Origin of the sequence: Nocardia albiluteola, assembly GCF_018860155.1 — a bacterium.
Lineage (GTDB): Bacteria > Actinomycetota > Actinomycetes > Mycobacteriales > Mycobacteriaceae > Nocardia > Nocardia albiluteola.
The window spans coordinates 57,672-114,468 of the sequence record NZ_JAHKNI010000004.1 but is presented as its reverse complement, the minus strand read 5'-3'; the positions used below and the strand labels follow the sequence as shown (position 1 = coordinate 114,468).

57 protein-coding genes, 1 tRNA gene and 2 pseudogenes (1 of these 60 running past the window's edge) are annotated in these 56,797 nt (G+C 66.8%); 38 read left to right on the top strand and 22 right to left on the bottom strand.

The features are described 5' to 3' along the window. The 11 genes in view from KO481_RS13665 to KO481_RS13620 are tightly spaced (at most 34 nt apart) and all read left to right on the top strand, a layout consistent with a single transcriptional unit that may run on beyond the window. On the top strand, positions 1-546 hold the 3' portion of the coding sequence (locus KO481_RS13665; protein ID WP_215917488.1) for a DUF5947 family protein. 93 nt of this gene lie to the left of the window's left edge; 546 of the gene's 639 nt are visible here — the last part of the coding sequence; its start codon lies off the left edge, out of view; it ends in the stop codon at positions 544-546. Further along, positions 539-1,183 (top strand): DUF6084 family protein, encoded by a 645-nt coding sequence (locus KO481_RS13660; RefSeq protein ID WP_215917487.1) that lies wholly within the window; start codon positions 539-541, stop codon positions 1,181-1,183. Before KO481_RS13665 ends, KO481_RS13660 begins: the two co-directional genes overlap by 8 nt. After that, positions 1,180-2,520 (top strand): hypothetical protein, encoded by a 1,341-nt coding sequence (locus KO481_RS13655; protein ID WP_215917486.1) that lies wholly within the window; start codon positions 1,180-1,182, stop codon positions 2,518-2,520. Before KO481_RS13660 ends, KO481_RS13655 begins: the two co-directional genes overlap by 4 nt. Positions 2,521-2,545: 25 nt before the next feature. After that, the gene (locus KO481_RS44735; RefSeq protein WP_372452014.1) at positions 2,546-2,665 is read left to right on the top strand and encodes a DUF6893 family small protein; all 120 of its coding nucleotides are present in this window, start codon (positions 2,546-2,548) and stop codon (positions 2,663-2,665) included. A 5-nt stretch (positions 2,666-2,670) separates the two neighbouring features. After that, a complete protein-coding gene (locus KO481_RS13650) occupies positions 2,671-3,180 on the top strand; it encodes a hydrogenase maturation protease (protein WP_215917485.1) in 510 nt (169 codons plus the stop codon). A gap of 3 nt (positions 3,181-3,183) precedes the next feature. Next, positions 3,184-3,426 (top strand): HypC/HybG/HupF family hydrogenase formation chaperone, encoded by a 243-nt coding sequence (locus KO481_RS13645; protein ID WP_215917484.1) that lies wholly within the window; start codon positions 3,184-3,186, stop codon positions 3,424-3,426. Then, entirely contained in the window at positions 3,423-5,804 is a 2,382-nt protein-coding gene (hypF, locus tag KO481_RS13640; RefSeq protein ID WP_308166589.1) for a carbamoyltransferase HypF, read from the top strand. Before KO481_RS13645 ends, hypF begins: the two co-directional genes overlap by 4 nt. Before the next feature lie 16 nt (positions 5,805-5,820). Further along, on the top strand, positions 5,821-6,147 hold the full coding sequence (locus KO481_RS13635; RefSeq protein WP_215917483.1) for a HypC/HybG/HupF family hydrogenase formation chaperone: 327 nt from the start codon (positions 5,821-5,823) through the stop codon (positions 6,145-6,147). Continuing rightward, entirely contained in the window at positions 6,144-7,256 is a 1,113-nt protein-coding gene (gene hypD, locus KO481_RS13630) for a hydrogenase formation protein HypD (protein ID WP_215917482.1), read from the top strand. Before KO481_RS13635 ends, hypD begins: the two co-directional genes overlap by 4 nt. Beyond that, positions 7,249-8,319, top strand: coding sequence for a hydrogenase expression/formation protein HypE (gene hypE, locus KO481_RS13625; RefSeq protein WP_215917481.1), 1,071 nt, complete (start codon positions 7,249-7,251; stop codon positions 8,317-8,319). Before hypD ends, hypE begins: the two co-directional genes overlap by 8 nt. Positions 8,320-8,353: 34 nt before the next feature. After that, positions 8,354-9,136 carry a DUF6390 family protein gene (locus KO481_RS13620; RefSeq protein WP_308166630.1) on the top strand — a complete coding sequence of 261 codons (783 nt, stop codon included), beginning with the start codon at positions 8,354-8,356 and terminating at the stop codon, positions 9,134-9,136. A 28-nt stretch (positions 9,137-9,164) separates the two neighbouring features. Here KO481_RS13620 and KO481_RS13615 read toward each other — a convergent pair whose 3' ends face one another. From KO481_RS13615 to KO481_RS13600, 4 genes are all read right to left on the bottom strand, one after another. Beyond that, positions 9,165-9,782, bottom strand: a complete 618-nt coding sequence (locus tag KO481_RS13615; RefSeq protein WP_215917479.1) for a carboxymuconolactone decarboxylase family protein — start codon at positions 9,780-9,782, stop codon at positions 9,165-9,167. Continuing rightward, on the bottom strand, positions 9,779-10,093 hold the full coding sequence (locus KO481_RS13610) for a hypothetical protein (protein ID WP_215917478.1): 315 nt from the start codon (positions 10,091-10,093) through the stop codon (positions 9,779-9,781). The genes KO481_RS13615 and KO481_RS13610 overlap by 4 nt, the downstream gene beginning before the upstream one ends. A gap of 124 nt (positions 10,094-10,217) precedes the next feature. After that, positions 10,218-11,405: a L,D-transpeptidase gene (locus KO481_RS13605; protein ID WP_215917477.1), complete on the bottom strand. Its 1,188-nt coding sequence runs from the start codon at positions 11,403-11,405 to the stop codon at positions 10,218-10,220. A 162-nt stretch (positions 11,406-11,567) separates the two neighbouring features. Further along, on the bottom strand, positions 11,568-12,644 hold the full coding sequence (locus KO481_RS13600) for a YeiH family protein (protein WP_215917476.1): 1,077 nt from the start codon (positions 12,642-12,644) through the stop codon (positions 11,568-11,570). Positions 12,645-12,745: 101 nt separating this feature from the next. Here KO481_RS13600 and KO481_RS13595 point away from each other — a divergent pair, with 101 nt between their 5' ends. Continuing rightward, the gene (locus KO481_RS13595; RefSeq protein ID WP_215917475.1) at positions 12,746-13,678 is read left to right on the top strand and encodes a LysR substrate-binding domain-containing protein; all 933 of its coding nucleotides are present in this window, start codon (positions 12,746-12,748) and stop codon (positions 13,676-13,678) included. Positions 13,679-13,769: 91 nt separating this feature from the next. After that, positions 13,770-13,842: transfer RNA gene (locus KO481_RS13590), tRNA-Lys, on the top strand. A gap of 557 nt (positions 13,843-14,399) precedes the next feature. Here KO481_RS13590 and KO481_RS43925 read toward each other — a convergent pair. The 3 genes from KO481_RS43925 to KO481_RS13580 form a co-directional block, all read right to left on the bottom strand. Further along, complete coding sequence (locus KO481_RS43925; RefSeq protein ID WP_281066085.1) at positions 14,400-14,531, bottom strand: hypothetical protein; 132 nt, start codon at positions 14,529-14,531, stop codon at positions 14,400-14,402. A gap of 191 nt (positions 14,532-14,722) precedes the next feature. Continuing rightward, complete coding sequence (locus tag KO481_RS13585; RefSeq protein ID WP_215917474.1) at positions 14,723-15,061, bottom strand: hypothetical protein; 339 nt, start codon at positions 15,059-15,061, stop codon at positions 14,723-14,725. Positions 15,062-15,365: 304 nt separating this feature from the next. Further along, complete coding sequence (locus KO481_RS13580; protein WP_215917473.1) at positions 15,366-15,971, bottom strand: helix-turn-helix domain-containing protein; 606 nt, start codon at positions 15,969-15,971, stop codon at positions 15,366-15,368. 72 nt (positions 15,972-16,043) lie between these two features. On the opposite strand from KO481_RS13580, the gene KO481_RS13575 reads away from it, so the two are divergent. Both KO481_RS13575 and KO481_RS13570 read left to right on the top strand, forming a co-directional pair. Then, positions 16,044-16,292: a hypothetical protein gene (locus KO481_RS13575; RefSeq protein ID WP_215917472.1), complete on the top strand. Its 249-nt coding sequence runs from the start codon at positions 16,044-16,046 to the stop codon at positions 16,290-16,292. Positions 16,293-16,306: 14 nt separating this feature from the next. Then, a complete protein-coding gene (locus KO481_RS13570) occupies positions 16,307-17,083 on the top strand; it encodes an alpha/beta fold hydrolase (RefSeq protein WP_215917471.1) in 777 nt (258 codons plus the stop codon). 188 nt (positions 17,084-17,271) lie between these two features. Here KO481_RS13570 and KO481_RS13565 read toward each other — a convergent pair whose 3' ends face one another. From KO481_RS13565 to KO481_RS13545, 5 genes and pseudogenes are all read right to left on the bottom strand, one after another. Next, complete coding sequence (locus KO481_RS13565) at positions 17,272-17,442, bottom strand: hypothetical protein (protein ID WP_215917470.1); 171 nt, start codon at positions 17,440-17,442, stop codon at positions 17,272-17,274. A 398-nt stretch (positions 17,443-17,840) separates the two neighbouring features. Then, positions 17,841-18,080, bottom strand: a pseudogene (locus KO481_RS13560) (IS982 family transposase); the annotation flags it as partial. Between the two features lie 96 nt (positions 18,081-18,176). Continuing rightward, a complete protein-coding gene (locus tag KO481_RS13555) occupies positions 18,177-18,578 on the bottom strand; it encodes a hypothetical protein (protein ID WP_215917468.1) in 402 nt (133 codons plus the stop codon). 610 nt (positions 18,579-19,188) lie between these two features. After that, positions 19,189-19,683 carry a hypothetical protein gene (locus tag KO481_RS13550; protein WP_245400887.1) on the bottom strand — a complete coding sequence of 165 codons (495 nt, stop codon included), beginning with the start codon at positions 19,681-19,683 and terminating at the stop codon, positions 19,189-19,191. Between the two features lie 1,081 nt (positions 19,684-20,764). Further along, positions 20,765-21,323, bottom strand: a pseudogene (locus tag KO481_RS13545) (IS5 family transposase); the annotation flags it as partial. A gap of 317 nt (positions 21,324-21,640) precedes the next feature. Here KO481_RS13545 and KO481_RS13540 point away from each other — a divergent pair. From KO481_RS13540 to KO481_RS13530, 3 genes are read left to right on the top strand one after another with little or no spacing between them, the layout of a single operon-like run. Next, positions 21,641-22,042 carry a hypothetical protein gene (locus KO481_RS13540; RefSeq protein WP_215917466.1) on the top strand — a complete coding sequence of 134 codons (402 nt, stop codon included), beginning with the start codon at positions 21,641-21,643 and terminating at the stop codon, positions 22,040-22,042. Between the two features lie 14 nt (positions 22,043-22,056). Continuing rightward, entirely contained in the window at positions 22,057-22,971 is a 915-nt protein-coding gene (locus tag KO481_RS13535) for a hypothetical protein (protein WP_215917465.1), read from the top strand. A 13-nt stretch (positions 22,972-22,984) separates the two neighbouring features. Next, on the top strand, positions 22,985-23,470 hold the full coding sequence (locus KO481_RS13530; protein WP_308166588.1) for a hypothetical protein: 486 nt from the start codon (positions 22,985-22,987) through the stop codon (positions 23,468-23,470). A 55-nt stretch (positions 23,471-23,525) separates the two neighbouring features. Here the strand turns inward: KO481_RS13530 and KO481_RS42985 are convergent, their stop codons facing one another. Further along, positions 23,526-23,606 carry a hypothetical protein gene (locus KO481_RS42985; RefSeq protein WP_308166629.1) on the bottom strand — a complete coding sequence of 27 codons (81 nt, stop codon included), beginning with the start codon at positions 23,604-23,606 and terminating at the stop codon, positions 23,526-23,528. On the opposite strand from KO481_RS42985, the gene KO481_RS13520 reads away from it, so the two are divergent. Further along, positions 23,597-23,845 carry an SDR family oxidoreductase gene (locus KO481_RS13520; RefSeq protein ID WP_372452039.1) on the top strand — a complete coding sequence of 83 codons (249 nt, stop codon included), beginning with the start codon at positions 23,597-23,599 and terminating at the stop codon, positions 23,843-23,845. The genes KO481_RS42985 and KO481_RS13520 overlap by 10 nt on opposite strands. A gap of 13 nt (positions 23,846-23,858) precedes the next feature. On the opposite strand, the gene KO481_RS13515 is transcribed toward KO481_RS13520, so the two are convergent. Then, positions 23,859-25,283 carry a cellulase family glycosylhydrolase gene (locus tag KO481_RS13515; protein WP_215917463.1) on the bottom strand — a complete coding sequence of 475 codons (1,425 nt, stop codon included), beginning with the start codon at positions 25,281-25,283 and terminating at the stop codon, positions 23,859-23,861. Between the two features lie 410 nt (positions 25,284-25,693). Between KO481_RS13515 and KO481_RS13510 the strand changes: the two genes are divergently transcribed. The 12 genes from KO481_RS13510 (at position 25,694) to KO481_RS13455 (ending at position 40,631) form a co-directional block, all read left to right on the top strand. Then, positions 25,694-25,903: a hypothetical protein gene (locus tag KO481_RS13510; RefSeq protein WP_215917462.1), complete on the top strand. Its 210-nt coding sequence runs from the start codon at positions 25,694-25,696 to the stop codon at positions 25,901-25,903. Positions 25,904-25,949: 46 nt separating this feature from the next. Further along, a complete protein-coding gene (locus KO481_RS13505) occupies positions 25,950-26,969 on the top strand; it encodes an ArsR/SmtB family transcription factor (RefSeq protein ID WP_215917461.1) in 1,020 nt (339 codons plus the stop codon). A gap of 998 nt (positions 26,970-27,967) precedes the next feature. Then, positions 27,968-29,602: a sulfatase family protein gene (locus KO481_RS13500; RefSeq protein ID WP_215917460.1), complete on the top strand. Its 1,635-nt coding sequence runs from the start codon at positions 27,968-27,970 to the stop codon at positions 29,600-29,602. Positions 29,603-29,659: 57 nt separating this feature from the next. Further along, positions 29,660-30,049 (top strand): hypothetical protein, encoded by a 390-nt coding sequence (locus tag KO481_RS44330; protein ID WP_215917459.1) that lies wholly within the window; start codon positions 29,660-29,662, stop codon positions 30,047-30,049. Next, a complete protein-coding gene (locus tag KO481_RS44325; RefSeq protein ID WP_308166628.1) occupies positions 30,025-30,531 on the top strand; it encodes a family 20 glycosylhydrolase in 507 nt (168 codons plus the stop codon). Before KO481_RS44330 ends, KO481_RS44325 begins: the two co-directional genes overlap by 25 nt. Before the next feature lie 88 nt (positions 30,532-30,619). Beyond that, positions 30,620-30,799: a hypothetical protein gene (locus tag KO481_RS13485; protein WP_215917457.1), complete on the top strand. Its 180-nt coding sequence runs from the start codon at positions 30,620-30,622 to the stop codon at positions 30,797-30,799. Positions 30,800-30,995: 196 nt separating this feature from the next. Then, on the top strand, positions 30,996-31,691 hold the full coding sequence (locus tag KO481_RS13480; RefSeq protein WP_215917456.1) for a DUF8020 domain-containing protein: 696 nt from the start codon (positions 30,996-30,998) through the stop codon (positions 31,689-31,691). A gap of 143 nt (positions 31,692-31,834) precedes the next feature. Further along, positions 31,835-32,476, top strand: a complete 642-nt coding sequence (locus KO481_RS13475; RefSeq protein ID WP_215917455.1) for a TetR/AcrR family transcriptional regulator — start codon at positions 31,835-31,837, stop codon at positions 32,474-32,476. Between the two features lie 126 nt (positions 32,477-32,602). Beyond that, a complete protein-coding gene (locus tag KO481_RS13470) occupies positions 32,603-35,605 on the top strand; it encodes a glycoside hydrolase family 2 TIM barrel-domain containing protein (protein WP_215917454.1) in 3,003 nt (1,000 codons plus the stop codon). Then, positions 35,602-36,825 (top strand): MFS transporter, encoded by a 1,224-nt coding sequence (locus tag KO481_RS13465; RefSeq protein ID WP_215917453.1) that lies wholly within the window; start codon positions 35,602-35,604, stop codon positions 36,823-36,825. Before KO481_RS13470 ends, KO481_RS13465 begins: the two co-directional genes overlap by 4 nt. 30 nt (positions 36,826-36,855) lie before the next feature. After that, the gene (locus tag KO481_RS13460) at positions 36,856-39,072 is read left to right on the top strand and encodes a glycoside hydrolase family 3 N-terminal domain-containing protein (protein ID WP_308166587.1); all 2,217 of its coding nucleotides are present in this window, start codon (positions 36,856-36,858) and stop codon (positions 39,070-39,072) included. After that, entirely contained in the window at positions 39,069-40,631 is a 1,563-nt protein-coding gene (locus KO481_RS13455; protein ID WP_215917451.1) for a sulfatase family protein, read from the top strand. Before KO481_RS13460 ends, KO481_RS13455 begins: the two co-directional genes overlap by 4 nt. 42 nt (positions 40,632-40,673) lie before the next feature. Here the strand turns inward: KO481_RS13455 and KO481_RS13450 are convergent, their stop codons facing one another. Next, complete coding sequence (locus KO481_RS13450; protein WP_215917450.1) at positions 40,674-41,030, bottom strand: hypothetical protein; 357 nt, start codon at positions 41,028-41,030, stop codon at positions 40,674-40,676. Between the two features lie 327 nt (positions 41,031-41,357). Here KO481_RS13450 and KO481_RS13445 point away from each other — a divergent pair, with 327 nt between their 5' ends. Further along, on the top strand, positions 41,358-41,618 hold the full coding sequence (locus KO481_RS13445) for a transglycosylase family protein (protein ID WP_215917873.1): 261 nt from the start codon (positions 41,358-41,360) through the stop codon (positions 41,616-41,618). 152 nt (positions 41,619-41,770) lie between these two features. Here KO481_RS13445 and KO481_RS13440 read toward each other — a convergent pair whose 3' ends face one another. Continuing rightward, positions 41,771-42,322 carry a PadR family transcriptional regulator gene (locus KO481_RS13440; protein ID WP_215917449.1) on the bottom strand — a complete coding sequence of 184 codons (552 nt, stop codon included), beginning with the start codon at positions 42,320-42,322 and terminating at the stop codon, positions 41,771-41,773. 284 nt (positions 42,323-42,606) lie between these two features. On the opposite strand from KO481_RS13440, the gene KO481_RS13435 reads away from it, so the two are divergent. Both KO481_RS13435 and KO481_RS13430 read left to right on the top strand, forming a co-directional pair. After that, positions 42,607-43,164, top strand: a complete 558-nt coding sequence (locus KO481_RS13435; protein ID WP_215917448.1) for a hypothetical protein — start codon at positions 42,607-42,609, stop codon at positions 43,162-43,164. A 91-nt stretch (positions 43,165-43,255) separates the two neighbouring features. Beyond that, positions 43,256-44,620 carry a carotenoid oxygenase family protein gene (locus KO481_RS13430; protein ID WP_215917447.1) on the top strand — a complete coding sequence of 455 codons (1,365 nt, stop codon included), beginning with the start codon at positions 43,256-43,258 and terminating at the stop codon, positions 44,618-44,620. 194 nt (positions 44,621-44,814) lie between these two features. Here KO481_RS13430 and KO481_RS13425 read toward each other — a convergent pair whose 3' ends face one another. Then, positions 44,815-45,690, bottom strand: coding sequence for an NAD-dependent epimerase/dehydratase family protein (locus tag KO481_RS13425; protein ID WP_215917446.1), 876 nt, complete (start codon positions 45,688-45,690; stop codon positions 44,815-44,817). A 115-nt stretch (positions 45,691-45,805) separates the two neighbouring features. On the opposite strand from KO481_RS13425, the gene KO481_RS43915 reads away from it, so the two are divergent. After that, positions 45,806-45,940, top strand: a complete 135-nt coding sequence (locus KO481_RS43915) for a hypothetical protein (RefSeq protein WP_281066083.1) — start codon at positions 45,806-45,808, stop codon at positions 45,938-45,940. A 1,179-nt stretch (positions 45,941-47,119) separates the two neighbouring features. Here KO481_RS43915 and KO481_RS13420 read toward each other — a convergent pair. Next, entirely contained in the window at positions 47,120-48,538 is a 1,419-nt protein-coding gene (locus KO481_RS13420) for a serine/threonine-protein kinase (RefSeq protein ID WP_215917445.1), read from the bottom strand. Between the two features lie 246 nt (positions 48,539-48,784). Between KO481_RS13420 and KO481_RS13415 the strand changes: the two genes are divergently transcribed. The 3 genes from KO481_RS13415 to KO481_RS13405 all read left to right on the top strand — a co-directional run bounded on the left by KO481_RS13415 (position 48,785) and on the right by KO481_RS13405 (position 51,583). Continuing rightward, on the top strand, positions 48,785-49,861 hold the full coding sequence (locus KO481_RS13415) for an alpha/beta hydrolase (protein WP_215917444.1): 1,077 nt from the start codon (positions 48,785-48,787) through the stop codon (positions 49,859-49,861). 139 nt (positions 49,862-50,000) lie between these two features. Further along, a complete protein-coding gene (locus KO481_RS13410) occupies positions 50,001-50,867 on the top strand; it encodes an alpha/beta fold hydrolase (protein ID WP_215917443.1) in 867 nt (288 codons plus the stop codon). Beyond that, positions 50,864-51,583: a dienelactone hydrolase family protein gene (locus KO481_RS13405; RefSeq protein WP_215917442.1), complete on the top strand. Its 720-nt coding sequence runs from the start codon at positions 50,864-50,866 to the stop codon at positions 51,581-51,583. The genes KO481_RS13410 and KO481_RS13405 overlap by 4 nt, the downstream gene beginning before the upstream one ends. 6 nt (positions 51,584-51,589) lie before the next feature. Here the strand turns inward: KO481_RS13405 and KO481_RS13400 are convergent, their stop codons facing one another. The 4 genes from KO481_RS13400 to KO481_RS13385 are packed head-to-tail and all read right to left on the bottom strand — an operon-like array spanning position 51,590 to position 56,427. Next, entirely contained in the window at positions 51,590-53,014 is a 1,425-nt protein-coding gene (locus tag KO481_RS13400) for an MATE family efflux transporter (protein ID WP_215917441.1), read from the bottom strand. Continuing rightward, a complete protein-coding gene (locus tag KO481_RS13395) occupies positions 53,011-54,081 on the bottom strand; it encodes a PLP-dependent cysteine synthase family protein (protein ID WP_215917440.1) in 1,071 nt (356 codons plus the stop codon). The genes KO481_RS13400 and KO481_RS13395 overlap by 4 nt, the downstream gene beginning before the upstream one ends. A gap of 34 nt (positions 54,082-54,115) precedes the next feature. After that, positions 54,116-55,465: a type III PLP-dependent enzyme domain-containing protein gene (locus KO481_RS13390; RefSeq protein ID WP_308166586.1), complete on the bottom strand. Its 1,350-nt coding sequence runs from the start codon at positions 55,463-55,465 to the stop codon at positions 54,116-54,118. Next, positions 55,462-56,427 carry an ornithine cyclodeaminase gene (locus tag KO481_RS13385; protein WP_215917439.1) on the bottom strand — a complete coding sequence of 322 codons (966 nt, stop codon included), beginning with the start codon at positions 56,425-56,427 and terminating at the stop codon, positions 55,462-55,464. Before KO481_RS13385 ends, KO481_RS13390 begins: the two co-directional genes overlap by 4 nt. Between the last annotated feature and the right edge of the window lie 370 nt (positions 56,428-56,797).

Below are 56,797 nucleotides of genomic sequence, written 5' to 3'. Positions count from 1 at the left end.
ATTCCCGGAGAGCACCAGCACGTGGTGAATACCGAAGGCAGGCAGCTGCTCTGCGTGTGCCGGGCCTGCTATCTACTGTTCACCGATCAGGCCGCGGCGCTGCGCTATCGCGCGGTGCCCGACCGGTATCTCGCCTTTCCCGGCGTCGTGATCGACGCGTCCGAATGGGACGAGCTGGAAATCCCGGTGGGCCTGGCCTTCTTCTTCCGCAATTCCACGCTCGATCGCACCGTCGCGTTCTATCCCGGGCCCGCCGGAGCCACCGAATCCGAACTGCCGATGGAGCGTTGGCGCGCGATCGTGGACCGGCATCCCGAGCTCGGCACGCTCGCCCCCGATGTGGAGGCGCTGCTGATCCGCCGCCCCGACCGCGACACGGCGGGGGCCTGCCTGCTGCTGCCCATTGATGCCTGCTACGAGTTCGTCGGGCGAATGCGGCTGCTGTGGCGCGGATTCGACGGCGGCCAGGACGCCCGGCGTTACCTCGACGAGTTCTTCGCGGCCACCGCGGCCCGTGCCCGGCCGGGCAGGGGCGACTATGAGTGACGCGGTCACCTTCGCGGTGCTGGAGATCCGGCCCGAGCCTTACGCGGTGACGCCGATGCTCTCCGCGCGAGTGGGCATCGCCGCGGTCACCGACGAGCCGGTGCACGCCATCGCATTACGTGCCCAGGTCCGGATCGAACCGCGCCGCAGGGCCTATTCCGACGAGGAGGGCGCGGGCCTGCTGGACCTGTTCGGCCCGCGCGAGCGCTGGCACGATACCCAGCGCACGTTCCTTTGGATGCACTGCGCCACCATGGTTCCCGGCTTCGACGGCGGCGCCGAGATCGACCTGCCGATGCCGTGCACCTACGACCTCGAGGTGGCCGGTTCCAAGTACATGCATGCGCTGCGGACCGGCACCGCGCCGCTCGTATTCCTGTTCAGCGGGACGGTATTCAGCAGGGGCGCCGGCGGATTCACCGTCCAGCAGGTGCCCTGGGATCGCAACGACCCGTTCGACATGCCCGTCGCGGTGTGGCAGGACCTGATGGCCGCGCACTTCCCGAATACCGGATGGCTGCGGCTCTCGCGCGAAACGCTCGAGCAGCTCACCGCCTTCAAGGCCCAGCACGGCCTGCTCGGCTACGACGAGACCGTGGCCGCATTGCTGGCCGCTCACCAGGAGGAACGACCGTGAGCGCGGCCGGATACGGGCAGGGCGCGTGGGCCGGGGCTCGCGCGGTGGCCGATGCCGTCCTGTACGAGGGATATCTGCTCTACCCGTATCGGGCGAGCGCGCGAAAGAATCAGTCCCGCTGGCAGTTCGGGGTGCTCGGCCCGCCCGGGGCCGAGGAGGCGGGCCTGGGCGAGGGTTCCGGGCTCTCGGCACAGTTCCTCGTCGAGGCGGAGCCCGCGGCCACTCTCACACTGGCCGTGCGATTCCTGCAGCTGCAGCGGCGCACGATCATCGACCCGGCCGGGCAGGCCGTCACCGAGATGTCGGTGGGCGGGCAATCGTGGCTCAGCTGGGACGAGGCGATCGAGCAGGAGATCGTCCTCGGTCCGATCGCAGTGTGCAACAACGCCTTCGACTTGCAAGTCGACGGCGGCCGCGAGACCGAGGAGATCCCGGCAGGCGACCCCGTCGGCCGAATAGTGCGGGAGCGGAGGTCACTTGCAGGGCGGCTCGAGCTCACCGTCGACGATGTGGACGGCATGCGGCGTTGCACCGTCGTCGCCCGGAACACCGGGCCGGCCGCCGCGGACCGGGACGATGCCATCGCGCACTCCTTCATCGGTGCGCACCTGATCGCCGAGATCACCGACGGCGCTTTCGTATCCCTGCTGGACCCCCCACCTGCCGCCGCCGCGGCAGCGGCGGCCTGCGCGCAGCATCGGTGCTTCCCGGTGCTCGCGGGCCCGGCTGGATCCCATGCGCTGCTGCTGATTTCGCCGATCATTCTCTACGACCACCCGGAGATCGCCGAGCAGAGCGAGATTCCCCTGTTCGACTCGACCGAGATCGACGAGATCCTCACCCTGCGCGTGATGACGCTGACTGACGAGGAGAAGCGTCAGGCCCGGGCGACCGACCCGCGTGCGGCGCAGATCATCGACCGTTGCGAGGCCATGACTGCTGAGCAGATGCGGCAGCTGCATGGCGTGCTGCGCGATCCCGCCGCGGGTGGTCCCCGGGTGCTGCCCTCCGTCCCCGACGGCATCGATTGGTGGGATCCGCTCGCCGACAACGCCGTTGCACCCGACTCCGATGCCGTGCCGATCGCCGGTGTGCTGGTGCACAAGGACAGCCGGGTACGCCTGCACCCGGCCCGGCGCGCCGACGCGCACGACCTGTTCTACGCCGGACGGACCGCGCGGGTGGTCACCGTGCACGAGGACGTCGACGGAGAGGTGCACATCGGCGTGGTCGTCGAGGACGATCCCGCCGCGGATCTGCACGAATGGTACGGCCGCTACCTGTATTTCGCCCCCGACGAGATCGAGCCGCTGGACGCCCCGCACCCGCAGTACTGAGAACCCACGAAAGGAACACTCCGCCATGGAAACCGTAGGAATTATCGCGACCGTCGTCGTCGCAGTGATCGTGCTGACGGTGGCAGCCGCCGGCATCCGCTCGATCCCGGATCTCCGGCGCTACCTGAAGATTCGGCACATGTGACGCGGATGAGCGGCCGCGTGCTGGTCGCCGGGATCGGCAACATCTTTCTCGGCGACGACGGATTCGGATCCGAGGTGGTCCGGCGGTTGCGCGCGGACCCCGGACCGGATGTGTGCGTGCGCGACTACGGGATCCGCGGCATGCACCTGGCCTACGACCTGCTCGACGGCTGGGATGCGCTGGTACTGGTGGACGCGCTGCCCCGCCGGGGCACGCCGGGAACCATCGAGATCCTGCGCGCCGAACCCGGGGCGAGCCGCACGGACAGCGGTTCGAACTCCGACAGCGGCGGCCGCGCAGGCGGTCTCGACGCGCACGCGATGGATCCCGAGGCCGTCTTCGCCGCCGTGCGCACGCTGGGCGGGGTCGTCCCGCCGACCGTGATCGTGGGCTGCCAGGTCGAAACGGTGGCCGAGGGCATCGGGCTCAGCGGCCCCGTCGCGGCGGCGGTCGCGCCCGCCGTGGCCGCGATCGAAACGGTGCTGGCCGATCTGCTGGATCGACAGGAGGTGTGAGCGATGTGCCTCGGAATTCCGGGCCGGGTCGTGGAGATCCTCGACGGCTACCACGACCAGGTCGCTCTGGTCGACGTCTCCGGTGAGCGGAGGCGGGTGAATATCGGTCTGCTGGAGGAGAATCCGGCACGGCCCGGCGACTGGGTGATCATCCACATGGGCCTGGCGGTGGAGAAGACCGACGCGGACGGCGCGGCCGCCGCGATGGCCGGACTGCGGCTGCTCGGCTCCGGGGAGGAGCCGTGAGCACCGGCCGGATCCGCCGCCGCCTGACCGTCCGCGGCGTGGTCCAGGGCGTGGGCATGCGGCCCTTCGTCTACACCACCGCCGCTGAGCTCGCCCTGTCCGGCCGGGTATCCAACGACAGCTCCGGGGTATTCATCGAGATCGAGGGTGCGCCAGCGGATCTCGACGAATTCGCGCGGCGGCTGCGAAACCGGCCGCCTCCGCTCGCGGTCATCGAATCGGTCGAGCAGGCCGAGATCCCGGTCCGCGGCGGCACCGGATTCCACATCGCCGAGACCACCCGCGGCGGCGGGCGTACCCTGGCCTCCCCCGACGTGGCCCTGTGCGCCGACTGCGAGGCCGAGCTGCGCGATCCGGCGAACCGCCGCTATCGGCATCCCTTCGTCAACTGCACCAACTGCGGCCCCCGGTTCACCATCATCGCCACGCTGCCCTACGACCGGTCCGGCACCTCGATGGCGGAGTTCCCCATGTGCGCGGCCTGCGCCCGCGAATACGCCGATCCGAGCGACCGGCGCTTTCACGCCCAGCCGATCGCCTGCCCCGATTGCGGTCCCACACTGAGCTATTCGGAGATAGGTGCTGCCGAACAGCGCGAGCCCACTACGGACGGCACGGCTTCAGATGATTCCAGGGCAGGCATATCCGACTCGAGCTCGGCCGGTCCACGCAAGCCGGATGCCGTGCTCGCCGTCGACCCGATTGCGGCCGCACGGGACCTGCTGCGCCGCGGTGGAATTCTCGCGGTCAAGGGTATCGGTGGCTATCACCTGGCCTGTGATGCCGGAAATTCCGCCGCCGTCACCGAGCTGCGCCGGCGAAAGCGCCGCGGCGACAAGCCCTTCGCCGTAATGGTGCCGGGCCTCGATGCCGCGCGGGAGATCGTCGAGGTGGACGATACTGCAGCCGCGCTGCTGACCGGATCCGCCCGCCCGATCGTCCTGCTCCCCCGGCGCGACACCGCCTACCCTGCCGAGGCCGTCGCGCCGCGCAATCCCGATCTCGGTGTGCTGCTGGCCTATACGCCGATCCATCTGCTGCTGTTCGGCCTGCCGGGCGATTCGCCCGGTCCACAGACACTGGTGATGACCTCGGGAAACCTTGGTGGCGAACCGATCTGCTACGACGATGCCGACGCCCGGGACCGGCTGAGCGGGCTGGCCGACGCCATCCTGTCCCACGACCGCCGCATCCTGGTGCCCTGCGACGATTCGGTGATACGCGTGGTGGACGGGCTCGAGCTGCCGGTCCGCCGCTCGCGCGGCTACGCCCCCCTACCTCTCACACTGCCCATGGCGATTCCGGCGACCCTTGCCGTCGGAGCGGACCTCAAGAACACCTGCGCGGTGGCGCAGGGCCGCTACGCCTGGCTGAGCCAGCACGTCGGCGACATGGACGACCTGGCCACCCTGCGCGCCTTCACCGAGACCGAACACCACCTCGAGGAACTCACCGCGGTGCATCCCGTGCAGTTCGCCGCGGACGCGCATCCGCGCTACCGCTCGACCGAGTGGGCCCGCCGCCATGCCGGTGCGCTCCCGGTACACCTGGTGCAGCACCACCACGCCCACATCTGCGCGGTGATGGGCGAGCACGGCCTCGACCTTGACGTCTCGGTGCTCGGATTCGCCTTCGACGGCACGGGTTTCGGCCCCGACGGCGCGATCTGGGGCGGTGAGGTGCTGCTCGCGGGGTACAAGGGGTTCCGCCGCCTGGCGCATCTGCGATACGTACCGCTGGCCGGTGGCGACGCCGCCGTGCGCCGGCCGTACCGGATGGCGCTGGCGCACCTGTGGGCCGCCGGAATCGAATGGTCCGACGATATCGCCGCGGTGCGGGCCTGCTCGCCGGCGGAACGCACGGTACTGGCACGACAACTAGAGACCGGATTCGGCTGTGTTCCCACCTCGAGCATGGGCCGGTTGTTCGACACGGTCGCCTCCCTGGCCGGGGTGCGGCACACCGTCGATTATGAGGCGCAGGCCGCGATCGAGCTGGAGGGCCTGTCCCGGGCGGCTGAATCCGATGGCGCCCGTTATCGATTCGGGCTGCCGGAGGATCTCGAGAACGCGGAGATTGATCCGGCGCCGGTGCTTGCGGCGGTCATCGCCGATGCGCGGCAGGGGATTTCGCCCGCCGCGATCGGGGCCCGATTCCACGACGCGGTGGCGCACCTCGTGCTCGACATCGCGGTGCGCGCCGCGCCGCCGGACACGACCGTGGCCCTGGCCGGTGGCGTGTTCCAGAATGCGCTGCTGCTGAGCGCCACGCGGAGGTTGTTGCACGACAACGGCTTCACCGTCCTGAGCCATCACCGACTGCCGCCCAACGACGGCGGCCTCGCGTTCGGTCAGCTGCTCGCCGCCGGGGCGAGCTGAGCGGAAGGAGTACGACATGTGTCTAGCGGTCCCGGGAAAGGTACTCAGCCTGCACGAGCGCGACGGCACGATGATGTCCGTCGTCGACTTCGGCGGTGTGCACAAGGACGTGTGCGTGCAGTACATCCCCGACATTGCGCCCGGCGATTACGTCATCGTCCATGTCGGCTTCGCGCTCCAGCGCCTCGACGAGCAGTCCGCCCTGCGCACCCTCGCCGAGTTCGAACATCTGGGCGTGCTGAACGAGGAGTTCGGCGACGGCTTCGCGCGCGCCGCGGCACAGGCGGGCCTGGACGATCCCCGCGCCACACAACCACCCGAGAATCCGGAGGTCCGATCGTGAAGTATCTCGACGAATTCAGCAATCCGGAGCTGGCCGCGGGCCTGCTCGATCGGATCCGCAAGGTCACCACCAAACGCTGGTCCATCATGGAAGTCTGTGGTGGACAGACCCATTCGATCATCAGGCACGGCATCGATCAGCTGCTTCCCGATCAGATCGAGATGATCCACGGCCCCGGCTGCCCGGTGTGCGTCACGCCGCTCGAGATGATCGACAAGGCCCTCGAGATCGCGGCGCGGCCGAACGTCACCTTCTGCTCGTTCGGCGACATGCTCCGGGTCCCCGGCAGCTCGAAGGACCTGTTCCGGATCAAGAGCGAGGGCGGGGACGTCCGGGTGGTCTACTCGCCCCTGGACGCGCTCGAGATCGCCCGCACCGAACCCGACCGCGAGGTGGTGTTCTTCGGCATCGGCTTCGAAACCACCGCACCGGCCAACGCCATGACCGTGTACCAGGCCAAACGCCTTGGCATACGCAACTTCTCGCTGCTGGTCTCGCACGTGCTCGTGCCGCCCGCCATCGCGGCGATCATGGAGTCGCCGACCTGCCGGGTGCAGGGCTTCCTCGCGGCGGGGCACGTGTGCACCGTCATGGGCACCCAGGAATATCCCCCGCTCGCCGAGAAGTACCGGGTTCCGGTGGTGGTCACCGGATTCGAGCCACTGGACATCCTCGAGGGCATCCGCCGCACGGTGATCCAGCTCGAATCCGGCAAGCACGAGATGGACAACGCCTACCCGCGTGTCGTTGCGCCCGAGGGCAATCCGGCGGCGAAGGCGATGCTGGCCGACGTCTTCGAGGTGACCGACCGCGCCTGGCGCGGCATCGGCGTCATCCCGGCCAGCGGCTGGAAGCTCTCGCCGCGCTATCGCGAATACGACGCCGAGGACCGTTTCGCGGTCGAGGATCTGCATACCTCCGAATCCGCGATCTGCCGGTCGGGCGAGGTGCTGCAGGGGTTGATCAAGCCCAACGAGTGCGCCGCCTTCGGCAAGCAGTGCACGCCGCGAAATCCGCTGGGCGCCACCATGGTGTCCTCCGAGGGCGCGTGCGCCGCCTACTACCTGTACCGGCGCCTGGATCTCCCGGCGGAGGTGGCTCATGCCTGAAACCGAAACTCCCGCCATCGACATGGAGAACTGGGTCTGCCCCATGCCGCTGCGGGATTCGCCGAACATCGTCATGGGGCACGGCGGCGGCGGAGCGATGTCCGGCGAGCTCATCGAGCACCTGTTCCTGCCCGCGTTCGGCCCGGCCGCCCAGTCGGAACTGGGTGATTCGGCGGTGGTCGCGATCGGCGACACCCGGCTGGCGTTCAGCACGGACTCGTTCGTCGTCAAGCCGATGAACTTCCCCGGCGGGTCCATCGGCGATCTGGCGGTCAACGGCACCGTCAACGATCTGGCGATGTCCGGCGCCCGTCCGCTGGTGCTCTCGACCGCGTTCATCCTCGAGGAGGGCACGCCGCTGTCCGAGATCGCCCGCGTCGCCACCGCCATGGGCACGGCCGCCCTGACCGCGGGTGTCACCCTGGTCACCGGCGATACCAAGGTCGTCGACGCCGGGCACGGTGACGGCGTCTACGTGAACACCGCGGGCATCGGGGTGCTGGACGAGAGCGTGGACATTCGTCCCCAGCGCGCGTGCCCCGGCGACGCGGTGCTGGTCAGCGGCGAGATCGGACTGCACGGCGTCGCGGTGCTGAGCCGGCGCGAGGGCATCGAATTCGAGACCACGGTGTGCAGCGACACCGCGGCCCTGCACGGGCTGGTTGCCGCGATGCTGGCCACCGGCGCGGATATCCATGTGCTGCGCGACCCCACGCGCGGCGGCGTCGCGGCGAGCCTCAATGAGATCGCCCGGGCGGCGGGCGCCGGGGTGAGGCTGGACGAGACCAGGATTCCGATCCCGCCGGGCGTCCGCGACGCGTGCGGGCTGTTGGGCCTGGATCCGCTCTACGTCGCGAACGAGGGCAAGCTGATCGCCTTCGTCCCGGACCGGGACGCCGACCGCGTGCTCGCCGCCATGCGCGATCATCCGCTGGGCGCGCACGCTGAACGGATCGGCACGTGCGTGGCCGACCATCCGGGCATGGTCGTGGCCCGGACCGCGCTGGGCGGCACTCGCGTGGTGGACCTGCCGATCGGCGAGCAGCTACCGCGAATCTGCTGACTCACCACCAGAATTAGAAATAAGGAGGTCGTCCATCGCACCGCCCGCCGCATCGTCCCCGGCTCGCACACACGAGGCCGGTATCTCGATGTTCGCCCGATATGCCTACGCCCCCAACGCGCTCGGCTACTGCGGCCCGCCCGGCACGCTCGCCCTGCGCGCCGGCTCCCCCGAGGAGATCCGCGCCGCGGCAAGACAATTCACCGGAGTGTGGCCCTACCTGCGGGTGATGGGAAGGCTGTGTGGAATTTCCGATCCGCTGGACGGCAGGCTCGTCGAATCGTACTGGCACGGAGGAGGAGTCGGCGCGGCGCTGGATCGCGCGACGTTCCTGCGCGAGCTGCTGGCCGTGATCGGCCCCGTCGCAGGACACTATTGGACGCACCTGACCGCGGAACTGACCGAGGAGGCAGCGCCCGACCACGGGTTCCACGTCTTCGGGGTGTACCCGTGGACCAGGCTCCTGGGCCGCGGCGCGGACGAGACCGCCATACACGTGCTCGACAGCTGCCGCATCTCTCCCGCACTGGTCGTCGCCCGCGACGGCCCCGAACTCACCGTCCGCATCCGCCCACTGCACTGGGACGGCCACCGCCTGACGCTGTCCACCCCCGAGATCCGCCATCTCCCGGCGGCCGACTACGACGCGATACCGGACGCCACCCCCGGTGACATCATCGCCCTGCACTGGAACCACCCGTGCGGCCGCCTCACCCCGGACCAGCTTCACAATCTCGCGACCAGCACCGACTGGCAGTTGGCGATGACCAACCGCCGGTTGGGCAGACCGTTGCCCGTCGGCGATCCGCACGGCTAGTGCCCGGCGCGACCGAGAGAGCTGAGCATCACCGGGCGAACGACAGGTACTTCACGGTCGGAAACGTGGTGTACCCCAGGCGACGCAGGACCCAGCGGGTCATTGGCAATTGACGACCTCGCGGCGGAATGCCGCCCACGGTGTCCATGATCCTGTTGATGACGTGGAAGGCCGCGCTGATTCGAATGGCCTGCTCGAGCGCCGTATCGGTCACTCCGGCCCGCCGGACCCGATCGACATCATCGGGCTCGACATCATCCGGTGATTCCGCCAGCTTCTCCAGGAAGTCCAGTACCGCAACGACTTCGGGGCGCTGGCCCGAATCGGCGGGCCGCTCTAGCGCGCGGATCACCAGTTCTCGAGGCTGATAGCTCTCGGCGACCACCTGATGGCAGGTCCGGCAGAATTCGCACTGGTTGCGGGCAGAGGTGAAGGTGGCGAACAACTCTCGCTCGCCGATCGTCCACTCCGAGGGCCCGCGCATGAGATCCTGCAGCAGGTCGCTGAACGGCGTGCCGAAGTATCGATGCCGGTAGAACATGACCTTGATGACATCGGGCACCTCCATCCGGCCGAGGGCGCGCATGGTGCGCAGCGTCCAGCGACCCGCCAGATCGTGGCCCCGCTCGAGGGCTTCGATCCTCATCGGCGCCCCTGCATCGCGCGCAGCGCGGCCCGCAACCGCCGGTCGGCGGCGCCGGCCGCCGCGACCACCGTCGCCTCGAAGATCTCGTCGTCCGAGCGCCCCGCCGCGCGCAAGCCCGCGACCTGGTCGTCGGTGACTCGGTAGGCATGGCGAGCCACGGTATCGACGAACGGGCCGAGGTCTTCGGGAACGGTCCCCTCGTGGCCTGCCGCGGTGCCGAATATCGACTTCCTCGTCTCGGCCGGCAGCGCCGCGGAGGCCGATTGCACGTGTTCGATGAACCTGTTCCATCGCTGCGTTGGTGATCTCACGAAACCATCATGCGACACCAAGACGCTCGACAAACCCCATACTTGCGCTTCACGATTCGTTCCGTGCCTCGCGGTCGGCCGAGCGCGGTCGCCGACGATCCAGGATGGTCCGCGGGGATACGGCTCAGCGATGGATGTCCGCGTTGCCCGCCTTCCATTGCGGCCACGGCATATTCCAGTCCCCCAGCCCGTCGACGCCCGAAAGCGTCCCTCCCACAGTATTTTTCACGATCGCGATATCCCCGCGCTTGGCGTTCTCGTACACCCATCGCGCATCCGCGGGACTCAGGTTCAAACACCCGTGGCTGGTGTCGACCGAGCCCTGCGCCCAGACCGACCACGGCGCGGAGTGCATGAAGATCCCGCTGTAGGACATGCGAGTGGCCCAGTCGACCCGGGAGCGGTATCCGCCGGGGCTGGTGGCGGCGACGCCGTAGGTCGAGGAGTCCATGATCATATGGTCGAAGCGGTCGCTGAGGATGTAGATGCCGTTGTCGGTGGGTGCGGAGTTCTTGCCCATCGACGTCGCCATGGAGCGCACCACCTGGCCGTTCTGTTCGACGGTCACCATCTTGGTGTTGTCGTCGGCGGTGAAGACCTGGACGTCACCGACGGTGAACCCGGAATGGATCTCGCTGTCGCCGATCAGTCCGCCGCCCAGGTCGCGCCCGTAGGTGTTCACATCGACGGTGACCCGGGTGCCCGGTGCCCAGAAATGCTCGGGGCGCCATCGCACCTCACGCGGATTCACCCAGTAGAACGCGCCCTCCACCGGCGGCACCGTGGTCACCTTGATCGCGTTCTGGACCGCGCGCCGGTTCGGGATGTTCTCGTCGAACTGCACGGCCACCGGCTGCCCGATACCCACCACCTCGTTCTCCCCCGGCAGCAGCCACGGGTGGGTGCGCTTGTCCGGTTGCATGGTGGTGAACGTCATGTCGGCCGAGGCCGGGCCGCCGATGCCCAGCGCGGCCGCCCGCAGGTGGTAGGTGCGGCCGAAGCCCAGCGATTCGGTGATCTGCCAGGAGCGGCCGTCCGGTGCGATGCGCCCGGACACCGGGATGCCGTCAGGGTTGATCAGGGACACCTCGGTGAATCGGCCGTTCTCGACTCGCACCTGCAGCGGATCGGCCACCGGCACTCCGACCGCCCTGTCGGCGAACGGCGCGACCACCCCGGGGGTGAGCATCTGGAAGATCGATGGCGAATCGGGCATCCCCCCGACCGGTTGCGCCGGCGCTCCGCACCCCGCCACCAACGCCCCCGCGGTCAGCACGGCCAGTGCCGCACCCCACTGCCGAACTGTGCGCATATGCAACCCCGTTCCGCACTCGGGCGCCTCCGGGGCAGCCCCGGATGCGCTCTCACCACCACACCCGCAGGGATCCGGCTGAGACTACGCGGCGCTAATTGTGCCAGCTGGAACCTCCGAGTACCCGCAAACACGACGAAAAGCCGACCGACCGGCCCGGTTTCAACTGTGCATCGAGCCCATGAACAGGTACTGCATGCCCAGGCTGGTGAGCGTGACCACGACCCACAGCACCGCCCCGAGCACCAGCGGCCGCGCGCCCGCAGTGCGCAGCCCCCGCACGTCCGTGGACAGGCCGATCGCCGACAGCGCGATCGTGATCAACCACATCGATGCCTCGACCATGCCGTGCCGCACCCCCGCGCCGAGCAGGCCGGCGGAGTTCAGCGCCGCCGCCGCCAGGAACGCCACGAGAAACCAGGGCACCAGGCGAATGATCCGCGTCCGTCGCGCCGGTGCGTCCGCACCCGAGCGCGAACGCCGCCGCGCGACCCAGGCGGCCAGCCCCAAGCAGATCGGAATGATGAACAGCGTCCGGGTGAGCTTGACCACCACCGCATAGTTCGCCGCGACCCCGCCGTAGGTGCTCGCGGCCGCGACCACCGACGACATGTCGTTGACGGCCGTGCCCGCGAGCAGCCCGAAGGCGTGCTGCCCCAGTCCGAGCAGGTGCCCCAGCGCCGGAAAGCTCAGTACCGCAGCGATATTGAACAGGAATATCGTCGACACCGCATAGGCCACGTCGGCCCCGACCGCACCGATCACCGGGGTCACCGCGGCAATCGCGGAGGCGCCGCAGATGCCGGTGCCGACGCCGATGAGCGTGCGAAGATCACCCACCACGCCGAGCCAGCGTCCCACGAAGTACGCGGCCACCAGGCAGGCGGCCAGGGTACCGACCATCACGGGCAGTGAGGCGAAACCGGTGTGGACTACCTGCGCCAGCGAGAGCTGGGTGCCCAGCGTCACCACCGCGAGTTGCAGCACCTTTTTCGACGCCAGCTCGATTCCCGGCCGCAGCATCCGGCCCGGCGCGCGGATCGCCGCCACCGCCGCGCCGATCACCACGCCGGTCACCGGCGCTCCCACGACCGGAATCAGGCGGCCGATCACCATCGCGACGACCGCGATCAGCACCGCGAGCGCGAATCCCGGCACCCGCCGCGCGAGCAGGGCCGTGGGCCCCCGCCGGGTCGTCTCCTCCGAAGTAACCTGCACGGTATCCGCGATCCGACTCATGCCATCCAGCCTGTTATCCACGGCCGACCGCCGGTAGAGAGCGATTTCCACTGGATCCATAACCCTCGGTTATAGGTAGCATCGAGGGCCGGAGGTGGTTGATGATTGCGTTACCCAGGCTGGATCTCGATCTCGAGGCGCTGCGCGTGCTGGTTCTCATAGCCGACCTCGGCAGCATTTCCGCCGCCGCCCGGGCCGAGCGGATCAGCCAGCCCGCCGCCAGCAAGCGCATCAAGGTACTGGAATCGCGCCTGCGCCTGGAGTTGCTCGACCGGCGCAGCCACGGCGCGGTGCTCACCGCGCACGGGCGCATGGTGACCGAGTGGAGCCGCCGGGTGGTCGAGGCCGCCGATGCGCTGCTGACCGGGGCGTCGACGCTGAGCGAACAGGCCACGAGCAAGATCCGTATCGGCGCCAGTCAGACCGTCGCGGAATACCTCGTGCCGCGCTGGCTCGCCGAATTCCGGCAGCGCACACCGGGCACGCCGGTCCACTTTCTGGTGGGCAGCTCGGCCATGGTCATCGACGCGGTCCGCGGCCGCGAGATCGACCTCGGATTCGTCGAGACTCCCCAGTTGCCGACCGACCTGTCCAGTCAGCCGGTCGCCCAGGACCGCCTGGTACTCGTCGTCGGCCCGGCACACCGCCTGGCACGCCGCCGAATCCCGCTCCCCGCAGGCGAATTGGCGCAACTGCCGCTGGTCACCCGCCAGCAGGGCTCCGGCACCCGGGAGACGCTCGAGCTCGCCGTCGGCGCGCCGATGGCCGATCCCGCACTGGAACTGGAAACCAACGCCGCGGTCAAGATCGCCGCCGCCGCAGGCGAACTCGGCGCCGTCCTGAGCGAACTGGTGGTGAGCCAGGAACTACGCGATGGCCGACTGGTCGAAGTCCCGCTCGCGGATATCGACCTCACCCGCCGCTGGCACGCCATCTGGCGCGGCGACACCCAATGGCGAGGCGCCCTGGCCGATTTCCGCACCCTCATAGCCGACTGGTCCCGCTCCCCCCAACCCCCCACCCCACCCTCCTGACCAGGCGATTTCACTTTCCAACCGCGCGCCTGTTATGGTTTTCCCCGCACCGCAACGGAGCCGACGGGCCCCGGAACGGAATACTGCACAAGCGCCATTAGCTCAATTGGCAGAGCAGCTGACTCTTAATCAGCGGGTTCGGGGTTCGAGTCCCTGATGGCGCACTCCCAGGTCACAGACCTTTTCGAAGATCGCATTCCCCGCCCGTTTCGAACGGATTTGCCGAACACCGGCCCGCCGGCACAACCGCTCGAAGGCACGGTTCACGTTCCGAGGTGAGAGCGGCGTGCCGTTGTTCGTCGCGAACACCAAGCCATACTTGTTGGCCTTGGTCTCTGTCGGGTCGGCTCGCTGCTCGCGCTGTCGTTGCCGAAGGATGCGAACCATCTCCGGAGTGAGCGGTACCCAGCTTTCCGAGGATTCCGTTTTCGGCCGCAGGAAGATCGTTCGGCCGTCGATCCGAGGTAATGGCCGACCGTCATCGTCGCGACATCGACAGGAATTCCCTTGCGCTGCAACTCCTTCAGTCGGGTACGCTCCGCGTCCGCCTCGTCCCATGTGCGGCCGTACACGCTGACCCGCTTGCGCTTGCCGTCGGAGGTTTCCACGAACAGCTTCAGCTCTACACGACCGTCCTTGCGAGTGCAGGCCCAGAGTCTCCCGGCGATGGGCCTTGCCCTTGCAGCGACCGGGGACCGTCTTCTCGCGATCTCGGGATGTGTCACCCATCGGCGGCCAGCATGACGATCTGAGCCCGCAGGACCAGCCCGGACTTCATCGACCTCGACCGGATCCAACCCTGCAGGATCTCCCGATCACCATCGCGCAACACCAGACGGGGCAGCTCGCACACAGAGATTCAACCAGACGGCCACACTGTCCAACTATTTCAGAAGCGACCCACTAGGACCGAGGCAGGACCTATTCGTCTGGGGCAGCTGCCGCCGGAACGACGGGCGGGCAAGGATGCCGCTCACCGCTCAGAAATCGTCGGGGCATATGGGCGCAGGCCAGCGCATCCGGGGGCGGAAAGGCCGATGTTGATCAACTTGATTCCGTTGGAGGATCAGGACGATAACGATGAATCAGCCGATTGGCGGATGTTGACATTGATAGTATCAATTCCGACCTGTCAAGAGCTGGGTAGATTCGTTCAAGGTTGGCGATATGCTCGACCACGAAATCGTCTACCGCCAGGCACAGTTCAGAATGTGAACATGAGGGCAACGCTGAAGCTTCTGACGGGGTTATCACCACGGAATTTCCGACGATGTCGAAACCGATTTCGGATACGGTTTCAGTAAAGGCATATGAAACGTGTTCCTTGATTTCCAACTCGTTGCAGATATGCAGCAACTCGTTGCCAATGTTCAACAAGGGCACTCACTCGAAATTGCTGCGCCACAGAATGCCCTCAGAAATTATCTCAATGTCGCCCGGAAAGAAGTACCATAGCAGTTCAGTTCGTGTGGACGAGCCCGGGTCGTGACGATGCTCCCAACCTGCGGACATTTCACTATTTTCGCGAATAAAGTTAAACTTCATCATTTATTTCACCGGGAACATGCTCGCGACTTGATCATCCGGAGTAGTCCAAACCGCAATCTTGGTTTCTCCATTAGTTTCAATGACGTGGAACTTGCTCCCTTGTGCCGGTGCACCTTCTCCGTGACGAGCAAGAATGGCCTCACTCGACGGCCGCCGTCGCCTGCCACGCGCCCGGGCGTATGCCTGTCGCCTTCCGGAAGAAGACCGAGAAGTTGGACGGGTCAAGGAAGCCGAGCGTGTTGGCGCAGGCGGCTGCGGTGAGGCGGTCGTGCGTGAGGAGCCGTTTGGCTTCCAGGACGATCCGATCGACGATGTACGCCTTCGCGGTGCGGCCGGTGACCTGCTGCACCGCTCTCGAGAGGGTGCGGGGCGCGTATCCCAGTGTCCGGGCGTAGTAGCCGGTGTCGTGATGTTCCCGGAAGTGCGCTTCGACGCTGGACCGGAACAGGTGGAACACCGGATTGATCGACCGTGCTTCGGCGTGGGGCGGGCGGAGCCGGGCGATGAGCGCGGAGAGCAGGATCTCGGGCAGCTCCGTCGGGATATCCCTGGGTGGGGCGGATGCTTCGAGCAGGAGATGGTTGCGCGCGGCGTCGACATACGACCAGTCGGCGTCGGGAATGTTCCAGTGTGCGACCAGGTCCGGGTACGCGACGAGCTCCCGGGTGGCGTGGGTGACCGGCGCGGTCGGCACGAACAGCACGACGTGCCCAGCCACCCCGGCGATGTCATCCCATCGGTGCACAGCTCCGGGAGCGACCCACACCGCGGAACGCTCCCGAAGCGGGTGTCGGAGAAAGTCCACGGTGACCGATCCGTGCCCGGCATCGACGACGGCGAGGACGTGGAAGTCGGCACGCTGCGTCCCGCCGTCGTTCAGCTCGCGAAGACGGTCGAACGTCATGGTTTCGACAGCGGCGGCACCGCGCCCGACGGGTTGGTAAGTCATCTGCCGGATCACGGCCACCTGTCCAGTTTCCACCATCAGACGACCAGTCATGCCGATGCCCCGACGCGGCGGATGAGATTCGATGAACACACAGAACAACAGCCCCCGGAACACTGATCGAGAGAGTCGCGATGAACACGACGCAGCAGCCACTACTGCCCGCTTATGACCACCGGCCCGGGACCGGACCGACCCTGGTGTTCTTGCACTACTGGGGTGGATCCGCCCGCACCTGGGACCTCGTCGTCGACGGCCTCGCCGGACGCGACATGCTCACTGTCGACTTCCGCGGGTGGAGCCGCTCGAGCAACCTGGCCGGCCCCTACACCCTTGGCCAACTCGCCGACGACACGCTCGCCGTAATCGCCGACGCGGGTGTCACCGACTACGTCCTCGTCGGACATTCCATGGGTGGCAAGGTCGCACAGCTCATAGCGGCGACCCGGCCCGTCGGCCTCCGTGGGATCGTCCTGGTTGGTCCCGCTCCGGCCAAGCCCGCCGCAGGGATCACTTCCGAGTACCGGGAAGCCCTTTCCCATGCCTACGACTCCGACGAGTCCGTCGCTGGCGCACGGGATCACATCCTCACCGCAACCGAGCTGCCCGAACCGATCAAGTCGCAGATCGCGACCGACTCGCGGGCCAGCACCAACGCCGCCCGCACAGAGTGGCCGCTGCGCGGCATCGCGCAGGACGTCCGCGAGCACACCCGCATGATCAACGTCGCCGTCCTCGTCATCGCCGGACAGAACGACCGTGTCGAGCCCGTCGACGTGCTCGTCGACAACCTGATGCCCTACCTCTCCGGAGCCGACCTCGCGGTAATTCCGAACACGGGTCACCTGATTCCGCTGGAAGCCCCGGCCGACCTCGTCGACGCAATCACGGCCTTCGCACCAGCAGCCTGACAAGCAATTGACCGAAGCAATAGCACGCCAACATCGCTACGCTGGCACAGCCAACCTCGCTCGATAGCACTCGCGAACTCGGGTTGTAGCTGCCTTCACTAGAGTATCCGACCCTTCACTCACATCCGACAGTGTCGATTTCCATCACGCACCTGATGGGAAACTACGCACTCGGGTCGCGATGCACCCTAGAAGGTCGGCGGCTCCTTACCTTCTTTCGCATATGCCGCTTTTTCAACCTCGCTAACTTCGAGCTTCATACCGAGGACCTTCTCGGCGTCTCGCCTATTCTGTGTAATTTCCTCAGCGGTAAGCTCGAGCCGTTCAAGTTGCATTCGATCATCGCTTAATGCACCCATTGCCACTCCTTCGACCCATCTTCGTAGCAGATTCGATGCCCGCCTTGGTCGTCAGGCACAGCAGCCGACGACCAAGCTCGCGCCCCAGACTACCCTGATGATCCGCCGACGCACCCTCACCTGGAGTATTCAGATAAACGCGACGACGTACGACCCCGAACACGGAGACCATTCCCCCGGGAGGCTCACACAATGCCATTGTCACGGTCAGCTCGCCTCGCCCCGTCCTGATAGACGGTCAGCACCTCACTCGCGGTGCGGGCACGGATAGGCGACATGCCGGGCCTCGGGATCCTGCGACGCTGGTTTTCGATATTAGCGAGCAGAGGAATTGAAGTCGTGGTAGTCGACCGTGTCGACCATCAACACAGCGTTTTCACCGGTGTGGATACGGCCGACTGTTTGGGCAGGTACCGGAACAGGTTCCGCAGGTGGGCATGGGCGTAGCGCAGCCAGCGGGCCTAGGAAGTAAAACCGAGCAGCGCCAGCATCACCGCCAACGTGACCAGCTCGGCGCCGGTCAGGCGCGGCGCGAACCCGACCGCGGGGCGCTGCGGCGCCAGGTCTGGTCGGGCCTTCAACAGGTCGTCGGTGGTGACATACAGTGCAGTGACGAGGGTGTTTATTTCGTTGTCCACAACTGCGATCTACACACCCTCGCCCGCGCGGGACCACATACCGGAGAATCAGTTTGCCGGGCAAGGATATTCCCCGTGCCAGGTGTGCGCTCACCTTCAGGCTCCTGCCTCTTTGCAACCCGATCCTGCGGCAGTCCCGGCCGAATCTGCGACCGCATCGAAGTACGGCCAGCCGTCCACCTCGACCGTCCTACCGGCACAGAGGGGAAGATCCGATGCGGCGGCGTCCAGGAGGCGACGGACCGTGCCGGGCTCGTACAGGTTGAGGTAGACGCGGTCCGGAAGGCGGATCAAGGCTCCGGAATCGAAGTATGAATTCGAGATGATTCTGTCCAGCCCCGGACGGAAGACCAGCGCCAGACAGCCTCGAGCGCCCTCGGGGTGGAAGGAAAGCGTGGTACTGCACGCCTCATAGGCGGGCTTTACCCGCTGCCGGACCGTCCAGTGCCACCTCGCCTCACCCACGACCAAGCAGCGCAGACGGCGGTCGTTCTTCACAGTGACACCGTAAGACCCCCGGGAATCTCGCATCATCAGCCATCGCAAAGATCGTCGCCAACTCGATGATCCCGAGAGCCGCCAGTACGCTCCGCACATGAGTTGCCGGGTCCAACGTCACGACGACCCGGGGGACCCGGACTCGAGCAAGGGCAGCCCAAAGCCTGGGGTCGAGCCAGAGGATGTCGGTGTAGGGCAGGTCCGCGTAAACTGCTCGGGCCCAGTGGAATCGAGACAGGCCGAGGTGACCCGGCGGGACGCACGCCATGAGAGAGCCACACCAAACCCACTGGTGGGCAGCCGATGTGAGAGCGACCTCGCCGGGTACCTGGACCCGATCCTGGCCGGGAACGAGCCCTACCGCCAGTATTAAGTAGCCGATGGGCGCGCTTGCACTCGGCGCATCCGGAAGCAGGGTGCAATCGATCTTGCCGCCGGTGTAATACACGAGACGAGTGCGGAGACGGCATCGCCGTATCCAGGCCGGTGATCTTCACACGAGTGGTTCACCCGAACAGACCGGATCCCCACCACCCGTGCCCCAGCGCGACCAGGCAGGCCGCACCTCTTCTGCCGTCCCGCACACGATCTCGGTCGAACCGCCGCGCGCTCAGCCCAGCGTGAACGTCGCGTGGCCCGCGATGTGCTCCAGATCCACATTCTGCGGATAGACCTGGGAGTACGTGTCGATAGACGCCTCCACCTTCCCTGCGCCCGGCGCCATGCCCATGCCGGTGATCACGTTGTCCGGCATGCCGACCACCGTGGTGCCTTCGATGCGTTGTGACTGTCCGCTGGTCAGGCCGGTGTTGACGTTCCGCCAATGTACGGTGACGTAATAGGCCCCGCAGGAGTCCCCGGTCTGCGTGATCTTCACCCGAACACCGAACACACCGGACCGAGGCTGCGGCACGGTCTCGGCATTGATGATCGCGGCACAGTTGGGACCCGGAACCCGTGTGAGGGTGGGGGTGAACCGGGCAACCGGATCGGTAGAGTTGGCACCGGCAGTCCCGGCGAACCCGCTCCACGCGGCCACCATCGCCACCGCGACCACACCCGCACGAAACGTGAACTGTTGTAAGGAAACGTTTTTAAGGCTCATGCCAGTCTGTCGTCCTGCGTACGGATGGCGTTATGGCTTCCCGAGCCCCCAATCTCAGGGGCTGGCCAACGCCCGGCGCAAGGTGAGGCCTTGGCGGCGGTGCGACACCACATGCGAACTCCCGGCCCCGCAATCGAGACCTTCGCCTGCGATGCCGAGGATCCGGGGTGTCGAACAGCAGCATCGGCGGCGTTGCCGGAGCGAGTGAGATACGGAGCCGCTGTAGGGGATCCGGTCGACAGGCGCGGGACAGCGGTTGCAGACGCATCGCCTGTAGAACGGAGCTGGGCTGCCACTGCGGGAGACTCGGACATACGCTCCGCGATATGCCACGAGAGCCTTTCCGTCCCGGCCTCCCTCCGGCGAAACCGACGAGCCAGACACTCCCTTCTGAGCCCGAGCCCCAGCCCGAATCTGAGGGGAATACTGCAAGATTCGAATATCTCCCCTCCACCAGTTGCCGTAGTCGGCAACTGGGCCTCGGCAAAGACGGCCTGGCGGAACGGCTTCCGACTCGAGGGCCGCGTTCGCAAGCTGTGCGTCCACCCAGACGGCACCTCGGACGGATGGATCGCCACGCTACATCGCAACGACCCCCGCACACCATGCCAGCCATGGCCTTGGCCAGCTTAATCACTTAACCACCCAAATACACTGAGGCACAGGGATATCCACGAATCATCTACCTCGACTGGCCCTTACTCGAGGTCAGGGTATCTGCCCGACAGGATGGTCCGTCAACTCCTGCGTACCCACCCTGCCTGCTCCAGGAAGAACGCCGCAGTCGGTCGCGATCCGCGACCTACCCACCTGGGACCGTCGGCCCACCGTGAGCCACCGCGCGAGGAGATCCTGCACTAGTGCTCGGATGGGCCCTGATCGATCAGCGAGACGATCACATCGTCGAGCCCAAACATGTTGCGCTCGCGCTATGCGCGGCGTAGGGAACCTGTCAGTCCCGGCGCTGCGATATCGCAGTTCGGGCATCTAAGACCGTGTCTCATGTCGTTGATTTCGCCAGTTTCTTGTAGCAGGTCCGTGTCGCGGCGAGTGTGAGGAAGCCGAGAAAATGCGTGGCCGCGGCGTGCAGCTTGGCCGGTCTGCGCCGACGAGGGCCACGCCGGGATCGGACTTCGGGGATCGCTTTGACCAACGGGCGCAGCGCTTGTGCGTCATTGGTGTTGGCCGCCGAAATACCCACGGACAGAGGGATTCCCGCGCGATCGGACAGGACGTGAATCTTCGAACCGGAATTGCCGCGGTCGATCGGGCTCGGCCCGGTCAGAGATCCCTTTTTTCGCCCGCACCGACGCCGCGTCGATTACCGCTCGCGACCAGTCGATCAAGCCTTTGCCACCCAGCTCATCCGGCACAGCCCGGTGTAATCGCCGCCAGAGCCCGGCTTCGGTCCACACACTGAACCGGCGGTGCGCGGTCGGGACGGTGACACCGAACGACGGTGGCAGCATCCGCCACGCGCAGCCGCTGGTCAGCACGAACACCACCGCGGTGAACACCGCACGCTCGTCGACCGGCGCGGTGCCACCACCCTGCGGACATGGGGTGAACTCCGGTAACAGCGGCTCGACCAAAACCCACAACTCGTTCGGGACAAGGCGTTTGGACAACTCATCAACCACAAGCCGAACATCATGCAGCACAACCAGATTCGACGCAGCACAACCAAATCACAGCCACGTAAGACACGGTCTCAGGCGATCTTGCCGTCCTGCATGGTGGCGGTGTCGCGTGAGCGGCCTGGGCGGGAGTTCTGCGCAATGGGAGTGCCCCGGCTTCTAGGGGCACCCCGGTTCGTGCGAGCGGATGTAATATCTTACGAGGGAATCAAATTCGTCGTCTACGGGCGTCGATGCAGCCCCGGATGCGGTCGCCGTCCGTATCTTTCGCGCGGCATCACCGTATCGGCGGGGGCTCGGATAGAAATGCGTGTGCGCCCATGGGAGATTCGGATATTCGGTTCGGCGTGGACCTGTATGAATTGGAGAAGGCCGCGAAGGCGGATTTTCCGCTGGTCTCGACCGACTACGGTATTGCGATCAGCAACTGCAACGCCGTTCACGATGGGGTGGCGAAGGCGATGCAGCGACCAACATACTTCGGCGGTGACGCGGAAGGCCCGGTATTTCGCGCCTACCTCACCCTGCACGAGACGGTGGTGAGCTACCTGACGAGTACCAAGAGCAATCTGGACGACACCGCGACAGCCCTGGACGCCGCGGCGCATTATTTTGCCGGCACCGATCGAGCGGCCAGCGACGAGATGAACCGCCGGATACACGACGATCCGCAGCTCACGCCGCCCCCTTATCAGCCGCACCACCGCCCCATGCCCGAATGATCGAGTGATGGACAATGACTTTCGCGCAGCTCATGCAACACGCACAGGACATCACCCAGAAGGCCGCCGAAATGCAAAAAGGGGAGGAGTACACCGATTCTCATCCCGTCGAGTACTTCAAGCAGCAATTCGCCTTCATCGTGCCACTGTTCGAGCCGTTCTCGATGATGCCCGATCCGGCGAATTACGACCCATTGATCGAGGATCTGAAGGAGGCCATGGGGCAGGTGGACACCGGTTCCGTCCCCTCGACACAACTCACCAGCGATGTGTCGTTCTCGAACCTGGACCTGGCCAAGATTACGAACACCGACGGTGGTTATCTCCAGGGTTGGACCGGAACGGCCGCGATGGCGTTCAAGGAGAACTTCCTGGACACCTTCAACCTGGTCGCCGGAAATCAGTTCACGGCGCTGTCGACCATGAAGGGCGTCCTGCAGGCACATCAGGCGATGTGGGCAGCGGCGCGCGACAATATCGACAAGATCGCGGAAGCCACCTTGGATGCGCTGGACAACACCGGCGGCTGCAGTCCGTCCAGGGCCGGATTCGTGTTCACGGTGCTTTCCGCGGTTGCCACGGTCGCCTCGGCGGTCATCACCATCAGCACGGGCGGGGCGACGGCACCGATCGTGCCGGTCGCGGCGAGCGCCGCCGTCGGCAATACCGTTGTGTCCGGTCATAATTCGAAGATCGGGGGAGCCACCGCCGAAACTATCATCAGCTCGATGCAACAGGCCGTTGCCGACCTGCGCCAGCACATTCAGGATGTCGAACAGAGCCAGATCGCGGATCGCGTCACGGCTCTGAGCGCCGCATTCGCCCAATACGAGGACAAGCTTGTCGCCGTCCGTCCGGCCCTGGCCGGGATGAGCCCGAAAGATCTCGGCGGCAGCGACGGCATGGGCCTGCCTCCGGGCGTGGGGTAGGAGTGGGGCCGTCGTGGATCTGGCTACTCGACTCGACAATATCCGCGTACGCGTGACCGCACCCGGCACCGACATCGAGGCGGAGTTGTCCCGCCGTACCCACATCGCGCTGTACTTCAAGGGCAGCGATTACGCATTCGTCGATGAACCGATGCTGGAGCGGGCGCTGACCAGTATCGCCCGGCTGCTGTGGGTCGGGTGGCAGCGGCAGTATCGACGCGCGCTCGAGTATACGAACCTGAGCATCGATGCCGAGGATGCGACGGATCTGGCCTTCCTCGCCGACCGGGACGCCACCAGAGCCGTCGGCGAATCGAGCGACGGACGGATCACGATCGGCACGCTGGGCATGAGGAAATTCGCGGTTCGCATCGAGCCCGGCACTGTGCGTGAGCTGACCGAAATCGAGTTCTGTGCGGGCGTCTCCGAGGCGGCCGGGAACGTGATCCACGTCTACCAGACCAAGGTCGGCGCGCTCAAGCGGCGGTACTACGACTGAACGGCCCGCCCACACAGGCACATGCCCCGTCCAAATCCGTCTACGTCGCCGACGGTCACCGCGGGCCGCGGGCGCGGGCTGCGGCCAGCCCGTCACGGGTACGTTCGGACATCAGGGCGTGCTCGAATTCGGCTATGGCACCGAGGATCTGGAAGAACCAACGCCCTCGCTTCCGGCGCGGTGGACACCCCGGCCTTCCGTAATTCGATGGGCGCGACCCCGGAGGGCGAGGCCGCCGTCGCCGCCCCGCACCCCATCGGTCGCATCGCCAACCCAGAAGAGATCGCCTCCTTCTGCGCCTACCTCCTCAGCGACGAAGCCGGCTTCGTCACCGGCGCGGCCCTGGAGATCGACGGCGGCTTCACCGCCCGCTGATCGCAGTGATGCATCAGCGCCGGGTCACCGTCAGTTGCACGGCGCCCTGGCCGGGAATGGTTCTGAGCTCCAGCAGGTCGGCATCGGGGGCCGACACGACGTCGGCACCCTGGACCTCGACCCGGTAGCCGCTGGGATAGTCGCTCCTGGGCAGGTATACCTCGGTGCGGGAGTCACCGGCGAACGGTCGGCCTCCCTCGGCGCGGGTCGTGTCGTATCGGAGAGTGAACGTTGCGGTGTCGGAGTCGTAATGCCATGCCTGCGGGGTGCCTGCGACGGCCTGTGGATACGGACGCTCGACGCCGGTGGCGGGGCTGATCAGATTGGGGCCGGTCGGGGGCTGCTGGGGATGACTCGGCAGCTGATTCTGCGTATCGGACCACAGCATCCAGGAAGCCATGTTGTCGTCGAGCCTGCCGGTGACGCGGGCCAAATACGCCAGATTCTCCGTCGCGCCGAATTCGGTTACCAGCCCGACGGTATCGGCGGCGCGAGTGCTCTTGAAGCCGTTCTCCGGGCATGTCTGGATCGGCCCGAGGCAGTAGTCGTGGAAGCTCATTCCGGCGCGCGTATCGCCGGTCGGGTTCGGCATGTGCACCGGCGCGCCGAAATCGGTGGTGACGAACGGTTCGTAGAACAGCAGGTGCTCGGGGTCGACCTGCCGGATACCCCGCATCGCCTTGCCCTGGAAGGCCGCGAGCACGTCGCGCGAGAACTCGGGACAACCGTCCACCAGGCACGTCGGGTGCGTATTACCCGGCCACGGCTCGTTGATGAGGTCATAGCCCAGCACGTAGCGCTCGCCGGCAAAGCGTTGCGCGACATGCGACCACATCGCCGCATAGTGCTCCTGCACGCCGACGCCATCGGATGCCCGGTGATCACGCCAGAAGTTGGCCCACGTCCGGTTCTGTGCCGGGCTGAGCGCATAGGCTCCGAACAGGCCCGGATTCGGCTGTACCGGCAGTCCGTCGGGGAATGCCGCCCAGTCGGGGAATCCGTTCCAGGTCCCGCCGACCAGCTTGTTGAACGCATCCTGATGGGAATCGACGAGGGCGTAGATGTGGTGCCGGGCAAGCACCTGTTGGGTCTGTTCGATCTGCGCGACGTATCCCTCGTCGTAGACGCCGGGCCGCGGCTCCACCGACCTCCACGTGAATCCCAGTCGCACCGCGTTGAATCCGTGCTCTGCGAGGAATCGGGCGTCGCTGTCACCGAAGCCCCCGGCCGCGGGGAAGTAGGGCGGGTTCTTGTACACGAGGTTGACGCCGTGCAGGGTGATCACCCGCCCGTCGTCGTCGGTGAGCCAGCGGCCCACGTGTCCCAACGGCGACGCGCTCGGCCCCGCCGCGACGGGCGTCGCCGTGGCGGGTGTCACCGACGCCAGCAACACCGCAGCCACCCCGAGACACCGCGCCGTCAGGGAGGTGATGCTCATCGCGAGAACCGTTCACCGAGTCCGCGGCCTCGGCCGCGCGTGGGTTCGGGGTAGCCGCCCACCGTGCTGCCACGAAAACCGGAAGTACTGACGTTCACCCGACCATCCAGGCCAGCAACTATGTCGCACATGCATGAAACCCTAACGGCAAATCACCGCCACACCCACATATGACGACGTGTCCTCCCGGCCGACCGCTGGGGCACCAGCCTGTCGTGCAGCCGCAATACCGCGTGTCGGTAGTGGCGGCGGTGGAGAGGTTCGTGCGGAGATAAGCGATAGCCGCATAGACAAGGCAGCCGCGTGGCCGGCGCGGATCTCGCTGCAGGTAAGGCGATGCCATCGACGGTGTTTAGGCCACGACCGAAAGATGGTGAGGTCAGGCTCACTGATTCCTAGGCTGCTGAACAATGCGTATTCAGGAGTCGACGATGGTGAACGAGGTAGTGGCGCGGCCTGTCGGGCTGGTGCTGGGACGGCTGAGCGTTGGCGCGGTGGTGGCCAAGCGGGGGAAACGGCGGTGGCCGAGTTGGTTTCGCTGGTCGGCCACGCAGTCGGCCACGGATGAGATCCTGCGCTTGGATCCGGTTCTCGCGGTGATGATGCGAGGTCCGCGGTGATCGCGGGTACCGTGAGATGTCTCGGTACGACGATGCGGGGTGGTGTATGAAGCGGATCTACTGCACACCCGAGGATCTGACACGCATCCGGATCGGGGCGCCGCTCGGCGCGATGGCCGAAACAATGCTGGCCACCCGGGTGGTGCAGCGCACCGACGCACCGCTGTACGACGGTTGGCGCGGGCAGGTGCGGCGTGCACTGCCGGATAATTTCGGCGTGCTCGCGGATGTCTTTCCAGGCAGGTGTCACTTCGTCGACCTGATCACTCCGACCCGCGGTGCGCGGTCGATGTCGGCCGGGATCGAGGCATTGCAGCTGGCCTCCCGCGACGAACTCCGCCGCGAGGTGGAGCACACCGCTCAGCGGCGCGCACTGACCGACCACCCGCTCCCCGCCTGGACGCAGGACCTGTCCGATCGCGACAGCGCCGCTCGCCGCGATGTCGCGCTCGCCGTCGAGGCATTCCACGCGGTAGCGTTCGCCGGTCGGTGGGCGCATATGCAGTCGTATCTCGAGGTGGCGGCAGAACGGATGGCCCGCACGATTGCCACCGAGGGGATCGAACGACTCTTCGCTGGGCTAGCGCCCTTCGCGCGGTGGCGGGCGCCCGTGCTGGAAGTGTTCTCCCCGATCGGATCCCACGCGGAACACCTCGACGGGCGTGGCCTGATCATCATTCCGTCGCTGTTCATCTGGCCCGGACCGCAACTGCTGAAATCCGCCGTCGATAAAGACGCGCCGAGGATGCTGGTGGTTCCGGTGCTGCGCGATATCGCCGATTTCGCCGCGGCATGGGGTCCGCGCGCGACCAACGGGGCGCTGACCGCACTGGTCGGCCGCACGCGCGCCGCCGCACTGCAGGAGATCGCCGCGGGCTGCACCACGACCGAACTGGCACGCCGACTGAATGTTTCACCCGCGACGGCCAGTGAACACGCATCGATACTGCGCGAGGCCGGGCTCGTCGAGAGCTGGCGGCACCGCAATACGATGCGGCATCAGGCGACGACATTGGGCATCGCACTGCTCGACGGCGATCTCGACAGTGGTGTGCGCATCGCCTAGCTTCAGCCCCGATGTGGTCGGTTTATAGCTGGTAGTCGGCCTCAATCACCAACTGCCCTACTGAAAACCACAGGTCAGACCCGGCCCCATGCTCGCAGTGCCCCGCCGGAGGCACCAACCTGCGACGCATCGGCACACATGCCGACCGAAACACACCAACGTTTGCTTTACCTCGTCCGGACCCGCCCGGGTTGCACTGATCGCGCAGATCTTCAGCGAGACGGCGCACTTCACAGTGACTACGTGTGATTCTCGGTGAACGAACATGCATTACAAGCCAACATAGCCGCAGGTAGATCCACTGTGCATGACCTCCCGTGATTGGTCGTGAACACGGGAAAAACCCTGAACCCACAACAGCGGGTTCGGGGTTCGAGTCCCTGATGGCGCACCACAAGTAAGCCCTTGACCAGGTAAAGCCGGTCAAGGGCTTCCTTCGTTCCATCCGCTGGATCGGACCATTTCCAAAAAAACACCAAAAATTCAGCACCACAACGTTCGCCAGCTGGTCGCCGCGCCAAAACCCAACTTCAGCACCGCCGATGAGTCCGGGACGGTATGTCATGCCGCTCGGTGATTCCCTCACGAGAGTGCGCCAGCTGCTTGGCGGCGACGCTGCGCCCGACGGCGCTTCGACCGCACTGATCTCCGGACAGCGGGTCAGATCCCTTCGGAAGGTCGACGGTTCGAGGAGTCAGCGATCCGGTGTTCGACGCGGCCTTCAGCGTCGCACCGGTATGCGCGCCCTCCCGGTTCGCCTTGCTCACGGGGCTCACACCAGAAAGCCACGTACCGGCCAACCACATGCGCGCCCAGGCGCCGATGCCCTCGTGGCTGCGCATCTTTGAAGATCGCCATCAACTCGCTCCACGAACGGTGAGCATTGCTGACCCGGAGCTTGAGCCTACTTAGTAATAGGTAAGCTAGTCTTGGTGATCACCGCACCCAGCTCCGGAAGTCAATGGTCAGGCGGGGGGAAGAAGAGAGGTCAAGCGCCTGTGAAGCAACCGAACGTGCTGTGGATTTCGACTCACGACATCAATCCACACCTGGGCTGTTATGCCGGGGTGTGGCCCGGAGCCGAATACGCACAGACGCCGAACCTCGACCGGCTGGCCGCCGAGGGCGCTCGGTTCGACAACGCATTCGCCACCGCACCGGTGTGTGCGCCGTCGCGATCATCGATCATCACCGGCTGCTATCCGACGGCCATCGGCACCATGCATCACCGCAGCCGGGCGATACCGCCACCGGAGGTGCGCCTGCTGCCCGAGTATTTCCGGGCAGCAGGTTACTACACCACGAACAACTTCTTCACCGACTTCCAAATGGTCACGCCGCCAACCGTCTTCGACCACTGCGGCCCCAGCGCGCACTGGCGCAACCGGCCTGGCGACGACACCCCGTTCTTCGCGGCCTTCCACGGATTGACGACCCACGAATCGCAGATCTATACGAGCGAAGAGCAATTCGCGCGGACCACCTCCCGCGTCACGCCGGAGCAGCGGCACGACCCCGACCGGGCGCCGGTGCCGCCCTACCACCCCGACACCCCGGTCTTCCGCCGCTCGTGGGCGCGCTACGCCGATTTGATCACCGAAATGGATTACACGGTCGGCGAACTGCTCCGCGAACTCGACGAGGACGGCCTGTCCGAGTCGACGATCGTGGTGTTCTGGAGCGACCACGGCGCGGGCATGCCCGGCGGCAAACGCTGGGCCTCCGAGGCCGGACTGCATGAGCCGCTGATCATTCGGTGGCCGGGCGTGATCGCACCGGGCACCGTGCGCACCGATCTGGTGAGCCTGATGGATCTGGCGCCGACCATGCTCACCGCCTGTGAGCTGCCGACTCCGCCACATATGCACGGGGAGCCCATCCTGACGGCCGACGGCTCCGCGCCCACACGGCCACGCACCCACGTGTTCGGCGGACGTGACCGCATGGACGAGCAGGAGGACACGGCTCGCACGGTCCGCGACAACAGGTTTCGCTACATCCGCAACTACCACCCCGACCGCTCCCCCATGCAGCACTGCGACTATCCCGACCATCTCGACACCTGGCGTGAGATGCGCGGCCTGGCATCCAAGGAGGCGCAGCAACTCGCCCGCGGCCGGCGACGCAGCATGCTGACCGGGCCGCAACGCGCCCTGATCGCACCCCGCAAACCCGAGCGAGAGCTCTATGACCTCGACGTCGATCCACACGAACTGACCAATCTGGCCGAGGACCCGCGATACACCGGGGTGGTCGACCGACTGGACGCAGCACTGACCAACTGGCAGAACGAAGTTGGCGACCTCGGCCTGATCGAGGAAGACCGGCTGCTCGACGAATGGCATCCGAACGGCGGCTCACGCACGACCAGTACGCCGACCGCGGCCGTGCGGGACGGACACATACACCTGACGTGTCCGACCCCGGGCGCGTCGATCGGCTGGACCACCGTCGATCCGGCATCCGCCGCGGCTCCCGACCCGGCCGCCGAGCACCTCGACGTCCTCGATGACGGTCGCGACTGGCACGTATACACCGACCCGTTCCGAGTACTGCCGGGCCGGTCGGTGTTCGTCCGAGCATGGCGCATCGGCTACGAGCCGAGCCCGGAAATCACCGTCGAGGTCATGTGAGGCCAGGCAACGGGTCGCACCGGAAATCCTGTAAAACCGGAAAAGCGAAAGATCCTCGTGAACTCGACAGCATTCCCGGTCGCGGGCAGCAACAGCGTGTCGGGCGTAATTCCGACTCCATGGTCGGTTCAACCTCTCCCCGGCTCCCCGCTCGTCCTCGGCCCCGGAGTCGGTGTGCTCGCCACCTCGCAGCAGGCCCGTCGGATCGCCGAAAGCTTTGTAGCCGAGTACTTTTCCGATACGGGATTAGCGCTCGACCTGCTCGCACCGGGCGCCACGGCGCCGGACAACGTGGTGGAGTTCCATCTCGAATCCCGGCCGCCGTCCGCCATGCCACACGCCGAGGGGAACGATCGCTCCGGCAGTACGGCGAGGCAGTCGAACCTCGCCGAGGCGCTGGATTCGGTGGATCCGAACCCCCGCTGGCCGCAATCGCGGCGGCACTGAAGGACTCCGAGGTCCTGGACCTGCTCGTTGGGGAGTTCGAACGCGCCGAGCACGATCTCGCCCGGATGGCCAACGGTGAGGCCGCCTCGATCATTCTCTCGCCGAGCTCGTTCGCCTACCTGGATCGCCGATACGCCGAACAGCCACGGACGACCAGTGCGGTGTGGTCGCGATTGGGCCACCCTGGCCAGGAGGCGCGCACGATTCGCCAGTCCTGGGAATGGGATCCGGCCGCGATCGCCGCCGGGCACGCCATCGATATCGCGGGTGTGGAGGCTGCGGTCTGGGCGGAAACGATCACCGACTTCGCCGACCTCGGCCGCCTGCTGCTCCCGCGCCTGCCCGGAGTCGCCGACCGAGCCTGGTCCCTCGACTCGGCCGTCTCCTGGGAGAACTATCGCGCCGCCCTCGCCGGTCACTCCCGGTGGTGGCGGCACCGGGGATGGCAGTACTTCGACTCATCGCTGGTTCCCTGGACCTGATCGCCATCACATGCGGGCCACCACGGTCCGTGAGTGACCGACTGCCACCCAGAGTCTCGGCATCCACTACAACACCGGCTCCGGTCTAATGGACTACCTCGCCGACCCCTCGGTGTTCGGCTATCGAGACGGCCATGTGGGCCTGCCGACCGCGCCGGGACTCGGCATCGATATCGATCCGGTCGCCGTCGAGCGAGCGGCGGCGTCGGCGCCGCGCTGGCGCAATCCGATCTGGCGGCCCGACGACGGATCGCTGGCGGAGTGGTGAACCACTGACCCATCGAGGGCTTCGAAAGATTTCCCATCGGTTACCCCTTGGCGTACTTACCGTTCATTAAGTAAGCTTGTGACGCGCGCCACGGTGAACGGGATATGCGACGCCCGGCACACCGAATCGGCCATGACCGCAGAGCGCGCGATCCATCTGTCCGTTGCGGCGGATTCGAGTAACAAGGGAAACAACGATGAGGAAATCGATCACTCTCACGGTGGCGGCGGTCGCCACGGCAACCGCGACCATCGCCACCGCGCACGCCGAACCCGGCGCGGGCGAGGTCGGCTACCACGCGACGGTGAGCGAAACCGCTACCACGATCACCACCGACGCCGGATCCCTGGCGTCCGACGGCGGCAGATTCACGATCAAGGCACCCGATGGCACCGTGCTCGCGGGTACCGACCTCACCTTCCGGGTGGACGATTTCGTCTTCCCGATCACGGCCGATATCACCGGCCGCACCGCGCGACTGACACCGCTGTTCGATCGGCAGCACGCCCAATATCAGCCGGTAGCACTGCCTTTCGAGAACCAGGCGCCCTGGAAGTCCGAGTACGAGCGCGAGCAGACAGCCTGGAACCGCCTGGCCACCACCTTGCAGATGGGCGCGAGCATCGGCACCGCCGCCGGAACGGTGGGTGGCGCCGCCGTCGGCTGCGTGCTCGGCGGCATCGCGGGCGCGACGGTAGCCGCGGCGGCGATCATCGGCCTGTTCGGCGCATTCCTGCCCGCGGCCGCGATCGGCTGCCTCGGCGGCATGATGGCGCTGAGCGCGCTCGGAGCCATCGCCGGCACCCTGTTCGTCGCCACACCCATTGCGCTGATGGCGGCGGCGCAGTACTTCACCACCATCAACCAGCCCGCCCCCACTCCGGCGCGATAGTCGACCGGAAAGCCCTCGGACAGCAGCGCCCGTGCCTCGGCCGAAGCACGGGCGCGCTGGCTTACCGAATACTCAGGAGGCGTTGGAAGGATGGTGCGAAGTTGATAAAGTCGGAACCCTGTCCAACCGGAAAGAGGTGCGCCGTGGCGCGGACGCTCGTGGCCGATCACACCGGCCGCCTCACTCGGCAACGAATCCTGCAGGCCGCCTTGGAACTCTTCGCGGAGCGGGGCTATGCCGGGACTTCCATCGCCCTGATCGCCAAGCGTGTCGGGTTGTCACAACCCGGTGTGCTGCACCACTTCTCCGACAAGCGGTCCTTGCTCATCGCAGTACTCGAGGAACGCGACCGTGTAGACGCCGACGGGCGGACCGGCAACCGCTACGAGGGCCTGACCATTCGACAGGCTCTGGACTTCATGGTCGACACCGTCGAGCACAACCTCGATAAACGCGACGCCATCCGGCTCTCACACGTCAGCGGCCTGACGGCGGGCGCGGACGCCGAGGCGGCCGCCGAGTGGTCGCGCGCTCGCCTGGCCCGCATGCGGTCGGACATCATCGAGTTGGGCGTCCGGGCCCGCGAAGACGGTTCCATTTCCGAGGACGCGGACATCGATGGACTGGCGTCGCTGGTCATCGCAACCTTCCTCGGACTCGAGCAGCAATGGCTGCTAGATCCCGAATTCGACATGGTGACTGGGATGCGGACCTTCACCCGTCTCCTCGCGACTGAACTCGGTCTCGGCCCAGCCGAATCGGATAAATCCACGACGCCGCACTAGCACCGCAGCGCCCGGCGGCGCAGATCCGGCACCGCCCCCTCCGCACGGAGCACATGGGCGACGCATACCTCCACTGACCTACTAACCATTAAGTAAGCCACCCTCTCGCGTTCGAAAGGTCGATCTGTGACCGTTGCATCCCCTTGGCTCATTCCCGAACACGTCGGAACCGGGCGGTTGCGCGCTCATGCCGTCGACCACGACGATCGGCTGAATCTCAACGGCCGCTGGGACTTTCAGCTGCTACCCACCCCAGAGTCTCCGATCGGGGCGGAGTGGACCACCCTCACCGTCCCCGGCGCATGGACCATGCAGGGCATCGGCGACACACCGATCTACACCAATGTCACAATGCCGTTCGACGGACCGCCGCCGCGCGTGCCTCCGGCGAATCCCACCGGCGTCTACCGCCGGAGCTTCGAACTCCCTGCCCAATGGGCGAGCCATCGTGTCGTGCTGAACGTCGGCGCCGCCGAGAGCACGCTGCTGGTGTCGGTGAACGGTCACCGGATCGGGACCAGCTCCGGTAGCCGCCTGGCCGCCGAGTTCGACCTCACCGGCGCGCTGCGGCCCGGACCCAACGAATTGATCCTCACCGTCGTGAAATGGTCCGCGGCAAGTTATCTCGAAGATCAGGATCAGTGGTGGCACGGTGGGATCACCCGCGATGTCTATCTCTACGCGACCGGCGACACGTACATCGCCGATCTGACCGCGGTCGCCGACTACGACGCCGACACCGCCGGCGGGTCGCTCGAACTGACCGTTCAGGTCGATGGGCGCCTGGACCCCGGGCACCGGATCGAGGTCCGCGTCGCCGGGACCACGGTGGGGGCGGAGGTGCCGGTGCGGCAGGCGCGCGAACTCCCCTCCGCGGCGGGCCTGCCGCCGGAGCTGGACGATGTCGATCTGTTCGGACTGCATAGCGCCACCATCGCGGGACAGCCGATGGCGCCCGGACTGCGACCGCTGGCCGATGCGCTGCTCGCACGGCTGTTCCCGGGTCCGGCCGGACTCGTCACCGTACGAGCCGAGCTCCCGGATGTGCGGCCGTGGACGGCCGAAACCCCGGTCCGGTACGAGGTCGTGGTGAATTTGCGGGGACCCGACGACACGATCATCGAGACGGTCACGCAGCGGGTCGGCTTCCGGCGGGTGGCGATCAGCGACGGGAACCTGCTGGTCAACGGGCAGCGCATCTGGATCCACGGGGTCAACCGGCACGAGTTCCACCCACGCACCGGCCGCACGCTGACTCGCGCCGATCTCGAACGCGAACTCGCAGTGCTGAAGCGGCACAACATCAATGCCATCCGCACCGCACACTATCCCCCACAGCCGGAATTCCTGGACCTGACCGACGAATACGGCTTCTACGTCTTCGACGAGGCCGACATCGAATGCCACGACTACGCCGCGACCCTATGCGGCGACGCGCGCTACCTGCCCGCCTTCGTCGATCGCGCGGCGCGAATGGTGTTGCGGGACAAGAACCATCCCAGCGTGATCGCCTGGTCCCTCGGCAACGAATCGGGGTACGGCCCCAATCACGATGCCGCCGCGGGGTGGATCCGCAGCGCCGACCCCACGCGTCCGCTGCACTACGAGGGCGCCATCGCGCGGGACTGGCATGCGGGGCATTCGGCCACAGACATTGTGTGCCCGATGTATCCGACGCCCGAGGCATTGAGGATCTACGCCCGGCACCCGCACACGAGGCGACCCCTCATCATGAGCGAATACCAGCACGCCATGGGCAATTCGAACGGCTCGCTGGACGCCTACTGGGAGGCCATCCGCAGCGAACCCTATCTCCAGGGCGGCTTCATCTGGGAGCTGTGGGATCACGGTCTCGATCCGGACGGGGACGGCCGGTATCGCTACGGCGGTGATTTCGGTGAGGCCGTGCACGACGGCGAGTTCTGCATCGACGGGTTGTTGTTTCCCGATGGCACACCGCATCCCGCCATGCGTGAGGTTCGGCATATCTTCGGTCCGCTGTCCGTCACCGATACCACCGATCTGCTCGATGGGCGGCTCACCCTCCGCAACGAGCGCACGTTCGCCGACCTCGGCGATCTCGCGGTCACCGTCGCCGTGGCGACCGAAGCCGGAACCGGCCCGGAGCGGACCGTTGCGATGCCGGCGCTGGCACCGGGCGAGAAGGGAGTCGTCGAGCTGCCGACCGCGACCTCGGCCGATCTGATCGGTGCCGGAACGGTCGCACTGCATCTGTACGTCCGCACCGCCACCGACACCGTCTGGGCGGCCGCGGGTACCGAACTCGACGTCCGCCAAGTAGTCGTGCGTCCGCAGCAAACGTCCTATCCCGCAGCACCTTCCGCCAATCCGGTGCTGGATCTCGACGATGTCGGCCTGCTGCGGCATCCACTGCTGACCACCCCTCCGAAACTGTGCGTGTGGCGGGCGCCGACCGACAACGACCTGTCCCGGTTCGTGCGAGGACGATTGCTGCGCACCGGACTGGACACCGTCACCCGGACCTGCGACCAGGTGGCGCGCACCGACACGACGGCGACCATCGCCGCCAGATACCTCACCGCGGGCGGCGCCGAAATCGGCCACACCCAGCGGATCACACTGCTCGACGACGGCGTGCTGCGCTTCGACGAACTCGTCACCGTGCCCGAAAAGATCGCCGAACTCCCCAGGGTAGGAATCGAATTGCAGCTCACGCCCGGATTCGAGCGGGTCATCTGGTTCGGCGACGGGCCGCACGAGAACTATCCGGATCGCCGCGCCGCCGCACTGCTCGGCCGGTGGGACGCTGCCGTCGACGAGATGCCGGTCCCCTATCTGCGCCCGCAGGAGAACGGCGGTCGTGGCTCGGTCAGCTGGCTGTGTTTGCGGGGAGCGCACCAGGTGGCACTCGCCTTCGACCAACCGATGCAGATCTCGGTCGGCCGCAACACCATCGAGGACCTGCGGTCGCATCGGCATGTATGGGAGCTCCCGCACCGCGAAACGACGGTCGTGCATTGCGATATCGCGCACCGCGGGCTCGGCTCGGCCTCCGTCGGCCCCGATGTGCTTCCCGAATTCCGAGTAGGCCCAGGCATTTTCGCGTGGAGATGGCATCTCGCACTGGGCCAGGAAGCGCTGTCATGACCGCCCTCACCGATCCCGTCCGGCCGGGCGCCCGATTCGGGGTCACCCTCGGCGGCGCCAATTTCGGTTTGCAGCTGGTCGTGAATTCGGTGCCGCACGTGCTGATGGCCTTGCAGATCCAGGATATGGACCCGGCGCACAAGGAGATTCGGCTGGGCGTCGCGACGGCGGTGGCGGCGCTGCTCGTTGCCGTCGCACAGCCGCTGTGGGGCGTGCTGTCGGATCGATCCCGCAGCCGCTTCGGCCGCCGGACACCCTTTGTGCTGGGCGGCGCACTCATGACCGCCGCGGGGCTGCTGGCCTTGTCGGCGAGCGACACCTACACCGGTCTGCTGATCGCTTGGTGTGCGACGACGGTGGCCTTGACCGCGGTCCAGGCCACGCTCATGGCGGCGCTCCCCGATCGGGTGCCCGTGTCCGCGCGCGGTGTGTTCGCGGCGGCGGCCGGGCTCGGCGGGACACTCGGTGCGCTCGGCGGCCAGATTCTATTTGCCAAGCTCGTGGGTGGCGGCTATCTGCTCCCCTATGCGGTGGCCGCCATTATCGTCGCCGGATCGGCCGGGCTATTCGTCTGGCTGAATCCGGAACCGCCCGCCGAGCCGTCACCCCGGCCGAAATTCAGCCTGCGCTCGCTCTGGGTGAATCCGGTCGAGCACCCCGACTTCGCGTGGGTCTTCCTCAGCAGAATGTTCGTGCTGACCGGCTTTTTCATGGTCAACGGCTACCTGCTCTACATTCTCGCCGACCATCTGGGCCTGGGCCGAGACCGCGCCCTGCATCGGCTGCCGCTGGTCTCGATGGTCAGTGTGGTGACGGTGGTGATCGCCTTGGCGATCGCGGGCGTGTGGTCGGACCGGGTGGGCAGGCGCAAGCCGTTCGTCTTCTGGTCGGCGGTGTTGATGGCGGTCGGCCTGACCGTGACGGAATTCGCGACCTCCATCCCGGCCGTGGTCGTCTGCATCGTGGTGATCGCGTTGGGCTACGGCACCTTTCGCGCCATCGACGAAGCGCTGATCACACTCGTGCTGCCCGCGACGGACTCCGCCGGTCAGTACATCGGCATCGCGCACCTGTCCACTCACCTCGCCAATGCGGCGGCACCGGCGATCGCCGGTGTCACGATCGCGTTCGCCGGCGGATACGCGGTGTTCTTCCCGCTCGCCGGCGCGCTCGCCCTGGTCGGCGCCCTGTGCCTGCTGCCGCTGCGTTCCGTTCGGTAAATGCCCTCCACCAGAAGGAGATCCCCGACCGTGCATCCCAAAATCAGCGAACTGACCGATGCCGAGAAGGCCGCGCTGTGTACCGGCGCGTCGTACTGGACACTGGCCGGCGTACCCCGGCTGGGAATCGAAGGCATCACCGTCGCCGACGGACCGCACGGCCTGCGGATGCAGGACGGCGCGGTGGATCATCTCGGCATCGCCGACTCCAGACCGGCGACCTGCCTTCCTACCGCAGCCGCGCTGGCGTCGAGTTTCGACACCGGACTGATGGAACGCGTCGGTGCGGCGCTGGCCGCGGAAGCACGCGCCGAAGGCGTATCGGTGCTGCTGGGACCGGGCATCAACATGAAGCGAAGTCCGTTGTGCGGCCGAAATTTCGAGTACTTCTCCGAAGATCCGTACGTGGCCGGCGCACTCGGCGCGGCCTATGTTCGCGGCCTGCAGTCGGGTGGGGTCGGCGCGTCGGTGAAACACTTCGCCGCCAACAACCAGGAAGACCACCGGATGACGGTGTCGGTGCAGGCGGACGAGCGCACCCTGCGCGAAATCTATTTTCCCGCCTTCGAAACCGTGATCCGCGAGGCGGCACCGTGGACGGTGATGTGCTCCTACAACCGGATCAACGACACCTACTGCTCGGAGAATCACTGGTTGCTGACCGAGCTGCTGCGGCACGAATGGGATTTCGAGGGCCTGGTCATCTCCGATTGGCTCGCCGTCAACGATCGGGCCGCCGGTGTCGCGGCGGGGTTGGACCTCGAGATGCCGCACAGTCCCGACGGGCCCGCACGGGTGCTGGCGGCCCTGAGCTCCGGCGAGTTGGACCGCGCGGATCTGGACCGTGCGGCGTCACATGTACTCGCATTGCTGGATCGGGCACATGCGGCGACCGGCCCGAGTGTCGTGGATCCCGAAGCCCATCACGCGCTCGCGCGGGAGGCCGCGCGTGAATCCGCTGTGCTGCTGAAGAATTCGGGCGCGCTGCCGTTGGCGGGGACCGGTGGTCCGCTCGTGGTGGTCGGGCCCTTCGCCGAGTCACCGCGCTATCAGGGTGCGGGTAGCTCCCGGGTGGTTCCCACCAGGTTGGACACACCGCTGGAGGCGTTGTGTGCGACCTTCACCAATCGGCGCATCCTCTACTACCCCGCCTACGACGCCGAGGCCTTGTCCGCCGTCAGTGGTGCGACCGAGGCAATCGTCTTCGCCGGGCTGCCCGAGAGCGCCGAATCGGAGGGTTTCGACCGTACGACCCTCGACCTGCCCGCTGAGCAGACGCGGTTTCTGGATGAGGCGCGCCGGCGGGCCGGTCGGCTGACCGTTGTGGTGCAAGCAGGTTCGGCGGTGACGCTGCCCTTCGCCGATCATGCGGACGCGATCCTGTTCACCGGGCTGAGCGGACAGGCCTGCGGTTCCGCGTTGGCAGAGTTGCTGAGCGGCGGGCATTCACCCTCCGGGAAGCTGGCCGAAACGCTCCCGATCGACCCGCGCCACGAGCCTGCGTACGGCGCGTTCCCCGGCGACGGCCACACAGTGGACTACCGCGAGGGGATTCTGATCGGGTACCGCTGGTACGAAACCCGTGGTCTGCCAGTCGCTTTCCCGTTCGGGCACGGCCTGACCTACACCCGTTTCGACTATTCCGATCTGGTGGTGGCGGTCGACCCCGCCGAGACGACCGCCACGGTGTCTTTCACGATCACAAATTCCGGCGACGTCACCGCCGCCGAGATCGCCCAGGTCTTTGTCGCAGATCCGGAATCGGAGTTGATGCGGCCGGTGCATGAACTGAAGGGATTCGCCCGGATTACGCTCGAACCCGGCGAATCCCGTTCTGTCACGGTGGAACTGGATCGCCGAGCCTTCGCCTATTGGCATCCGGGCAAAAGCGATTGGCATGTCGAAGGCGGCGAGTTCGTCATTCAGGTCGCCGCGTCCAGTGCCGATATCCGGCTGGCGCAGCGCATCCGGCTCTCGGGCGAACCGCTGCGCCGTCCCCTCGACGCCACCGCGCCCACCGCGGCCTGGCTCGCCGATCCCTATGTGGGCCCGCGCATTCGGGCGGTGCTGGCACGGGGCGCGGGCGGGCGGGCCGGGGTGCTGCTCGACAATCCCGACCTCGACCGTGGCCGCTACGAGACGCTGCTGGCCATGCCGTTGAACCGGCTCGGGCGTATCCACGACGTCGGGTTCGACGCCGCCGCGCTCGCCGAAATCGTCAACTCCGCACACGAAGGAAACGCATGAGAATCATCTACGTCGACGTCGACACCCTGCGCGCCGATCACACCACCCCCTACGGCTATCACCGCCCGACCACGCCGAATTTGCAACGGCTGGCGGACAAATCGGTCGTTTTCGACCGCTACTACTGTTCCGACTCCCCCTGCATGCCGTCACGAACGGCCTTGACCAGCGGGCAGTTCGGCATCACCAACGGGGTGATCGGGCACTTCGGCTCAGCCGCCCAATTCCGGCTCGACGCCGGACACGGTCCCGAACCCGACCGCCCCCTGCTGGGTCAGCTCCTGCAGTTCGGCGGCTACCACACCACCGCCATCTCGGTATTCGCCGAACGCCACCGCGCCTACTACTTCCACGGCAACTTCCGCGAATCCATCAGGGCCACCCCGAACTGGGGCGACGAGGACGCCTCGGATATCAACCGCGCGGCCTTCGATTGGCTGCACCGTCACGCCAGCCAGGACAACTGGTACCTGCACCTGACGTACTGGGAACCGCACACCAACTACACCCAGCCGGTCGAGTGGACCGAGAAGATGGCCGAATCCGGCCCCGTTCAGGCCTGGCCCGACGCCGAGACCATCGCCGCCCACGCCGAAATCTACGGCCCGCGCAGCGCATTGGACCTCAACTACTCGATGTGGGGCGCCCGCACGTCCCCGGTCCCGCACAATATGCCCGACGCCATCACCGACCGGGCCGACTTCGAACACCTGATCAACGGCTTCGACGGTGCGATCTCCTATTGGGACCACCACTTCGGGCAGCTGCTGGCGACCCTGGAAGAACTCGGCATCGCCGAGGACACCGCGATCATCGTCAGCGCCGACCACGGCGAATCCCTCGGCGAACTGGGCATGTACGCCGAACACGGGATGGCCAGCGAACCCGTCCACCGGCTGCCGCTGGTCGTCTACTGGCCCGGCGTCACCGACCGGCTCCCCGCGGACTCGCGCCGCAATGACGCGCTGCTCTACAACATCGACCTCGCCCCGACGCTCTGCGAGATGCTGGATCTTCCGAAACCCGCTGGCTGGCAAGGAGAATCGTTCGCCGCCGCCCTGCGCGGCGAAGATCTGGAGTCACGGCCCTACCTGGTGCTGGGGCACGGCGCGATGACCTACCAGCGAGCAGTGCGCACACCGGACCATCTCTACATCCGGACCTACCACCCGGGCACCTTCCGCACCGAATGGGAACAGCTCTTCCACGTCGCCGACGACCCGTATCTGACCGACAATCTCATCGATCGTGAGCCCGAACTCGCCGCGCACCTGCGCTCGTACCTGATGCAGTGGTGGGACGAGGTCGCGGGGCGTCCCGGCTGCCTGCCCGATCCGATGCAATCGACCCTCCAGGTCGGGCCCACCCTGTACAGCCAGCCCGACCGCTACGCGCAGCACCTGCGCGACACCGGCCGGGCTCATCTGGCGGAGCACATGGAAGCCAACCTGTCCGCCGTGAACGTTCCGGTCCCTTGGCACGCCCCGCACGAATCCCGCACCGCGCAGCTGGTCCGGAAATGGTCCGCCATGACCGACGTGAGTGCGCCGAGCCACTGAAATGCGTTGCGGGTGAGCACTACTCACCCGCAACGCATTTGCTCATCTGACGTCGAAGACCACGGATTGCCCGAGATCGTTCACGATCGAGCCGACGCACACCGCGAAGGTGCCGGGTTCCCGCACCCGGGCGTGCTGCTCGATCGACCAGTGCTGCAGCGGCCAGCAGCAGAAAAACCCCGACGCCAGGTAGCGCCCTTCTTCCGGCCGAGGTATCCCGGGCGCTTCCGGTCCCGCGAAGGGGTTCGGGCGGAGACCTTTCGTCTGGATGAGGTAGTCGAATCGAATGGTTTCGATTGAATAAATTATCCCGCGCATATGCCGGCTCCAGCGTATCGTCTGATCGCGGTGAATAAAGGGGCGAGAGGTTCCCTCGTTCCTGCTCCTGCCCGGATCCATTGATCTCGATGCAGTCGAAAGACTCGGTTCTGCCTCTGCAATCAGACACCGTCGACTGGTGCATGCTGTGCGATTGTGACCGAAGTTGCCTCGACAGCGCGTCAGGTATCCGCCCCCCTGCGTGCTGATACGTCGCGTGCGCGCATTTGATATTTCCCGACATTTCCATGCCACGGTTCGCGAAATCCCCGGCGATACCCGCTTATTGCAGCGGGCATTTCATCGGTCGGGGTCGGCAGATCATGGAAGGAGATTTCCGTGTATCACCCGCGCATTGTGAACATCCGTTTTCTCAGTGCCACCGCCGCGATCACCGCTATCTCGGTGATGAGCGGGCCTGCTGCTCATGCCCAGCCCGATGGCCACGATTGGGACGCGGTCGCCGCGTGCGAAAGCGGCGGGAACTGGAGCGCTGACACCGGCAACGGCTACTACGGTGGCCTGCAGTTCACCCAAGGCACTTGGGCAGCCGCCGGCGGCAGCGGGTCACCCGCACAAGCCAGCCGCGCCGAACAAATCCGTATCGCCGAGAATGTCCTGGCCACCCACGGCCGCGGTGCGTGGCCGGCGTGCGGGGCATACCTGTGACGCCTATCGTAATCCGCAAGGGCTATTGCCGTTCGCAGCCCCGGTAATCACCGATATTCCGTCGACGGTATGGGCCGCCGGGAATGCCGAGGGATCGGCGTAGCCCTGGCGGCATGAGCGCCGTGATTGTCACGGGGCAAGCAGCGACCGTTTCAGCCCGTTGTTTCTCTCCCGGATTCTCTCGGTCGGCGTGCGATGATCTGCTCCTGGGCCCACTGGGCCCACTCCTCGGTCATCGCGCAGTACCGTTTGCCCCATTCGAGGGCGATATGTCCGTATTCGGAGAAGTCGTCGTCGTCCCATTCGGTGGTTTGCTCCAGTGCGGCAAGCGCTTGCCCTCCGGCGCGTGAGCGTTCTTGGACGGTGGCCATGTGGTCCAGGGCCTGTTGCTGGGGAAGGATGCCGAGGAAGAAGATCCGCAGCAGCATCTCGTTCCGCGTGGGTGTTTTCGATTCGGTTGTGCCGAGCCAGTTTCTGAGCTCGGCGTCGCCCGCCGGGGTGAGTGCGTATTCCTTGCGGCGGCGCGGCCCCTCCTCGGACGCGGTGATCAAACCTTCCCCGGCCAGCTTCGTCAGCTCCGTGTACACCTGGGTCTGCGAGGCCGACCACACGTTGTCGAGCGAGCGGGCGAACCGCTGCAGCAGGTCGTAGCCGCTGGCCGGTTGGTCGGCCAGCAGGCCCAGCAGGGCATGCCTGAGGCTCACGACTCCACCTCGCTGGCGCTCGGCTCCGTCGTGCGCCTGGCGCGCTGTGTTGATGGTTCGCTCCGCTTCGCTCCGTTCACGACTCCACCCCGCTGGCGCTCGGCTCCGTCGTGCGCCTGGCGCGCTGTGTCGATGGCCCGCTCCGCTGCGCTCCGTTCATGGCCATCACCCTACATTGCGGTGTTGACATGTCGTAGCCGAAGTATCATGATGAACTCATATTCCGGTACCGGAATATCCGTGAACAACATGTCCATGTTGGAATATCTAGGAGTCAGCTCGTCATGTCCTACCTGCGCACCTTCGCCCCCTGGATCGTGTACGCGGTCGTGCCGGACCACTACTGGAAGTGGGCCGCACTGATCGGCATGTGCCTGTCGCTGATCGAGATCACCCGTCTGGTCCGGGCCGGCCGGGGTATCACCGGAATGGTCATCGACCTGGGCACGGGCGTGTTCTTCATCGCGCTGACGATCGTTGGGTTCGCGGACCCGAACACGCCGCTGCATCCGTACTCGCCGGCGATCTCCAGCGGTGTCCTGATGCTGGTCGCGGGGACCTCGATGGCCCTGCGCATGCCGTTCACCCTGCCGATCGCCAAGCAGTCGACGCCGCCGGAGCTGTGGTCGAACCCGGGATTCCTCCGCGCCAACTACCTCATCACCGCCGTGTGGACCGCCAGCTTCACCATCGGGTGCATCGCGCTGGCGGTGCTGGCGCACTCCGACGGGCCACGGATCGCGGTCCAGGTCGCCGCGTTCGCGATCCCGGCCACCTTCACCGTCCGCTACAGCGCGCACATGCAGGCCGTGGCGCGGCGCACGAACCCGTCCGCCGCCTAGGCCCGGCCGTTCGCACCGCCCGCGCCGGCCGCACCATCCAACCCGAATTGCGCTGCGCCGCATACACACTCAGATCAAGGATGTGCCCGTCATGAACAGCCTGGTTCCCCATCTACTCGGCAACTTCGCCCCCGTTCCCACCGAGATCAGCGCGACCGAACTGCCGGTCACCGGCGCCATCCCACCCGAATTGACCGGCTGGTACCTGCGCAACGGCCCCAACCCGCGCACCGGAAGCTCGGCACACTGGTTCGTCGGCGACGGCATGGTCCACGGCGTCCGGCTCGAAGCCGGCCGCGCCGTGGCCTACCGCAACCGGTGGGTCCGGACCACCAGATTCACCGGAGAAATACTGGGCGACAACGGCATCGACTCCCCCGACCTGACCGCCGGGGTCGCCAACACCCACGTCGTGCGGCACGCCGGACACACCTTCGCACTCGTGGAAGCGGCGCTACCGTACGAACTCGATATGCGGGCCGGCCGTGAACTCGACACCCTCGGCGCCTACGACTTCGACGGCCGCTTGCAGACCGCGATGACGGCCCACCCCAAGATCTGCCCTCGCACCGGCGAGCTGCACTTCTTCGGATACGGTGCACACCAACGCCCCTACCTGACCTACCACCGCGCCGACGCCACCGGCAATCTCGTGTACAGCAGGCCAATCGAGGTCACCGCCCCGACGATGATGCACGACTTCCACCTCACCTCCCGGCACGTCGTCTTCATGGACCTTCCGATGGTGTTCGACCCGGTGCGGGCGCAATCACCGGGAATGCCGTTCAGCTGGAACCCCGACTACGGCGCACGCCTCGGCGTCCTGGACCGCGCGCACCCCGAAACCCCGGTGCGGTGGTTCGACATCGAACCCTGCTACGTATTCCACAGCCTCAACGCACACGAAGACCCCACCGGGCAGATCCTGACCCTGCACGTGGTGCGCTACGACCACCTCGGCGACGGCGTCGCCCTGGGCGGGCGAGGCGAACTATGGCGCTGGACCATCGATCTCGCCGCCGGCACGGTCACCGAACACCAAATCGACGACCGCCCCACCGAATTCCCCCGCATCGACGACCGGCTCGCCGGCCTGCCCGCCCGGCACGGACACACCACCACCGGAGCGGTGTCCGGCGAACACGCCAGGGCGGGCGCCCTGCACCGCTACGACCTGCACTCGGACACCGCGACCAGTTACGTGTTCCCGCAGGGGCGGAACCCAGGAGAGGCCGCCTTCGCCCCCGCCGACGACAACCCCGGCGGACCCGGCTGGCTGCTCACCTATGTGTACGACGCGGCAACCGACCGCAGCGACCTGGTCATCCTGGACGCCGACGACATCGCGGCGGGTCCGGTCGCCGAGATCCACCTGCCGCGGCGCGTGCCCGCCGGATTCCACGGCAACTGGCTCCCCGACAACCCCGCACTGATCTCCGGCGGCCACGCCGCCTAGCTGCGGCGACACTCACCGACAGTGATCGGCTTGCGGCCACCCGGCCCGCAAGCCGATCGTTCGACTTGGCCATGGTGGCTCCGACCGCTGTGCGACGCCGCTGTACCCGCCGCCCCAACGGTTTGATCCGTCACGGACCGGCGGGCCGTCGACCGATCCGCGCAGGGGGCACTTGCTGGTGAGGCATGGACGTGTCAGCGGTAGGAGCCGCTGCGCAGATCGGTAATGGCGTCGAGGCCGTGGGGCCGCCAGCCGAATCGCTCACGCGCCGCCTCGCCGCTGACCGATTGGTCCAGGGCCAGCGCGTCCGCGAACGCCCCGCCCAGTTCGGCCCTGGCCTCGCTCAACGGCCAGACCGTCGGCGCGGTCAGCACGCCCGCCGCTGCGCCCGCCGCTGCGGTCAATTCCCGGACGGGAACCGCGGACTGGGTGACACCGTGCCACATCGTTCGGGCCGGTGCATGCTCGACAACCTCGCGGAACAGATCCCCGAGATCCTCGATGTGGACCATCGGCCACCTCACGGTCGCGTCCCCGATCATCAGCGGAGCACCGTGTTTGCGGGCCAGGTCGATCAGCAGCGCGGGGATTCCCCCGCCCCGGCCGTGGATGATGCCGGGCCGGATCACCGTCGAGCGCACGCCCGCCGCGGCGAGGTCGAGCACTCGTTGCTCGATCCCGGGCCGGTAGCCCACGATCGGGATCGGGTTGACCGGGAAGTGTTCGTCCGCAGTCTCGTGCCCCGTGGCACCCAATACCCAGACGCCGCTGGTGTAGACGAAGGGCCGTCCGGTTCCGTGCAGCGGCTCACTCAAAGCGTCGACGGCCGCGGCATCCACGGCGGCATCCCCGGTCGGCACACCCGCGTGGATCACCGCGCCGATGTCGGGTGTCACCGCTGTGGCGAGGGAGTCCGGGTCGGTGAGATCGCCGGTCCGCTGTTCGTAGCCGTGGGCCGGCGCCGCGCGGCCGGGCCGCACCAGAGCCACGACGTCGTGCCCCGCATTCGACAGTCGTTCCGCGACAACGGAACCCAGATAGCCGGTAGCCCCGGCGATCAATACACGCATGATTCTCGCACCCTTAGTAGCGAACGGACGATCGGACGTGGCCGGAGCGATGGCGTCCCGGACACGGGCTGCCGCTCGAGACTCGTGGCTTCCATCCGGATGGGCGGGATCAAGGATGGCCGCACCCGCTGAGACGGCACTGTCAGCGACTGACAGCCCGGTGTCCGTGGTCGAGCAGGCACTGGCCACCTGGGGAACCCAACCGTGCGTGTACTTCCTCGCCTACCGCGCCTTGCACAATCACAACTAGGCGGCCGGTGTGCAGCCGGCTCGGCCTGAACAGAGCGCCGCGGAGGCCTGAAATCAGCGCCCGGCGGCCCGGCCGCATTACCTAGGCTTCGGCCGCCGCGCCCTTTTCGCGACACGAAGTCCGACTCCTGGCAGCCCCTTGTGTGCGCCGTGTTTGGAGGCGCGGGTCATGACCAAATCCCCTACGCGCAGCGGCTTGTTGAAGTTCGCTGGTACGTACGCCAAGATCCGGGCCGGAGCATCGCCGGGGGAGACGACAGGCGTGAGGGAAACGACCCGCGGCAGCACCAATAGTTTCGCATGGCCGTATGACGCTGAATCCGGCATGAAATCGGCGACTATGAAGCTACCGGCACGTCGGTTGCGATCCCCCATGTATCGACCGTAGGTGCGCCTGGAAAGAGGGTTGATCCTCGCGGCTTCACCGCGTCCCTGACCTTCATCCTTCATTGCCCTCACCCTTCCTGCGAGTTGTCTCACGAACGGGATGTCGAACCGAATGACCGGCCTGGGTATAACTACTGCTCAGCATCCCACTCACCTCGATCCGACTGTGGTGAAACGGGCAACTGTGGTGAAACGGGCAACCGAGTGCGCTGCACGCTCCCGTCCTTCTCACCGAGATGCTGGTCGGCGCCGTGGCCGGAGGCCTAGCGGGTATCCGCGCGCAGCAACGTCACAGGTGCAAGATCATCCGATCGTGGCTGCCTTCGATGTCTGCCGCCGTCCCCGGCCGCCCCTGCCCGGCTCCAGTCCCCGGTAAAACGTCGTAATTCGTCGGTCGGATTCGCGACGCTGCCTCGTAGGCGCGCGCAGAACGCATCCAGTGAGCCGTACCGAGCCTGGATCGTTGCCACCAGCAACGACGCCGCCGCGTCCCGCGCCATCAGGATCCTTTCGTTTACCTGGCAATCCGAATTGCTCTCGTGTGGACCGCGCCCCGCCCGTCCGGCGGCCCCGCCGGTCGCCTCAGCGGTTGCGTGCTGAGGGAGCGACTCGGACGAGGCCGCCACCGTCGCGGGCCAACTCGTATGTCTTCCACCCGATCTCGCGACGGTGAACGCCACGCTACCCATCGTCCACCCAATTCCGCTAACCCGCTGGCGAGTCGTCCGGCGTGCCATAACAGAAAGGGATGATCCAGACAGCAACAACGCAGCGATCACGAGGGCCGGGTGGGCTAGCGCCGGGGCAGGCTTTCCAGGGCCGCCTGCGCGGGGGCGTAGCCGGCTCGAGCGGATTTGCGGTACACGCGTTCGGCGGCGTCCGTGCGCCCCAGGGATTTCCATTGGTCGCCCAGGGCTTTCAGGGCGACCATGTCGCCGTCCTGTTCCACCTCGCGGTAGAGGTGCTCAGCGCGGTCGTCCTCGCCCCGCGCCTCGTGAACCGTTGCCAGATGGACCTTTCCGAGGATGTGGCCGTGGTCGACGTAGCGTCGGTACCAGTAGGCGGCCTGGCTGAGATCACCCGCCTTCATGCACATGTGGCCCAGGGTGAGCATCGAGAGCGTTTCGCCGCTCTCGGCGGCCTGCCGGTGCCAGCGTTCGGCTTCGGCTCGGGCGCCTCGCTTTTCGAGGAGTCGAGCCAGGAAGGATATGGCGACGGCGTCGTTCATCGCCGCGGCCTGGCGGAGCAGCCGTTCGGCTTCACCTATATCGCCGCGCTTCTGATGATCGCGGGCACGGGCCAGCAGCTGGCCGACCTCGCCACGCCTACGGCGGGCTCCCGATGATCGTGAATTTCTCTTGGGGATTTCCTGTTTCGGTGGGAGATCCGGAGGCGTCCGGGACTCGAGCAGTGTCAACGCCTGGGGGATGGAGGGGCGTAGCTCCGGCTGTTTGTCCATCAGCCGCGTGATGAGCGGCAGGAGTCGTCCGGCACGCGCGGGCGGGTCAGCCGTACCGAACATCACCGCTTTCATCGTTCCGTGAATGGTGTCGCGGCGAAACGGGGAGACCCCTTCCACCGCGTGGTAAAGCGTGACACCGAGGGAGTACAGGTCACCAGCCAGTGTGCCTTCCCCGTCGATGCGTTCGGGGGCCATGTACTCGAACGAACCGATAAGCGTCTCCTTGGCGGTCAGCGTGTGATCGGAATGGTGGCGGGCGGTCCCGAAATCCGTGAGCAGCACCTCGCCACCGGTGGCGAGCAGGATATTGCCCGGCTTGACATCGCGGTGGACCACGCCGGCATCGTGCGCGGCCCGCAGGGCCCGCAACATGGCGGCGGCGACGGTGGTGACTTCCGCGACGGCCATCCGCCCGTCGCCGTCGAGTCGCTGCTTCAGCGATCGGCCGGACACCAGGGGCATGACGATCCAGGGCGTCACGCCGTCGGTGACGACATCGACGACGCCGACGATATTCGGATGATCGCTCAGCCGAGCGGCATTGCGGGCCTCCCGTTCGGCGCGCGCGACTCGCTCGGCGTGCTCCGTGCTCGATTCGGCCTGCGGGAGCAGCACTTCCTTCACCGCGACCTCGACCTGCGCCTGCTCGTCGCGCGCTCTCCACACGGTCCCGAACCCACCACTGCCCAGCTTTTCGATCAACCGGTAGCGGCCGGAGAGCATCCAGCCCGGTCGTCCCAGCGCCGACATAGGGCCCCCAGCAGTTTTGTGCCACAGCAACTTCGGAACCAGTCAACCGTACCCCGTATCGACCGGCTACGACCCGAGGGCCACAGCCGTGACGACGCGTACAGAGTGGGCAACGTCGTTACGGTCCGATGCCGTCGGGTCGGCGGCGCGGGTGGTGTCCTTCTTGATCCGGGGCACGACGAAGATCGGGCAGACTGGGCGGGCCCGAACATGCAGAGTCCCCACGCAACCCCATGGGAGGCACGAGTGTCCAATTTCGAGCAGGCATTTCTCGACAGTATTCCCCTATCGCTGAAAAGAGCTGCGCTGCAGACGGTTCTGAGCCTCCCACGCCCGATCCGGCGGGCGATCGCGAGACCGGCCGCGCATGTCGACGGTCAGGAGCAGGATCTCGACGCCCAGCTTCTCGTTCGCCTCATGCGCCTCGCGGGCATGAAGTTGTTCTCCGATCCGATCGACCGGGCGCGGATCGACACCGTTGAGGGCTCGAGCCTCGTCGGCGGCCGTCCGGCCGGGCCCGGTATGGCCATCAGGGATATCACGATCCCGGCGGGCGATCACGACATTCCGGCGACCCTGTACTGCCCATCAGGTGTGTCGGTCGGCTCGGGTCTGCTCGTGTTCTATCACGGCGGCGGCTGGAGCGTCGGGTCGCGCCGCAGCCATGAGCCGATCGCGCGCTTCCTCGCCGCGCACGCCGACGTCCGGGTGCTGTCTATCGAATATCGTCTCGCACCGGAGAATCCGTTCCCGGCCGCCGTCGACGATGCGGTGACAGCCTTCGGTTATGCGCACGCCCACGCGGCCGAGCTGGGCGCCGACCCCGACCGAATCGCCGTCGGCGGCGACAGCGCCGGGGGCAACCTCGCGGCCGTCGTCGCGCAGCACACGGCGCACGCGGGCGGACCAGCACCGGCATTCCAGCTACTCATCTATCCCGCAACGGATTTCGAGGCGGATAACGCATCACGGAGCCTGTTCGCCACGGGCTTCCTCCTGACCGCGGAGGACCTCCAATGGGGGCGACGGACATACATACCCGCCGGCGCCGACCCCGCGAATCCTCGGCTCTCACCCCTGCGAGGCGACGTCACCGGCGTCGCTCCCGCACACATCGCCACCGCGGGTTTCGACCCGCTGCGCGATGAGGGCGAAGGCTATGCCGACAAGCTGGCGGCGGCCGGAGTCACGGTCACCCGGCGCCGCCACTCGAGCCTGCCGCACGGATACCTGAACTTCCTGTGCCTCGGCGCGGTACAGCAGGCCGCCCTGGACACCGCGCGCGCACTGGCGGCGGGTCTCGCACCCCGCCCTCGAGACTAGGCGGCCCCGGCCATCTCCCCCGAATGGGTGAAGACCCGAGGGCGCACCGGCTGCGATCATGATCACGTGCGCGGCCGAACGCAGGTTGTGCATCTCGAAAAGCGCTGGAGCGCAGCGTTATACGAAGGAATCGGTGATCATGCCTCATTTTCCCGCCGCTGACGGAACGATGCTCGCCTACGAGGAGTACGGGACCGGCCCGACGCTGGTCTTCCTGGCGGGATGGACGCTGCACACCGAGATGTGGGAGAACCAGCTCCCGTACTTCGCCGACCGCGGGTATCGCTGTGTGCTGATGGACCGGCGCGGTCACGGCCGGTCCGATCGCCCGGCCACCGGATACGACGCCGACACCCGCGCCGATGATGTCGCGGCGCTGCTGGAACATCTGGATCTGACCGACGTCACGCTGATCGGGCATTCCACCGGCGGCGCCGAGGCGGTCCACTATCTGGCCCGGCACGGGCAGCGGCGGGCGCGCGGGCTGGTGCTGCTGGCGGCGGCGACGCCGCGCCTGCGCTGGGCCGAGGACTATCCGATGGGTGTGCCGGCCGCGGCGCTGGATCGGTCCATCGCGGAACTGCGCGCCGACCGCGCGAAATGGATGGTCGACCGGGGCCACGGCTACTTCGCCACGCATCTGGGCAACAACGTGTCCGCGGCGCGGATCGAGCAGGAGATCCGGCGCTGCCTGTCGGCCACCCAGTTCGCCGCCATCCGGATCCAGGAGGCGGTCTTCGCCAGTGATATGCGCTCCAAGCTTCCGGATATCACGATTCCGGTGCTGCTGCTGCACGGCCACGCCGATCAGTCGATCCCGATCGATCCCACCAGCCGGGTCGCGGTGGGGCTGTTCCCGAATGCGGAGTCCCGGCTTCGTAGAATCGGCGGGAAACGCGGGAACGGACTGGTGAATCGCGCGGGTAGCCGGCACAGCGTTGAAATCCCTTGGAAGACTCTCCCTTTGACGGGGATGCACCGGAGTAGAGCAGAGTGTGGAGTATGAGCGAATCGGATGACATCAAGGTCGAGCGACAGGACGACTTCGACATCTATCGACCGGCGGACCGCGAAGGTTCGCTGCCCGCGGTGATGTTCGTGCACGGACCCGCCCCCGCCGGCAGGCGACCGCGCGAATCGCCGTTCTTCGCGGGCTACGGCAGGCTGCTGGCCGGACGAGGCCTGGCCGCGGTGGTCCCGGACGTGCGGTATCAGGGCCTCGACGACTGGCCGCCGAACACGATGTGGCCGCCGCGCGTCGACTGGAGCGGCACCGCGAAATGGCTGGCGGCAGTGGTGGATCGGATCCGCCAGCAGCCGGGCATCGATTCCGACCGGATAGCGATCTGGGCATTCTCCGGTGGCGGCATGCTCACCGGTTCCTGGCTGGCCGAGTCGCCCACGTGGCTGCAATGCCTGGCCCTGACCTACCCGGTGCTGGGCGATCAAACTCCGGATTCGACCGCCCCCGCCCCGAGCGATCTGGTCCGCCCGGGCCGTCCGATCGTGCTCACCCGAGTCGGCCGGGAGCGCCCCGAAATCCAGGCGACCGTGGACCGCTTCCTCGCCCACGCCGAGCAGGTCGGCTCGGCCGTCGAGGTGATCGATGTTCCCGAGGCGGGCCACGGCTTCGATGCCACTGTGCCCGAGCTGAAGTCGTGCCAACCGGTGCTGTCGGCGGCCGATTTCGTGACGCAACACCTCACCGCGCAGCCGATGTGATGGACACTACTGTGCGGTAGTCCTTGCCGAAGAGGGCAATTCGCGCTTGGAGGTCCCCGCCAGAGACAGCCGGAACTGTCGCAGCACAAGGATCGCGGTTGCGCCGAATCCGATGCACAGGCCCAGCCACACGCCGTAACCGCGCCAGTGCAGGCCGTAGGCGAACAGTGCCATCGCCGGAATGCCGATGGCCCAGTAGCCGATCAGGGTGCTGCGTAATCCGGCCTTGGTGTTGCCGAGCCCGCGCAGCAGGCCGACGCAGACGTTCTGGGCGCCCTTGCAGTACTGGTGGGCGATGGCGAACCAGAGGAGCGTGCTCGCGGTCGCCACGATTTCCGGTCCATCGCCGGCGCGCAGGAAGGGGGCGAGGATCACGGTGGGGGCGGCGATGTAGATCACCCCGAAGACGGTCATGGCGACCACGCTGACGGTGAGCGCGCGGCGGGCGATCGTGCGCGCCGCGGATCGCTCGCCCCGCGCCACCTCCCGGCTCACCAGAATCGACGAGCCGTGGGAGAGGCCGATATTCAGCTGATACACGATGTAGGCGAGCTGATTGACGACGTTACTGGCCGCCAGCATCGCCGGCCCGAAGGCGCCCATCAGCACCGTGGCGACCGAGGTGATCGCGGCCTCCGAACCGTAGGTGAACGCGATCGGCGTCCCCATCCTCACGATCCGGCGCGCCACCGCGGGATCGAAGCGCCACCAGTCCAGGGCGAGCAGGCCGGTGAGTTCGGTGTCCCGGCGCACCCGCCGGTAGAACACCGCGAGCGTGAAGACCTGAACGCAGCTGGTGGACAGGCCGATACCGGTCAGGCCCAGGGCGGGCACGCCCAGCCAGCCGTAGATGAACACGGCATCGAGCAGCGCGTTGACTCCGATCGACACGATCGTCACCCGCAGCAGCGAGCCGGGGCGACGCATGCCGACGGTGAACTGCCGCAACACATTCAGCCACAGCATCGGCAGCAGCCCGGGCGCCAGCGCGATCATCATCGGCCGGGCCCGGTCCACGATGTCGTGCCGCTGCCCGAACCACGGCAGCGCGAAACCGAGTCCGATCAGGACGGCCGCCCCGGCGATCGCGACACCGGTCGCGACCAGGAACGCCGACCGCACCAGCTCCCGGATCTCGGCGTGCGCCCGATCGTCCAATTCCGCACTGCCGGTTCGTCTCTCCGCCCGGCCGACGGCCGCGGCGACCTGGTTGCCGACGCCGGTGACCATGCCCACGCACATGGTGCGCAATTGGTTGTACAGCAGCACGGCCAGCCCGCCCGCCGCGACCGCCAGCACGCCGATCAGGCCCATCATCGCCAGATCGACCGTGGTCAGCGCGACCTGGGCGAGCTGGATGCCGGCGATCGGCAGGGACAGGGCGATCACCGGCCGGTAGTCGCGTACCACCGTGCCGAGACTGCTCCTCATGCGCTCGCCCGTTGCCGCCGATCGCCGGCGGCGATCCGGACCGAATCGGCGTAGGCGTTGAGTAACCGGTAAAGGCGTTGGTGTGCAGCCTCGTTGAGGAGTTGGCGCGCGCGCAGCCACTCGTCGTCGTAGATGGTGTCCAGATACTTCTCCCCGGCGTCGCACACGAGCACGACGACGGTGCTGCCGGCCGGCAGCACGGCGAGGCGGCGCAGCGCTACATGCACCGCGGCCCCGGCGGTGCCGCCGACCAGCAGCCCGGTGCGGCGGGCCACGACCCGCGCGCTGGTGAAGGCGTCGATATCGCTGACCTGCAACCCCTCATCGATGCAGGTGTAGTCGACATTGGCGCCGATGGTGAAGCCCGGCGGACTACCGGCCCCGGTCTGCCAGTACGGGCCGCCGGGACCGCCGAAAATAATCGAACCCGCGGGCTCGACCCCGATCGTGGTGACCGACGCACCGAGGCGACGCAGTTCCCTGGTCGTCCCGCACAGCGAGCCCCCGGTGCCGACCGCACCGATGAGATGGTCGATGCTCGGCAGGGCATCGAACAATTCCCGCGCCAGCTCGGCATAGCCGGCGCAGTTCCCAGGATTGTTGTGCTGATCGGGACGGAAAGCCCCGGTGCGCCTGGCGATCTCGTCCGCCACCCGGCGGCGCTCGACGGTGCTGGGCCCGCCCGCGCCGGACGAATCGACGAACACCAGCTCGGCCCCGGTGGCGGCCATGGCCCGGAGTTTGTCCTTGCTGGCATGGCCGTCGACCACGGCGGTGAACCGGTAGCCACGTTCCAGCGCGATCAGCGCCAGACCGAGACCGGTATTGCCCGAGGTGGGTTCGACGATGTGGCCACCCGGCCGCAGGGCGCCGGATCGCTCGGCATCCTCGATCATCCGGCGAGCTATCCGGACCTTGCCGGACCCGGTGGGATTGAACTGCTCGAGCTTGAGCACCAGCCGGGTACCGGTTCCGGTGCGGGCGAGTTCGAGCAGGGGCGTGTTGCCGATCAGGTCGGAGGCCCGATCGGGCACTACCGCGGCCGGCCGGTTGAGAGTGGTCAGCATTGGGGCGAAAGTCCTTCGGGTAGTGGGAATCTGGTCACGATGCGTCGTAGGCCCAGGTGTGTCGCCCGTCGCGGTGTTCGATGCGGATCTTGGGCGGCAGCGGGAGCTGGTGGAACTCGCTCTCGTTCTTGTCCATCTGGTAGCCGGCGGTATTGGGGTAGATGATCAGGTCGCCGTAGCGCGGGCGGCGCGGGAGGCTGATCTTGCGCCAGGTGAGCACGTCGTACTCCATACAGCTGGCGCCGCCGATGAACGCCTCGACCGGACCGGTGGACTCCGCCGAATCCGCCTGCCACAGAATGGGTTCGGGGAGGAACTCACTACCCTTCCATTGCTCCGAGACGCTCATGCTCACGCCACCGACCGCTACCACGCCGTGGTCGCCGCGTTCCTTGTAGCCCTGCACCGGGAAGACCGAGAATCCGCCCTGGTCGAGCAGCGCCCGGCCGGGTTCGCAGTAGAGCCGCGTGCCGGTCTCCGCGAATCGGCGCCCGACCCGCTGCACAATGGCGCCGAGCATGTCCGCGCCGGTCGGCGCCTGGTGATACGGATAGAACTTCGCGAATTTCTTACGACCGTGGAACCATTCGTCTCGGTAGCCCTCCTGGAATCGCTGCCAGTCGGCGGAATCGACATAGCTGCAGGCGAATCCGCCGCCGATGGAGACCGATGTGGCCGCGAGTCCGCGGGCACGAGCCGCCAGGCAGGCGTCGACGAGCCGATCGGCGAGCTCGGCACGGGGCTCCACCTGGTAGCCGTCGAGATGGAACGAGAAGCCCTCCATCGTGATCGCCGCCACGGCCTGCACGCAACGGTCGAGCGCCCGGCTCAATTGCGTTGCGTCGAGCCCGAATCGACTGTCGGGATTCACTTCTGGCAAGACCCGCAACAGGATTCGCGCCGAGCAGTCCAGCTCGATCAGCCGATCGAGTTCGTCGAGGTGGTCGACGGCGATCAGACAGCCGTGCCTGGCGGCCAGCCACAGCAGCTCATCGGCCTTCGCCGCCCCGGTGACAACGATGTCGCAGCCCCGAATGCCGTGCGCCAGAGCATGAACGAGTTCGGGCGCACTGGCCACGTCGACGCCGCCGTCGCGAGCGGCACATTCGTGCAGCCAGCCGCCGGCCTTGTTTGCCTTCTTGCCGAAATAGATCTGCCCATCCACCCCGGCGGAGCGCAGGACGGCCTGGAACGCTTCCAGATTCGTTCCGAACCGGTCCGGGTTGATCACGTGGAACGGCCCGCGCACCGCCCGGGCGATGTCGCCCAGCAGCACCGGGTCGGCCTGGGCCCGCAGCGCCCAATCCGCTTGCAGGGCCGGGAGTGCGGGACCGACGCTCGATGCGGTGGGTGCCGAAGGCATCGCCGCGGTGGTAACAGTCACTGCCACAGCTCCACTCGCTGTCCGCGCCCGGCCGCGATGGCGCGGGTGGCGAGCGCGTGCGCTACGGGGATGTCGGTGATGATCATGCCGCTGGAGAAGGCGAATACCCGATCGTCCGAGGTACGCCGGCCCGGCGCCCGACCGGCCAGGATGTCGGGAACCACGGCGTCGATGTGCGCGGGGCCGTCTTCTCCGGCCAATCGCGTTCCGGTGACGCCCAATTGGCCGACGCTGGTGGTCACGGTGTAGTCGGCATCGCGCAGGGCCCCGGCGGCCACGCCCTTGCTGGCCACCGAGATCAGCAGGCCGCCGGGCGGCAGCCAGCCGGTCTGCACGGGCGGATGCGCGGCCCGGCCCGAGGCCACCACCACGATGTCGGAGGCGGCCACGGCCGCGGGCACATCCTCGACCAGCTCGATCTCGCGATCCGGGAAGTGTTCATCGAAAGTCTTGCACGACAGGGCGATACCATCCGGATGGGTACCGAACAGCCGCAGCCGCTCCAGCTCGGGCAGCGCGGTGAGCAGGTACGGGAGGGTGTTCACGCCCTGCACGCCGGTGCCGATCATGAGCGCGGATTTCGCACCCGGTTTCGCGCAAGCGCGGGCGATCAACGCCGTCGTCGCCGGGGTCCGGGACGCTCCGACGCGCTGGCAATCCATCAGCGCGAAGGGCCGGCCGGTCGAATCGTCGTACAAACTGATTGTGGTGTAGTACTTCTCGTTGGTCTGGCTGCCCTGACGATACGAGGTCTTGAAGCCGAGATGCTCGAGGACTCCGTCATAGCCGAGCATCGCGTACGACACCGAGTCCCGGGCCTCGTCGGGCAGCGGCATCATCAACTTGGTGGGGCATCGAGACTGGCCTCCGGCCAGGGCCAGATAGCCGTCCTCGACGGCGCTGATTACATCGCTGGGCGGTATGCGCAGGTCGGCGAGGTCGCTGCGGGTGAGGATGTGCATGAATTCCGGTCCGATCTTGGTGCTCCGAGGGCGAGACAGAAACGCAAGAGGTGAAGTTAGCCTTACCTAAACTATTTCGCAACACCCCCTCAGCCGATCCAGCCTCACCGAGCTGGAATGTCGACCCGCCGAGCATTCCGGACCCGCGCGTACCACTCCCGACAATCAATCCGGCGGTCGAGTCCAGCGCTCACCATCGTCGAAGAACCTGCGCCACAACATCATCGCGGCCTCGATACCCGGGCAAGCCATCGCCGTCACGAGCCGCCCACTTCCAGAGATCCCCGGCCTCGGGTTGATTCTTGCGAAGAAGTATGAGCATCTTATTAGGCAAGGGTCACCTAAGTTGTTGGTACCTGCCATGCTCCGA

Bases quoted from the DNA above. Each gene is read 5' to 3' on its own strand.
- KO481_RS13660 (WP_215917487.1), top strand. From the start codon at position 539: ATGAGTGACGCGGTCACCTTCGCGGTGCTGGAGATCCGGCCCGAGCCT.
- KO481_RS44735 (WP_372452014.1), top strand. From the start codon at position 2,546: ATGGAAACCGTAGGAATTATCGCGACCGTCGTCGTCGCAGTGATCGTG.
- KO481_RS13650 (WP_215917485.1), top strand. From the start codon at position 2,671: ATGAGCGGCCGCGTGCTGGTCGCCGGGATCGGCAACATCTTTCTCGGC.
- KO481_RS13645 (WP_215917484.1), top strand. From the start codon at position 3,184: ATGTGCCTCGGAATTCCGGGCCGGGTCGTGGAGATCCTCGACGGCTAC.
- KO481_RS13635 (WP_215917483.1), top strand. From the start codon at position 5,821: ATGTGTCTAGCGGTCCCGGGAAAGGTACTCAGCCTGCACGAGCGCGAC.
- hypE (WP_215917481.1), top strand. From the start codon at position 7,249: ATGCCTGAAACCGAAACTCCCGCCATCGACATGGAGAACTGGGTCTGC.
- KO481_RS13615 (WP_215917479.1), bottom strand. From the start codon at position 9,782: ATGAGGATCGAAGCCCTCGAGCGGGGCCACGATCTGGCGGGTCGCTGG.
- KO481_RS13605 (WP_215917477.1), bottom strand. From the start codon at position 11,405: ATGCGCACAGTTCGGCAGTGGGGTGCGGCACTGGCCGTGCTGACCGCG.
- KO481_RS13600 (WP_215917476.1), bottom strand. From the start codon at position 12,644: ATGAGTCGGATCGCGGATACCGTGCAGGTTACTTCGGAGGAGACGACC.
- KO481_RS13595 (WP_215917475.1), top strand. From the start codon at position 12,746: ATGATTGCGTTACCCAGGCTGGATCTCGATCTCGAGGCGCTGCGCGTG.
- KO481_RS13570 (WP_215917471.1), top strand. From the start codon at position 16,307: ATGAACACGACGCAGCAGCCACTACTGCCCGCTTATGACCACCGGCCC.
- KO481_RS13565 (WP_215917470.1), bottom strand. From the start codon at position 17,442: ATGGGTGCATTAAGCGATGATCGAATGCAACTTGAACGGCTCGAGCTT.
- KO481_RS13550 (WP_245400887.1), bottom strand. From the start codon at position 19,683: ATGAGCCTTAAAAACGTTTCCTTACAACAGTTCACGTTTCGTGCGGGT.
- KO481_RS13540 (WP_215917466.1), top strand. From the start codon at position 21,641: ATGGGAGATTCGGATATTCGGTTCGGCGTGGACCTGTATGAATTGGAG.
- KO481_RS13535 (WP_215917465.1), top strand. From the start codon at position 22,057: ATGACTTTCGCGCAGCTCATGCAACACGCACAGGACATCACCCAGAAG.
- KO481_RS13515 (WP_215917463.1), bottom strand. From the start codon at position 25,283: ATGAGCATCACCTCCCTGACGGCGCGGTGTCTCGGGGTGGCTGCGGTG.
- KO481_RS13510 (WP_215917462.1), top strand. From the start codon at position 25,694: ATGCGTATTCAGGAGTCGACGATGGTGAACGAGGTAGTGGCGCGGCCT.
- KO481_RS13505 (WP_215917461.1), top strand. From the start codon at position 25,950: ATGAAGCGGATCTACTGCACACCCGAGGATCTGACACGCATCCGGATC.
- KO481_RS13485 (WP_215917457.1), top strand. From the start codon at position 30,620: ATGGACTACCTCGCCGACCCCTCGGTGTTCGGCTATCGAGACGGCCAT.
- KO481_RS13480 (WP_215917456.1), top strand. From the start codon at position 30,996: ATGAGGAAATCGATCACTCTCACGGTGGCGGCGGTCGCCACGGCAACC.
- KO481_RS13465 (WP_215917453.1), top strand. From the start codon at position 35,602: ATGACCGCCCTCACCGATCCCGTCCGGCCGGGCGCCCGATTCGGGGTC.
- KO481_RS13455 (WP_215917451.1), top strand. From the start codon at position 39,069: ATGAGAATCATCTACGTCGACGTCGACACCCTGCGCGCCGATCACACC.
- KO481_RS13450 (WP_215917450.1), bottom strand. From the start codon at position 41,030: ATGGATCCGGGCAGGAGCAGGAACGAGGGAACCTCTCGCCCCTTTATT.
- KO481_RS13445 (WP_215917873.1), top strand. From the start codon at position 41,358: ATGAGCGGGCCTGCTGCTCATGCCCAGCCCGATGGCCACGATTGGGAC.
- KO481_RS13435 (WP_215917448.1), top strand. From the start codon at position 42,607: ATGTCCTACCTGCGCACCTTCGCCCCCTGGATCGTGTACGCGGTCGTG.
- KO481_RS13430 (WP_215917447.1), top strand. From the start codon at position 43,256: ATGAACAGCCTGGTTCCCCATCTACTCGGCAACTTCGCCCCCGTTCCC.
- KO481_RS13425 (WP_215917446.1), bottom strand. From the start codon at position 45,690: ATGCGTGTATTGATCGCCGGGGCTACCGGCTATCTGGGTTCCGTTGTC.
- KO481_RS43915 (WP_281066083.1), top strand. From the start codon at position 45,806: ATGGCCGCACCCGCTGAGACGGCACTGTCAGCGACTGACAGCCCGGTG.
- KO481_RS13420 (WP_215917445.1), bottom strand. From the start codon at position 48,538: ATGTCGGCGCTGGGACGACCGGGCTGGATGCTCTCCGGCCGCTACCGG.
- KO481_RS13410 (WP_215917443.1), top strand. From the start codon at position 50,001: ATGCCTCATTTTCCCGCCGCTGACGGAACGATGCTCGCCTACGAGGAG.
- KO481_RS13405 (WP_215917442.1), top strand. From the start codon at position 50,864: ATGAGCGAATCGGATGACATCAAGGTCGAGCGACAGGACGACTTCGAC.
- KO481_RS13400 (WP_215917441.1), bottom strand. From the start codon at position 53,014: ATGAGGAGCAGTCTCGGCACGGTGGTACGCGACTACCGGCCGGTGATC.
- KO481_RS13395 (WP_215917440.1), bottom strand. From the start codon at position 54,081: ATGCTGACCACTCTCAACCGGCCGGCCGCGGTAGTGCCCGATCGGGCC.
- KO481_RS13385 (WP_215917439.1), bottom strand. From the start codon at position 56,427: ATGCACATCCTCACCCGCAGCGACCTCGCCGACCTGCGCATACCGCCC.